Source organism: Pragia fontium DSM 5563 = ATCC 49100, from assembly GCF_900112475.1.
Taxonomy (GTDB): Bacteria; Pseudomonadota; Gammaproteobacteria; order Enterobacterales; family Enterobacteriaceae; genus Pragia; species Pragia fontium.
Map to the genome: position 1 here is coordinate 229,987 of NZ_FOLW01000002.1, position 57,671 is coordinate 287,657.

At 45.7% G+C, this 57,671-nt stretch carries 54 protein-coding genes and 7 tRNA genes (2 of these 61 only partly in view); 25 read left to right on the top strand and 36 right to left on the bottom strand.

The window, feature by feature from the left end:
- The 16 genes from mrdA to BMZ28_RS04255 all read right to left on the bottom strand — a co-directional run.
- Nucleotides 1–139, bottom strand: partial view of a peptidoglycan DD-transpeptidase MrdA gene (gene mrdA, locus BMZ28_RS04180; RefSeq protein WP_047780601.1) — the beginning only. 1,763 nt of this gene lie to the left of the window's left edge; 139 of the gene's 1,902 nt are visible here — the first part of the coding sequence; it begins with the start codon at nucleotides 137–139; its stop codon lies beyond the left edge, outside the window.
- Between the two features lie 24 nt (nucleotides 140–163).
- Nucleotides 164–634: a 23S rRNA (pseudouridine(1915)-N(3))-methyltransferase RlmH gene (gene rlmH / locus BMZ28_RS04185; protein ID WP_047780602.1), complete on the bottom strand. Its 471-nt coding sequence runs from the start codon at nucleotides 632–634 to the stop codon at nucleotides 164–166.
- A gap of 3 nt (nucleotides 635–637) precedes the next feature.
- Nucleotides 638–955, bottom strand: coding sequence for a ribosome silencing factor (rsfS, locus tag BMZ28_RS04190; RefSeq protein WP_047780603.1), 318 nt, complete (start codon nucleotides 953–955; stop codon nucleotides 638–640).
- A gap of 151 nt (nucleotides 956–1,106) precedes the next feature.
- Nucleotides 1,107–1,769 carry a nicotinate-nucleotide adenylyltransferase gene (nadD, locus tag BMZ28_RS04195; RefSeq protein WP_074820932.1) on the bottom strand — a complete coding sequence of 221 codons (663 nt, stop codon included), beginning with the start codon at nucleotides 1,767–1,769 and terminating at the stop codon, nucleotides 1,107–1,109.
- 1 nt (nucleotide 1,770) lies between these two features.
- Nucleotides 1,771–2,793 carry a DNA polymerase III subunit delta gene (gene holA / locus BMZ28_RS04200; protein ID WP_047780605.1) on the bottom strand — a complete coding sequence of 341 codons (1,023 nt, stop codon included), beginning with the start codon at nucleotides 2,791–2,793 and terminating at the stop codon, nucleotides 1,771–1,773.
- On the bottom strand, nucleotides 2,790–3,350 hold the full coding sequence (gene lptE, locus BMZ28_RS04205) for an LPS assembly lipoprotein LptE (protein WP_047780606.1): 561 nt from the start codon (nucleotides 3,348–3,350) through the stop codon (nucleotides 2,790–2,792). The genes holA and lptE overlap by 4 nt, the downstream gene beginning before the upstream one ends.
- 14 nt (nucleotides 3,351–3,364) lie before the next feature.
- Nucleotides 3,365–5,947 carry a leucine--tRNA ligase gene (leuS, locus tag BMZ28_RS04210; protein WP_047780607.1) on the bottom strand — a complete coding sequence of 861 codons (2,583 nt, stop codon included), beginning with the start codon at nucleotides 5,945–5,947 and terminating at the stop codon, nucleotides 3,365–3,367.
- Nucleotides 5,948–6,134: 187 nt separating this feature from the next.
- A complete protein-coding gene (locus BMZ28_RS04215) occupies nucleotides 6,135–6,782 on the bottom strand; it encodes a hypothetical protein (protein WP_074820934.1) in 648 nt (215 codons plus the stop codon).
- 159 nt (nucleotides 6,783–6,941) lie between these two features.
- The gene (locus BMZ28_RS04220) at nucleotides 6,942–7,667 is read right to left on the bottom strand and encodes an amino acid ABC transporter ATP-binding protein (RefSeq protein ID WP_047780609.1); all 726 of its coding nucleotides are present in this window, start codon (nucleotides 7,665–7,667) and stop codon (nucleotides 6,942–6,944) included.
- Nucleotides 7,667–8,350 carry a glutamate/aspartate ABC transporter permease GltK gene (gene gltK, locus BMZ28_RS04225; protein WP_047780610.1) on the bottom strand — a complete coding sequence of 228 codons (684 nt, stop codon included), beginning with the start codon at nucleotides 8,348–8,350 and terminating at the stop codon, nucleotides 7,667–7,669. Before gltK ends, BMZ28_RS04220 begins: the two co-directional genes overlap by 1 nt.
- A complete protein-coding gene (locus tag BMZ28_RS04230; protein WP_047780611.1) occupies nucleotides 8,350–9,090 on the bottom strand; it encodes an amino acid ABC transporter permease in 741 nt (246 codons plus the stop codon). The genes gltK and BMZ28_RS04230 overlap by 1 nt, the downstream gene beginning before the upstream one ends.
- A 98-nt stretch (nucleotides 9,091–9,188) precedes the next feature.
- Entirely contained in the window at nucleotides 9,189–10,085 is an 897-nt protein-coding gene (locus BMZ28_RS04235) for a glutamate/aspartate ABC transporter substrate-binding protein (RefSeq protein WP_074820936.1), read from the bottom strand.
- 464 nt (nucleotides 10,086–10,549) lie between these two features.
- Nucleotides 10,550–12,085 carry an apolipoprotein N-acyltransferase gene (lnt, locus tag BMZ28_RS04240; protein WP_074820940.1) on the bottom strand — a complete coding sequence of 512 codons (1,536 nt, stop codon included), beginning with the start codon at nucleotides 12,083–12,085 and terminating at the stop codon, nucleotides 10,550–10,552.
- Nucleotides 12,086–12,092: 7 nt separating this feature from the next.
- Nucleotides 12,093–12,971, bottom strand: a complete 879-nt coding sequence (corC, locus tag BMZ28_RS17470; RefSeq protein WP_047780614.1) for a CNNM family magnesium/cobalt transport protein CorC — start codon at nucleotides 12,969–12,971, stop codon at nucleotides 12,093–12,095.
- Between the two features lie 18 nt (nucleotides 12,972–12,989).
- Nucleotides 12,990–13,463: an rRNA maturation RNase YbeY gene (gene ybeY / locus BMZ28_RS17475; RefSeq protein WP_047780615.1), complete on the bottom strand. Its 474-nt coding sequence runs from the start codon at nucleotides 13,461–13,463 to the stop codon at nucleotides 12,990–12,992.
- A 12-nt stretch (nucleotides 13,464–13,475) separates the two neighbouring features.
- Complete coding sequence (locus BMZ28_RS04255; RefSeq protein WP_074820942.1) at nucleotides 13,476–14,531, bottom strand: PhoH family protein; 1,056 nt, start codon at nucleotides 14,529–14,531, stop codon at nucleotides 13,476–13,478.
- A gap of 330 nt (nucleotides 14,532–14,861) precedes the next feature.
- On the opposite strand from BMZ28_RS04255, the gene BMZ28_RS04260 reads away from it, so the two are divergent.
- Nucleotides 14,862–15,119 (top strand): type II toxin-antitoxin system ParD family antitoxin, encoded by a 258-nt coding sequence (locus tag BMZ28_RS04260; RefSeq protein ID WP_047780617.1) that lies wholly within the window; start codon nucleotides 14,862–14,864, stop codon nucleotides 15,117–15,119.
- Nucleotides 15,106–15,408, top strand: a complete 303-nt coding sequence (locus BMZ28_RS04265; RefSeq protein ID WP_074820944.1) for a type II toxin-antitoxin system RelE/ParE family toxin — start codon at nucleotides 15,106–15,108, stop codon at nucleotides 15,406–15,408. Before BMZ28_RS04260 ends, BMZ28_RS04265 begins: the two co-directional genes overlap by 14 nt.
- Nucleotides 15,409–15,503: 95 nt before the next feature.
- Here the strand turns inward: BMZ28_RS04265 and miaB are convergent, their stop codons facing one another.
- Nucleotides 15,504–16,928: a tRNA (N6-isopentenyl adenosine(37)-C2)-methylthiotransferase MiaB gene (gene miaB / locus BMZ28_RS04270; RefSeq protein WP_074820946.1), complete on the bottom strand. Its 1,425-nt coding sequence runs from the start codon at nucleotides 16,926–16,928 to the stop codon at nucleotides 15,504–15,506.
- A 158-nt stretch (nucleotides 16,929–17,086) separates the two neighbouring features.
- On the opposite strand from miaB, the gene ubiF reads away from it, so the two are divergent.
- Complete coding sequence (ubiF, locus tag BMZ28_RS04275) at nucleotides 17,087–18,277, top strand: 3-demethoxyubiquinol 3-hydroxylase (RefSeq protein WP_074820949.1); 1,191 nt, start codon at nucleotides 17,087–17,089, stop codon at nucleotides 18,275–18,277.
- Nucleotides 18,278–18,363: 86 nt separating this feature from the next.
- Here the strand turns inward: ubiF and BMZ28_RS04280 are convergent.
- From BMZ28_RS04280 to nagB, 11 genes are all read right to left on the bottom strand, one after another.
- Nucleotides 18,364–18,438 (bottom strand) — tRNA-Gln (locus BMZ28_RS04280).
- Between the two features lie 25 nt (nucleotides 18,439–18,463).
- Nucleotides 18,464–18,548, bottom strand: a tRNA-Leu gene (locus BMZ28_RS04285).
- 3 nt (nucleotides 18,549–18,551) lie between these two features.
- A tRNA-Met gene (locus BMZ28_RS04290) sits at nucleotides 18,552–18,628 on the bottom strand.
- A 229-nt stretch (nucleotides 18,629–18,857) separates the two neighbouring features.
- Nucleotides 18,858–18,932: transfer RNA gene (locus BMZ28_RS04295), tRNA-Gln, on the bottom strand.
- A gap of 45 nt (nucleotides 18,933–18,977) precedes the next feature.
- A tRNA-Gln gene (locus BMZ28_RS04300) sits at nucleotides 18,978–19,052 on the bottom strand.
- 25 nt (nucleotides 19,053–19,077) lie between these two features.
- A tRNA-Leu gene (locus BMZ28_RS04305) sits at nucleotides 19,078–19,162 on the bottom strand.
- A 3-nt stretch (nucleotides 19,163–19,165) separates the two neighbouring features.
- Nucleotides 19,166–19,242, bottom strand: a tRNA-Met gene (locus BMZ28_RS04310).
- Nucleotides 19,243–19,478: 236 nt separating this feature from the next.
- Entirely contained in the window at nucleotides 19,479–21,146 is a 1,668-nt protein-coding gene (gene asnB / locus BMZ28_RS04315) for an asparagine synthase B (protein WP_074820953.1), read from the bottom strand.
- 282 nt (nucleotides 21,147–21,428) lie between these two features.
- Nucleotides 21,429–22,652, bottom strand: coding sequence for a DNA-binding transcriptional regulator NagC (gene nagC / locus BMZ28_RS04320; protein ID WP_074820956.1), 1,224 nt, complete (start codon nucleotides 22,650–22,652; stop codon nucleotides 21,429–21,431).
- 38 nt (nucleotides 22,653–22,690) lie between these two features.
- The gene (nagA, locus tag BMZ28_RS04325) at nucleotides 22,691–23,830 is read right to left on the bottom strand and encodes an N-acetylglucosamine-6-phosphate deacetylase (protein WP_074820957.1); all 1,140 of its coding nucleotides are present in this window, start codon (nucleotides 23,828–23,830) and stop codon (nucleotides 22,691–22,693) included.
- A 21-nt stretch (nucleotides 23,831–23,851) separates the two neighbouring features.
- Nucleotides 23,852–24,652 (bottom strand): glucosamine-6-phosphate deaminase, encoded by an 801-nt coding sequence (gene nagB / locus BMZ28_RS04330; RefSeq protein ID WP_047780624.1) that lies wholly within the window; start codon nucleotides 24,650–24,652, stop codon nucleotides 23,852–23,854.
- Nucleotides 24,653–25,032: 380 nt separating this feature from the next.
- Between nagB and nagE the strand changes: the two genes are divergently transcribed.
- The 3 genes from nagE to BMZ28_RS04345 all read left to right on the top strand — a co-directional run bounded on the left by nagE (nucleotide 25,033) and on the right by BMZ28_RS04345 (nucleotide 29,395).
- Entirely contained in the window at nucleotides 25,033–26,976 is a 1,944-nt protein-coding gene (gene nagE / locus BMZ28_RS04335; RefSeq protein ID WP_074820960.1) for a PTS N-acetyl glucosamine transporter subunit IIABC, read from the top strand.
- Nucleotides 26,977–27,226: 250 nt separating this feature from the next.
- On the top strand, nucleotides 27,227–28,894 hold the full coding sequence (gene glnS / locus BMZ28_RS04340) for a glutamine--tRNA ligase (protein WP_047780626.1): 1,668 nt from the start codon (nucleotides 27,227–27,229) through the stop codon (nucleotides 28,892–28,894).
- A gap of 84 nt (nucleotides 28,895–28,978) precedes the next feature.
- Entirely contained in the window at nucleotides 28,979–29,395 is a 417-nt protein-coding gene (locus BMZ28_RS04345) for a putative signal transducing protein (protein ID WP_197723518.1), read from the top strand.
- A gap of 60 nt (nucleotides 29,396–29,455) precedes the next feature.
- On the opposite strand, the gene fur is transcribed toward BMZ28_RS04345, so the two are convergent.
- The 6 genes from fur to BMZ28_RS04375 form a co-directional block, all read right to left on the bottom strand.
- A complete protein-coding gene (gene fur / locus BMZ28_RS04350) occupies nucleotides 29,456–29,905 on the bottom strand; it encodes a ferric iron uptake transcriptional regulator (protein ID WP_047780627.1) in 450 nt (149 codons plus the stop codon).
- Between the two features lie 611 nt (nucleotides 29,906–30,516).
- Nucleotides 30,517–30,711: a YbdD/YjiX family protein gene (locus BMZ28_RS04355; protein WP_074820964.1), complete on the bottom strand. Its 195-nt coding sequence runs from the start codon at nucleotides 30,709–30,711 to the stop codon at nucleotides 30,517–30,519.
- A gap of 98 nt (nucleotides 30,712–30,809) precedes the next feature.
- A complete protein-coding gene (cstA, locus tag BMZ28_RS04360) occupies nucleotides 30,810–32,870 on the bottom strand; it encodes a pyruvate/proton symporter CstA (protein ID WP_074820967.1) in 2,061 nt (686 codons plus the stop codon).
- Nucleotides 32,871–33,463: 593 nt separating this feature from the next.
- Nucleotides 33,464–33,979: a flavodoxin FldA gene (gene fldA / locus BMZ28_RS04365; protein WP_047780629.1), complete on the bottom strand. Its 516-nt coding sequence runs from the start codon at nucleotides 33,977–33,979 to the stop codon at nucleotides 33,464–33,466.
- Nucleotides 33,980–34,102: 123 nt separating this feature from the next.
- Entirely contained in the window at nucleotides 34,103–34,390 is a 288-nt protein-coding gene (gene ybfE, locus BMZ28_RS04370) for a LexA regulated protein (RefSeq protein WP_047780630.1), read from the bottom strand.
- Between the two features lie 175 nt (nucleotides 34,391–34,565).
- A complete protein-coding gene (locus BMZ28_RS04375; protein WP_047780631.1) occupies nucleotides 34,566–35,315 on the bottom strand; it encodes an alpha/beta fold hydrolase in 750 nt (249 codons plus the stop codon).
- Nucleotides 35,316–35,411: 96 nt separating this feature from the next.
- Between BMZ28_RS04375 and seqA the strand changes: the two genes are divergently transcribed.
- Both seqA and pgm read left to right on the top strand, forming a co-directional pair.
- Nucleotides 35,412–35,930, top strand: coding sequence for a replication initiation negative regulator SeqA (gene seqA, locus BMZ28_RS04380; protein WP_074820970.1), 519 nt, complete (start codon nucleotides 35,412–35,414; stop codon nucleotides 35,928–35,930).
- A gap of 43 nt (nucleotides 35,931–35,973) precedes the next feature.
- Complete coding sequence (gene pgm, locus BMZ28_RS04385; RefSeq protein WP_074820973.1) at nucleotides 35,974–37,617, top strand: phosphoglucomutase (alpha-D-glucose-1,6-bisphosphate-dependent); 1,644 nt, start codon at nucleotides 35,974–35,976, stop codon at nucleotides 37,615–37,617.
- Nucleotides 37,618–37,755: 138 nt separating this feature from the next.
- On the opposite strand, the gene BMZ28_RS04390 is transcribed toward pgm, so the two are convergent.
- Complete coding sequence (locus BMZ28_RS04390; RefSeq protein ID WP_047780634.1) at nucleotides 37,756–38,184, bottom strand: EamA family transporter; 429 nt, start codon at nucleotides 38,182–38,184, stop codon at nucleotides 37,756–37,758.
- A gap of 222 nt (nucleotides 38,185–38,406) precedes the next feature.
- On the opposite strand from BMZ28_RS04390, the gene BMZ28_RS04395 reads away from it, so the two are divergent.
- From BMZ28_RS04395 to phsC, 16 genes are all read left to right on the top strand, one after another.
- The gene (locus BMZ28_RS04395; RefSeq protein ID WP_047780635.1) at nucleotides 38,407–38,619 is read left to right on the top strand and encodes a hypothetical protein; all 213 of its coding nucleotides are present in this window, start codon (nucleotides 38,407–38,409) and stop codon (nucleotides 38,617–38,619) included.
- Nucleotides 38,616–38,975 carry a hypothetical protein gene (locus BMZ28_RS04400; protein WP_047780636.1) on the top strand — a complete coding sequence of 120 codons (360 nt, stop codon included), beginning with the start codon at nucleotides 38,616–38,618 and terminating at the stop codon, nucleotides 38,973–38,975. Before BMZ28_RS04395 ends, BMZ28_RS04400 begins: the two co-directional genes overlap by 4 nt.
- 131 nt (nucleotides 38,976–39,106) lie before the next feature.
- Complete coding sequence (locus tag BMZ28_RS04405; protein ID WP_047780637.1) at nucleotides 39,107–39,307, top strand: DUF2517 family protein; 201 nt, start codon at nucleotides 39,107–39,109, stop codon at nucleotides 39,305–39,307.
- A gap of 205 nt (nucleotides 39,308–39,512) precedes the next feature.
- Nucleotides 39,513–40,463: a YbgA family protein gene (locus tag BMZ28_RS04410; RefSeq protein WP_074820975.1), complete on the top strand. Its 951-nt coding sequence runs from the start codon at nucleotides 39,513–39,515 to the stop codon at nucleotides 40,461–40,463.
- Nucleotides 40,464–40,487: 24 nt separating this feature from the next.
- The gene (gene phrB / locus BMZ28_RS04415) at nucleotides 40,488–41,921 is read left to right on the top strand and encodes a deoxyribodipyrimidine photo-lyase (protein ID WP_074820977.1); all 1,434 of its coding nucleotides are present in this window, start codon (nucleotides 40,488–40,490) and stop codon (nucleotides 41,919–41,921) included.
- A gap of 110 nt (nucleotides 41,922–42,031) precedes the next feature.
- Nucleotides 42,032–42,661, top strand: a complete 630-nt coding sequence (locus BMZ28_RS04420) for a response regulator transcription factor (RefSeq protein WP_047780640.1) — start codon at nucleotides 42,032–42,034, stop codon at nucleotides 42,659–42,661.
- Nucleotides 42,662–42,664: 3 nt separating this feature from the next.
- The gene (locus tag BMZ28_RS04425) at nucleotides 42,665–44,215 is read left to right on the top strand and encodes an MASE1 domain-containing sensor histidine kinase (protein ID WP_074820980.1); all 1,551 of its coding nucleotides are present in this window, start codon (nucleotides 42,665–42,667) and stop codon (nucleotides 44,213–44,215) included.
- A 96-nt stretch (nucleotides 44,216–44,311) separates the two neighbouring features.
- Complete coding sequence (gene uhpC, locus BMZ28_RS04430) at nucleotides 44,312–45,634, top strand: MFS transporter family glucose-6-phosphate receptor UhpC (protein ID WP_074820983.1); 1,323 nt, start codon at nucleotides 44,312–44,314, stop codon at nucleotides 45,632–45,634.
- 61 nt (nucleotides 45,635–45,695) lie between these two features.
- A complete protein-coding gene (locus tag BMZ28_RS04435) occupies nucleotides 45,696–46,727 on the top strand; it encodes an ABC transporter substrate-binding protein (protein WP_047780643.1) in 1,032 nt (343 codons plus the stop codon).
- 67 nt (nucleotides 46,728–46,794) lie between these two features.
- Nucleotides 46,795–48,873: an ABC transporter permease gene (locus BMZ28_RS04440; protein ID WP_074820987.1), complete on the top strand. Its 2,079-nt coding sequence runs from the start codon at nucleotides 46,795–46,797 to the stop codon at nucleotides 48,871–48,873.
- A 16-nt stretch (nucleotides 48,874–48,889) separates the two neighbouring features.
- Nucleotides 48,890–49,954 carry a ferric ABC transporter ATP-binding protein gene (gene fbpC, locus BMZ28_RS04445; RefSeq protein ID WP_074820990.1) on the top strand — a complete coding sequence of 355 codons (1,065 nt, stop codon included), beginning with the start codon at nucleotides 48,890–48,892 and terminating at the stop codon, nucleotides 49,952–49,954.
- A gap of 176 nt (nucleotides 49,955–50,130) precedes the next feature.
- On the top strand, nucleotides 50,131–50,889 hold the full coding sequence (locus BMZ28_RS04450) for a Nif3-like dinuclear metal center hexameric protein (RefSeq protein ID WP_074820993.1): 759 nt from the start codon (nucleotides 50,131–50,133) through the stop codon (nucleotides 50,887–50,889).
- A gap of 58 nt (nucleotides 50,890–50,947) precedes the next feature.
- The gene (gene nei / locus BMZ28_RS04455) at nucleotides 50,948–51,739 is read left to right on the top strand and encodes an endonuclease VIII (protein WP_074820995.1); all 792 of its coding nucleotides are present in this window, start codon (nucleotides 50,948–50,950) and stop codon (nucleotides 51,737–51,739) included.
- A gap of 237 nt (nucleotides 51,740–51,976) precedes the next feature.
- Nucleotides 51,977–54,256: a thiosulfate reductase PhsA gene (phsA, locus tag BMZ28_RS04460; protein ID WP_074820998.1), complete on the top strand. Its 2,280-nt coding sequence runs from the start codon at nucleotides 51,977–51,979 to the stop codon at nucleotides 54,254–54,256.
- Between the two features lie 13 nt (nucleotides 54,257–54,269).
- Nucleotides 54,270–54,842, top strand: coding sequence for a 4Fe-4S dicluster domain-containing protein (locus BMZ28_RS04465; RefSeq protein WP_074821001.1), 573 nt, complete (start codon nucleotides 54,270–54,272; stop codon nucleotides 54,840–54,842).
- The gene (gene phsC / locus BMZ28_RS04470) at nucleotides 54,835–55,596 is read left to right on the top strand and encodes a thiosulfate reductase cytochrome B subunit (RefSeq protein WP_047780653.1); all 762 of its coding nucleotides are present in this window, start codon (nucleotides 54,835–54,837) and stop codon (nucleotides 55,594–55,596) included. Before BMZ28_RS04465 ends, phsC begins: the two co-directional genes overlap by 8 nt.
- A 78-nt stretch (nucleotides 55,597–55,674) precedes the next feature.
- Here the strand turns inward: phsC and BMZ28_RS04475 are convergent, their stop codons facing one another.
- Nucleotides 55,675–56,976: a citrate synthase gene (locus tag BMZ28_RS04475; protein ID WP_074821004.1), complete on the bottom strand. Its 1,302-nt coding sequence runs from the start codon at nucleotides 56,974–56,976 to the stop codon at nucleotides 55,675–55,677.
- Nucleotides 56,977–57,611: 635 nt separating this feature from the next.
- On the opposite strand from BMZ28_RS04475, the gene sucA reads away from it, so the two are divergent.
- Nucleotides 57,612–57,671: the 5' portion of a 2-oxoglutarate dehydrogenase E1 component gene (sucA, locus tag BMZ28_RS04480; RefSeq protein ID WP_047780655.1), read on the top strand. It continues 2,748 nt past the right edge of the window; the window shows 60 of its 2,808 coding nt (coding positions 1–60); its start codon is at nucleotides 57,612–57,614; its stop codon lies beyond the right edge, outside the window.

Below are 57,671 nucleotides of genomic sequence, written 5' to 3' on the forward strand. Positions count from 1 at the left end.
GTTTAATTTGCAGGTTATAAAGATTAGCAATAAGAATAGCAATAGCTATGACGACGACAATGGCGGCAACCAATGCACGGCGTAGAAACAGCGCTGATTCTGCCGTGTGGTCACGGAAGGCATTAGGTTCTTTTTTCATCCTAAGACTATTTCATTCAATTTGCTATTCACGGTGATAGGGATGATTTGTCGTGATGCTCCATGCTCGATACAGGCTTTCGGCTACCAGAACTCTTACCAACGGATGAGGTAAGGTCAATGGTGATAGCGACCAGCTTTGTTCTGCGGCATCTTTACAGGCTGGTGCTAATCCTTCCGGCCCGCCAATCAGCAAACTTACATCACGACCATCTTGTTTCCAGAACTCTAATTGTTGGGCTAACTGAGGCGTTTCCCAAGGTTTACCGGGAATATCCAGAGTGACAATTCGGTTGCCTTTGCCTACCGCAGCCAACATAAGTTCCCCTTCTTTTTCCAGAATACGCTTGATGTCTGCATTTTTACCGCGTTTACCCGCGGCGATTTCTGTCAGCTCAAAAGGCATATCTTTTGGGAAGCGACGGATATAGTCGTTAAATCCGCTTTGCACCCAGTCGGGCATTTTGGTGCCAACTGCGATTAGTTGCAGTTTCACCCATTAGCTCCAAAGCTTTTCAAGTTCATATAGCCGACGGCTGTCTTCCTGCAAAACATGAATCATGACATCATCTAAATCGACCACGACCCAGTCTCCAGCAACTTCGCCTTCAACGCCTAAGGGTAATATGCCAGCAAGGCGGGCTGATTGAGCAACATGGTTGGCGATAGACTGCACGTGTTTGCTGGATGTACCAGTGCAAATGATCATGCAATCTGTAATGCTTGAAGTGTTGCTAACGTCAATGCTGACGATGTCCTGACCTTTCAGGTCTTCAATTTTATCAATAACAAATGATTGGAGCTCACGGCCTTGCAAAGGTTCCCCTCCTGACAAAAATGTCTTCATACAAAAAATATCATATTGCATTCCAGCGTTGGTGAAATGAGAGCGTCACCGTCACTAAGTTATGCTGAAATATTGAATTTATGTTTTTAAATTAATGTTGAATGATAGCACGCTTCCGGCTTTAACGGTATAAACCCTGCTGCTTGATATAACGCTGTACCGTCGGTGGCAGAAGATCGTCAAGGCTCAGACCATCTCGCTTACGTTGGCGAATATCGGTGGCTGAAATGTCCAGTAATGGCGTATGGGCCAAATAGATTAAGCCGTTTGGTTGCTGTTTTAAAATATTGGCATCCGTAGTGCGATGGGCTGCCAGCCAGCTTTCCAGTTCCGGGGTGTCTAGCGTATCCGCATAACCCGGGCGGGCGCAGACCAGCAGATGGCAATAGTCAAGCAGGGACTGCCAACGATGCCAGTAGTGTAGCGTTAACAGGGAGTCTTGACCGATGATAAAAGCTAACGGGAGATTTTCCCCTTTTTCCCGACGAATTTCTTCCAGTGTATCGATAGTGTAGGAAGGTGCGGTGCGGTGTAATTCTCGTTCATCCACCGAGAACAGTGGATTTCCGGCAATGGCTAACTCAACCATTTGTAAGCGTTGTTGAACGTTAGCCTCAGGCTGAGGGCGGTGAGGGGGGACGTGATTAGGTAGCAGGGTAATATGCTGGAGACCGATTTCATGCGCGAGTGCTTCCACCGGCTTTAAGTGCCCATAGTGGATAGGATCAAACGTACCGCCAAACAAGGCATGAATGGTTTCACTGCTTTCTAACCGATCCAACATCTTAACGCGCCTCAGATAAAGGTTTGCCGCACAGCAGCATCATAAGACTTTCCAGACCATCCCAAATAGATTGTCCGAAATCTTGTTTAACCGTTAATTCAAGCTGGGTTAATAAGGCCACGGCCTGAGTTAATTGAGCAGCGGTTAAACGCTGTAAAGTTTGTGTTAACAAAGGGCGTCGATTTTGCCATATCTTTTGCTGATCGAATAGCGTTCTCAGCGGCGTATGCTGCATTTTTCGATGCAAATGCAGTAATTGCAGTAATTCCCGCTGTAGGGTACGGATGAGAATCAGCGATTCAGTATCTTCCAGACGCAGCTGGTGAAGAATATGGAAGGCTCGCTTGGTTTTTCCACTTAAAATAGCATCAATCCAGTGATAAGGAGTGAAGTGAGCGGCATCGCTTACCGCTTGCTCTACGCGGGGTAACGTGAGTTTACCATCGGGATAGAGCAGGGACAGACGTTCAAGGGCTTGGGCAAGGGCGAGCAGGTTGCCTTCATAGCAATAGCATAAAAGCTGTATGGCGGCGTCATCAATGCTGAGCTTAATTGATTTAGCACGCTGAGCGACCCAGCGAGGAAGATGAGCTTGTTCCGGCGTTAAACAGCTAACGTATACGCCATGCTCTCCCAATGCTTTAAACCAGCCGCTGTTTTCCTGACCTTTGGTGAGTTTTGGACCGCGCAGAATAAGTAGAATGTCGGGGTTAATCAGCGCACCGAGTTGAGTTAACTGCTCTCCGATGGCGGCATTAGCGCCATTTTCCGGAAAGTGGAGAATAAATATTTTGCGGCTTGAGAACAGACTAAGGGACTGGCACTCGGTAAAAATATTTTCCCAGTCCGTCTGAGCGGTTAATTCATAACTAAAGCTTTCGCTAAATTGCTGGGCGGAAGCCGCCCGGCGAATAGCATCCTGACTTTCTTCCAGCAACAGTGGTTCATTGCCGAAGAGCAAATAACAACTGCGCAGACCTTCATGGAGCTGCGCAGCGAGTTGTTCAGGGTAGAGTCGAATCATCGAACCGGTGCATCAGCGTCAACGGGCTTTAGCTTCACGTCTGATTCTGATTGAGGTTGTTCGGTAGTTTGAACGGTTACCAGCTTACGCACCAACTGCTGAGCAAGCTGCTCTCTCATTTCCTGACGAATCATATCCTGCTCGGCATCTTTAGCCAGCGCTGTTAACGGGTTATCAAAGAATGAACGGAAGACTTTTGCTTGAATAGGGTAAATACCTTTGCCGGGAATCATCACTTGGGCATTGGCCTGCATCACCATTTGATATTCAGCAGTGGTACCGTTCTGGAAGATAGAAACCGTATCCTGACCGGCTGATTCTCCGGCCAGACGCAGGGAAGGGATATCCTGACGCGCCGCGTCGTCAGCAATAGTTACCCCATTCTGACGTAACTGGCTACGGACGGCCCGGGTTAAAGGGCCATAAGGGTCGGGACTGTCTAACATCAGCGTTTGCAGTTCGTACGGCACACTGGTGGTGCCGCGCAAGTTAAATCCGCATCCGGCAGTGATAAGAACTGCCATAGCTAGCATTGCTGTTACGATTGGATGTCGCACGTTTACTCCTCGGCTTAACCAACAACCAGATTTAAAAGTTTGCCAGGTACATAAATCACTTTACGGATAGAGACACCTTCAAGGTACTTAGTGATTTGCGGTTCAACCGTTGCAATTGCTTTAACCTGCTCTTCGGTAATATTGGCAGGAACGGTAATCTTCGCTCTTACTTTACCGTTAATCTGAACGACAACCAGTTTGGCATCTTCTACCATCGCGGCTTCGTCAGCGACCGGCCAAGGAGAGGTATCGATATCCCCTTCACCTTTTAGCGATTGCCACAGGCTAAAACTAACGTGCGGTGTAAATGGATATAGCAAACGAACCACGGCCAACAGGGCTTCTTGCATTAGCGCACGATCCTGCTCTGTTTCCTGTGGAGCACGAGTCAGCTTGTTCATTAATTCCATAACGGCAGCAATAGCAGTGTTGAAGATTTGGCGACGGCCAATATCGTCAGTTACTTTTGCAATTGTTTTATGCAGTTCACGGCGTAATGTTTTTTGATCTTCATTCAGGCTGGCAACATCCATGGCAGAGGTTGGGCCTTTCGCGGTGTGCTCGTAAGCTAAACGCCATAAACGTTTCAGGAAGCGGTTAGCACCTTCAACTCCAGACTCTTGCCATTCCAGCGTCATTTCGGCCGGTGAAGCAAACATCATAAACAGGCGAACGGTATCTGCACCGTATTTTTCTACAATTTCCTGTGGGTCAATACCGTTATTCTTGGATTTCGACATTTTAGTCATACCGGTATAAACCAGTTCACGACCTTCTTTATCGAACGCTTTTACGATGCGTTGCTTATCATCGCGCTCAACGATGGCATCATTTGGCGAAATCCAAATACGTTCACCGGTGCTGGAGGTATAGTAAAATGCATCGGCCAAAACCATGCCCTGACACAGCAGACGCTTAGCAGGTTCATCTGAGTTCACCAGACCCGCATCGCGCATCAGCTTATGGAAGAAGCGGAAATACATCAGGTGCATAATGGCGTGTTCAATGCCGCCTACGTATTGATCGACAGGTAACCAATAGTTCGCTGCGGCCGGATCCAGCATGCCTTGATCATATTGTGGGCAGGTATAACGCGCGTAATACCATGAAGATTCCATAAAGGTATCAAAGGTATCAGTTTCACGCAGCGCTGGCTGACCATGATAAGTGGTTTTAGCCCACTCTGGGTCGGCTTTAATCGGACTGGTGATACCGTTCATGGTGACATCTTCCGGCAGAATCACCGGTAACATATCTTCCGGCGTCGGAACAACGGTACCATCTTCTAGGGTCATCATTGGGATTGGGGAACCCCAATAACGTTGGCGTGAGACACCCCAGTCGCGCAAACGATAGTTTACCTTACGTTCACCCACGTTCATCGCCACCAGCTTGTCAGCAATGGCGTTAAAGGCTGCGTCAAAATCAAGACCGTCGAATTCACCAGAATTAAACAGTGTGCCTTTTTCGGTGCTGGCCTGTTGGGATAAATCTGGTGGAGTTCCGTCGGCAGCCAGAATCACTGGCTTAATCGGCAGATTATATTTAGTGGCAAATTCCCAATCACGTTCATCGTGACCCGGTACCGCCATAACGGCACCAGTGCCGTAATCCATCAGAACAAAGTTAGCGATCCAAACGGCAACTTTTTCACCGGTTAATGGGTGAATGGCATAAAGGCCGGTTGCAATGCCTTTCTTCTCCATGGTGGCCATTTCGGCCTCGGCAACTTTGGTATTGCGGCATTCTTCGATAAACGGAACCAGCGCTGGGTTCTTTAAGGCAGCCTGAGCGGCCAGCGGGTGACCCGCGGCAATCGCCACATAGGTGACGCCCATAAAGGTGTCTGGGCGGGTAGTATAGATAGATAAGTTTTGATCTAAACCATCAACTGCGAATTTGATTTCCACTCCTTCAGAGCGGCCAATCCAGTTACGCTGCATGGTTTTGACCTGCTCAGGCCAGCTTTCCAGCGTGTCCAGATCGTTTAATAACTGATCGGCATAGGCGGTAATTTTAATAAACCATTGAGGAATTTCTTTACGCTCAATTGGCGTATCACAACGCCAGCAACAGCCTTCAATCACTTGTTCATTGGCCAGTACGGTTTGGTCGTTAGGGCACCAGTTAACCGCAGAGGTTTTCTTATAAACCAGACCTTTCTCATACAGCTTGGTGAAGAACCACTGTTCCCAACGGTAATAGTCAGGATCGCAGGTAGCCAGTTCACGACTCCAGTCATAGCCAAAACCCAGCAATTTTAGCTGGTTTTTCATATAGGCGATATTTTCGTAAGTCCATGGTGCTGGCGCAGTATTATTTTTAACCGCAGCCCCTTCAGCCGGAAGACCGAATGCGTCCCAGCCGATAGGTTGTAATACGTTTTTGCCCAACATACGCTGATAGCGGGAAATAACATCGCCAATCGTGTAGTTACGAACGTGGCCCATATGCAGTCGACCGGAAGGGTATGGCAACATGGAAAGGCAGTAATATTTTTCTTTGGTCGGATCTTCAGTGACCTGAAAAGTTTTGTTTTCTTGCCAGTGGCTTTGTACGTGAGATTCAATCTCTTCCGGGCGGTATTGCTCTTGCATGGCGACGCATCGTCCTTCTGTTTATCAATATTGCTAAGTCACTCTCAAGGATGACAGTTTCAGCAATTATCTGTAATTGGGAAATAGATCTCCATAGAATAGCCGATAAGCGCTAGCCGCAACAATACTCAAACGCAACGTAAATGGTTTTTGTGTTAAATATTCATCAGAAAAAGCGATGGACTTTTCAATTTTGGCTGTTTAGCGGGAGAATTTGACGATTATCTTTTATTTCACTGTAGTAACACAGGCTGGCGATAAAACAGAGTGAGTAACCGAATAACTCGGCACCTTCTTCAACAATGCTCTTGACGTTGTACATTAAATATTCGGATTGTTCTGGATGGAGGGTGAACCATAGATATTTCATACCAAACAGGCGTGAAAACACCAGAATACAAATTAATCCAGAGATCATAAATCCGTAGTTAGGTGAACGAGTAAAATTTGCCAGTTGAATCAGGGTGTTCTTGATATTAAGAGCGGCATAAATCAGGCCTGTAACAGCGATAGCCATCGCTGGATAAATCCAGAAGCCATGGATAATCAGGTCAAAAATACTGTCCAGTTCCCGGATAAACATACAGGCAAAAAAACCGGCGATGAGGACACTGGAATTTCTGATGTCTGGCTTTTGATATGCCAGCTTCAAAAATAGAATAACAATCAGTAATAACATTATTTCCTGAGTGATTTCTACAAAAGAGAACTCTTGCAGTTTACTACCCATAAAAATAGCGTCCATAAACAGCATGCCAATTGTTAGTGCAGCAGCCAGTGAATAGATCAGAAATTGTTGTATTGCTCGATAAAGGATTTGAAGCTCGGTGCGCATAGTCAATTATGGTTATAAATTAAGGAGTAGCCTTGGAATAGGGCGAGACCGCAGTCTACCAAAGGTTAGGATTTCTGAGAGGCGTTATGTGCTATTAATCCCACGATTGATTAGCAATGAAACCCCCGCTTTAACAGCGGGGGAGTAAACAAGGCTCTTTTAGTGCAGAATTTTAGCAAGGAAGTCCTTTGCCCGTTCGGATTGTGGGTTATTGAAGAAGTCATCCTTCTTGGTATCTTCAACAATTTTACCTTCATCCATAAATAAGATCCGGTGAGCCACTTTCTTGGCAAATCCCATTTCATGGGTTACCACCATCATGGTCATGCCTTCATAAGCCAACTCAACCATCACGTCCAGCACTTCATTAATCATTTCAGGATCGAGTGCTGAGGTAGGTTCATCAAACAGCATGGCGATTGGATCCATACATAAGGCTCGGGCGATGGCAACACGCTGTTGTTGACCGCCAGAAAGCTGACTAGGGAACTTATGGGCATGGCTCGACAAACCAACGCGATCCAGCAATGCCAGGCCTTTTTTCTCGGCTTCAGCTTTACTTCGGTTCAGTACCTTCACTTGCGCTAAGGTTAAGTTTTCAATAATTGACAGGTGAGGGAACAGTTCAAAGTGTTGGAAGACCATGCCCACGCGAGCACGTAACTGAGCCAGATTGGTTTTCGGATCGTTAACCACGATACCGTCTACCATAATGGTTCCTTCCTGAATTGGCTCAAGGCCGTTAACGGTTTTAATCAGCGTTGATTTACCTGAGCCGGAAGGCCCACATACCACAACAACTTCGCCCTTTTTCACTTCGGTTGTGCAATCTGACAACACCTGAAAACGGTCATACCATTTAGAAACATGTTTTAAGGAAATCATCAAACTGTCGTCCTTTTTTTCATATAAGTTACAAGTAAGGAGGCGGATAAACAAATGATAAAGTAGACGAAACCGGCAAATAAAACCATCTCAATTTCGGTTCCTGAGGTTTTTCCTACGTTAGTTGCACTGCGGAAGAAGTCTGCCAGTCCGATAACGTAAACCAGAGCGGTATCCTGAAACAGAATAATGCCCTGAGTCAGTAATAGCGGCGTCATCGCTTTAAATGCTTGAGGTAAGATAACCAGTCGCATTGATTGCCACGGTGTCATACCTAATGCCAGTGCCGCAGAGTTCTGCCCCTTGGCGATGCTTTGCAGGCCTGCTCGAATAATCTCTGAATAGTACGCTGCTTCGAACAGTGAGAAAGCAATGACTGCAGAAATAAAGCGAATATCCGTTTGTGGTGACAGCCCCAGAAATTTCTGTAAAAGCTGAGGCACAATCAGATAGAACCACATTAATACCATGACTAATGGAATCGAGCGGAAGGTATTAACATAGGCCGCAGCAAGCAGGCTAATCCAACGGAAGGGAGGCGGTGCCAGACGGAAAATTGCCAGTGCAGTTCCCCAAGCGATACCAAATACGATAGCGCTGATGGCAATTTTTAACGTTACCCACATGCCTTCCAGGAGGTAAGGCATGCTCGGAATAATTGTACTCCAGTCAAATTCAAGCATCATTCACCTCCAAAGGTTCCAGGCAGACGGGTCTTCTTCTCAACCAGTTTCATCAGGCGCATAACCACAATGTTAATGATGATGTAAGCGATGGTAACGGCGAGGAATGACTCATAGGCATAGCCGGAGTATTCCAGCAGTTTGTTAGCCTGTGCAGAAAGTTCAATCAGACCAATGGTTGATGCAACGGCGGAGTTTTTCACCATGTTCAGCATTTCAGACGTCAATGGTGGAATAATGATGCGGTAAGCATTGGGCAACAAGACATAACGATAGGTTTGAGGTAACGTCAAGCCTAACGCAAGGCCTGCGCCTTTTTGTCCCCGAGGCAGAGATAGAATGGCGGTTCTAACCTGTTCACATACCCGAGCACCGGTAAAGAAGCCAAGGCAGCAAACCGAGACAATAAAGAACTGAATGTTTGGATCCAGCTCACCCTTAAACCAATCACCGATTGATGCGGGTAACAGTTCAGGTACCAATAGGTACCAGATAAAGAATTGCACAATCAGAGGAACGTTACGAAATAGGGCAACATATAGCGTGCCGATTGCCGAGAGGATGCGATTGGGAACAGTACGTAAAATACCAAACAGCGATCCCAGGATAAATGCCAGAATCCATGAACAGACCGACAACGCTACCGTAACCTGAAACCCGGCCCACAGCCAGTCCAGATAAGTCGTATTACCAAAAGGGGCCTGTTCAAAGAAGATTCCCCAATTCCAATTTCCAAACATAACTTAGCCCTTATTTTTTATTCTTATTAGCGGCTCTTTATCCCTAATAATGGGATAAAGAGCGCTAACACAGAGCCGATAACTGCGATGTAACTTGGTTAGTTCAGGGCTTTATCGTTTGGTGCTTTAAACAGCTTTTTCATGTCTTCAGACAGCGTAAAGTTCAGGTTCAGACCTTTTGGTGGAACCGGTTGTTTGAACCATTTGTCGTAAGATTTTTCAGCCGCACCGGAGGTTTGTGCGTGAGCAATGGTTTCATCCATCAACTTCTTAAACTGGCTATCGCCTTTACGCAACATACAGCCATAGGCTTCGAAAGATTGTGGTTTACCAGCGATTTCCCACTGATCGGGTTTTTTGGCTTTAGCGCGCTCACCGGCTAACAGGGCATCATCCATCATAAAGGCAACGGCGCGACCACTTTCAACGGTGCGGAAGGCATCACCGTGGTCTTTGGCGCTGATAATTTTCATATTCAATTTGTCAGAATCATTGAGCTTGTTCAAAATGGTTTCTGAGGTGGTGCCTGAAGTGACCGCAACGTTTTTATCTTTCAGGTCGGCAAAGTCTTTAATATCACCGCCTTTCTTAACCAGCAAACGCGTCCCCACAACAAACAGCGTATTGGAGAAATCAACCTGTTTTTGGCGCTCAAGGTTGTTAGTGGTCGAACCGCACTCAAAGTCAAAAGTCCCGTTCTGCAGTAAAGGAATTCGGTTTTGCGAGGTAATTGGAATCAGCTTAACTTGTAGATTTGGCATATCCAGTTTCTTCTTTACCGCATCAACAATCAGGTTGGAGTAATCCTGTGAATAACCTACAACATTCTGCTGATTATCGTAATAGGAGAAAGGAACGGAGGATTCACGGTGGCCAACGGTAATAACGCCGCTGTCTTTAATTTTTTTTAGCGTACCATTCAAATCTTCAGCATGGAGAGCAGTACTTGTCAGACCCATTAAAACTAGCGGTAGTGCCAACTTGCGTAATTGCATGACTTACTCCTTCATTGTTATCAGTATGATGATGTAACCGTCTTTATTGCTCATTAGTCGGCGCCCTGGCCGCCAATGCCGTAATTAAAATGTAGTTTAATGCTACGTATGTGTAAAATTATTAACTCTTTGTTTACTGGTAATTTGCACTATTAGTGAGCGATTTCACATGTCTGCTCTTTTTTGGTGCAGCTTCGCACTGGTAGAGTGCGTATATCGCTTAACAACCGGAAATTTCAGGATTATTTCTGACTTTTTTGCGGTTTCAATAGAGATACTGCAAGGTGCATGCCAAGTCTAAAAGATGTTAATTTATTGTTTAATTAGCAATATTAAAGAGAGTTAGAGATAGGTCGGTGAGACAACACAAGGGGAGCGGCAGAATAGGGAGTATGTCTGGTTAATGGGCAAAATAGCAAAAGCCGCTTTATCTATTCGATAAAGCGGCTTTTTAACGTGGGGAATTAACGTTTATTGGTGCGGCGGGCAAAGAAATAAGCGCTGGCTGCAAGCAATAACGTAAGTAGCCATAATGGCATTGATCCCCAACGTGCATAAGGTGTGAGACCGGTAGAGGGGGCAACTTTTACTTCAAGTACCTGACGCTCAAATTGCGCAAGGCTGGCAATGATATCACCGTTGGCATCGATGGCGGCAGTAACGCCGGTATTGGTGCCTCGTAGCATGGGGCGACCCAGTTCCAGTGCTCTCATTTGTGCCATTTGTAAATGCTGCCAAGGGCCAATGGAATCACCAAACCAGGCATCATTAGAGATTGTTAATAAGAAGTCGGTGTTTGGGGTAAAATTATCGCGTACTTGCTGACCAATAATCACTTCATAACAGATCACGCTGGTAATGTTGTACCCGGCAGCATCAACCGGTGGTTGCAGATAGCCGCCTTCACTAATTGATGACATGGGGAGGTCAAAAAGAGCCGCCAAAGGGCGAAGTATCGATTCAAAAGGCACATATTCACCGAAAATAACCAGATGGTGCTTATTATAACGATTGGTCCCGGTATATTGATAAGGCTGCTCATTACCCAAGACAATCAATGTATTGTAGTAATCCGCACGCTGTGGTGTAGCGCGATAATCGATAATGCCGGTAATCAGGGTTGAATTATTTTCGCGAAAATTGCGATCCAACATAGTCAGAAATGATGCCTGTCTGGTTTCAATGTCAGGAATGGCCGCCTCAGGCCAGATAATAATGCGAGCTTTACCCAAGTAAGGCTTAGATTCGTTGACATAGGCTTCAAGGGTTGGCAATAACTGGTTAGGATTCCATTTTAAAGACTGGGCAATGTTTCCCTGAACTAAAGCAATATCAACGGCACGATCGGGTTGATTGGTGAACCACTGTATTTGCTTTAACGGCCAAGCAAGCAGTACGCAGAGTACCGCAATAATAGCCGGGATGATTTTACGCTGACAGGCAGCTAAGACCAGTAATCCGCTAATGGCCATCATCAGCATGGTTATGGCATCGACACCCAGAATAGGAGCAATACCTTTTAGTGGGCCATCAATTTGGCTGTAACCGAACTGTATCCATGGGAAACCGGTAAATACCCAACCGCGCAAAAACTCGGTAATCTGCCACAGCGCCGGCGCAGCCAAAGCCAGACGCCAAAATGTGGTTTCAGGCCAGAATTTGCTAAGTAGCCAGCTAAATAACATGGGGTAAAGCGATAAATAGGCGGCAAGTAATACCACCAGTCCAACGCTTATCGGTAGGGGAAGTTCACCAAATTCAGCGATACTGACATAAACCCAGTGCACACCTGAACCAAATAAGCCTAACCCCCAGCAGAACCCTATTTTCATGGCTTGCTTAGGTAAGCGGTTTAACGTAAGAGCCAGTAAACCGCACAACGAAACCAGTGCCAATGGCCATAAGTTAAATGGAGATAAAGAGAGCGTGCCGCAGGCACCTAAAATTAGCGCCAGCAGTAAACGGATCCACTGGCGATTAAATGTATGGGCTAGGGCCATGTTTTCTCTAGTCTTCTAATTGTGGTTGAGGCGATTCATTTGGAATCGTAACGTGAACCTGAATAATTCGCCGGCTATCCGCCATGGCAACCTTAAACTGGTAGCCTTCAATAGAAATAATCTCGCCTCTTGATGGTAAATGACCAAAGGCCTGCATAATCAAGCCACCAATGGTATCGACCTCTTCATCACTGAAGTTGGTTGAGAAAATTTCATTAAACTCTTCAATTGGCGTTAGCGCTCTGACGGTGAACGTGTGACGGCTGAGTTGACGTACGTCACGGTCTTCCACGTCGTCATATTCATCCTCGATTTCACCCACGATTAATTCCAGAATATCTTCGATGGTCACTAAACCCGAGACCCCGCCAAACTCATCAATGACAATAGCCATATGATAACGTTGTGAGCGGAACTCTTTGAGCATGCGATCGACGCGTTTGCTTTCAGGTACCACTACGGCAGGACGCAGAACTTTATCAATACTGAATGGCTGAGAATCTTTACTCATAAATGGCAATAAATCTTTTGCCATTAAAATGCCTTCAATATGGTCTTTGTCTTCGCTGATAACCGGAAAACGGGAGTGGGCTGATTCAATAATCACGTCCAGGCACTCTTCCAGCGGTTGATTACGCTTTAAGGTAATCATCTGGGAACGTGGGATCATGATATCGCGTACGCGCTGCTCAGCGATATCCATGACGCCTTCCAGCATATCGCGGGTGTCTGGGTCGATCAGATCGTTTTGCTCTGAATCTCGGATAAGCTCAACTAGATCGCCGCGATTTTTAGGTTCGCCGTGAAAAAACTGGCCAAGAATAAGTGAAAAGAAGCCCTTTTTGGGTCCAGGGCTATCGTTGTTTTGTGAATGATCGTCGCTCATGCATACTTTATTAGTTAGTTAAATTGCGTCTTTTTCTGAGGCATAGGGGTCAGAATAACCTAACTCTTGCATAATCTCAGTTTCTAAAGACTCCATTTCTTCCGCATCATCATCGGTGATGTGGTCATACCCTAACAGATGGAGGCTACCATGAACAACCATATGCGCCCAATGAGCGAGTAAAATTTTATTTTGTTCTGTAGCTTCAGTTTCCACCACCTGACGGCAAATGACCAGATCGCCTAATAAAGGCATCTCCATTCCCGGCGGCGCTTCAAAAGGAAATGACAACACATTAGTTGGTTTATCCATGCTTCGATAAGTATGGTTAAGCTGGTGGCTTTCATCCACATCAACTAAACGTACCGTTACTTCGGCTTCCTGTTGAAAAGGAAGTACTGCCGCATCCAGCCAGCGTTGTACTTCTTCTTCACTCGGAAGTCCCTGCTGATTTTCGCAGGCTATTTGTAAATCTAAAATCACGTGGTTCATGACAACCTTAAATTATTGAGCATCAGACGTAGAGGTCTGTTGATATTCACGTTTGCGTTGTTCTGCCAGTGCATCTTTGCGCTTTTGTTCTTCCGCTTCCCAGGCTTCATAAGCCACGACAATGCGGGCCACAACCGGGTGACGAACAACGTCTTCACTATGAAAGAAGTTAAAGCTAATTTCATCGACGTCGGATAATACCTCAATCGCATGACGTAAGCCTGACTTTTGATTACGCGGTAGGTCGATTTGTGTCACATCGCCGGTAATGACCGCTTTAGAGTTAAAGCCAATGCGGGTTAAGAACATCTTCATCTGTTCGATAGAGGTGTTTTGGCTTTCATCCAGAATAATAAAGGCATCGTTTAGCGTACGTCCACGCATATAGGCTAAAGGCGCCACTTCAATCACATTGCGCTCCATTAGCTTTTCTACCCGTTCGAAGCCTAGCATTTCAAACAGGGCATCGTACAGTGGGCGTAAGTAAGGATCGACTTTCTGGCTTAAATCACCGGGTAAAAAGCCGAGTTTTTCTCCGGCCTCAACCGCTGGTCGGGTTAACAAAATTCGGCGAATCTCTTGACGCTCAAGGGCATCAACCGCTGCGGCAACGGCCAGATAGGTTTTACCAGTACCGGCAGGGCCAACCCCAAAAGTAATATCATGATCGAGAATATTGGCAATATATTGCGCCTGATTCGGCGTACGCGGTTTTATCATACCGCGTTTAGTTTTAATAATAACGGCCTTGCCATAATCGGGGACTGAGTCGGCAATTTGCTCTAACACGCCAGATTCTTTGATTGCCAAGTGAATCTGGTCGGGCTCGATATCTGTAATAATGCCGCGAATTGGCGCGGTATCAACGTATAAAGTAAGAAGGATATCTTTAGCAACGTTGACACAAGAGGATTTTCCTACCAGCGTGAACTTGTTATCACGATGGTTAATTTCAATACCAAGACGCCTTTCCAGTTGCTTGATGTTGTCATCAAATGGGCCACATAAGCTGTTCAGACGTTCGTTGTCTGCGGGTTCAAGCAAAACTTCCAGGGAGTCAATCTTCAAGTCCAGACCTCTTAGTTAGTGAAGTAAAGCGCGAAACAGGGTTTCACGGTAAACACTTTTATCTTGATTATAGATAACTTAGCGCATTATTCATGGCTGATTTCAAATTCGCAACCGTTGAAATAATTTTGCCTCAGCCACAGCGGCAATTTAAGCCAACAATCGCCAATATTTATTTAAATAATAGTATGAGCCCATAGAGAAAATCGCAATCATGTTCAGTATTTTGATGTTGTTACCTGTATGCGTATTGAAAAGTTTGCGTGGCTTATCTAAATTAACAAGTAAGATTATGTCTTACACTTTTAATTGAATAAAGAGGTCTCTAACATGGCACGCACAATGACCATCACCCCAGGAGAAGAATTGCGCCAATTCGTTGAAGGGCTCGTGGAAGCGGGCATTTATCAAACTAACAGTGAAGTAGTTCGTGAGGGACTTCGGATGTTACAGGAAAAATATGCGGCTTCGCAGCTGACGCTTCTGCGCCAATTAATTGATGAAGGTGAGCAAAGCGGTGAGGCTGTGACGTGGAATAGTCAGGACTTTATACGCAGGATGAATCAATTAAAGGATGCTGAAAAGTAAAGAGGTACGCTTAACGCCAAAAGCGATTAGCGATCTGGAAAATATTTATAGGTATAGCCATCGAGAATTTGGCCAGATTAAAGCAGAACGATATATCAGGTGTATTGATGCTGCTTTGAATAAATTGGCTGATTTTCCTCAGTTAGGCATTCACTATTTTCATTTGGCTAAAGATTTGATGGGTTATAAGGTTGAGTCTCATATCGTCTTTTATCGTGTACAGCATGATGTGATTTCGGTATTACGGGTGCTGCATAAATCGATGGATTATGCAGAATACATCCCTTGATGATTTCAGACGCTGTTCAGATCGTTAGGGTATCAAATGCAAAAATCCGCAGCTTTTAAACTGCGGACTTTTAAATACTCAATAGAGAAGGGGAATTAAGGCTGATATTGTCCTACGCCTAACTCATCTTCTTTACGGGTTCTGGCAATAACGGCTTCAGGCGATTCTTGAATGCGTAAATTCATCTCCTGCTCTGTTCTTACCAACTTGCCACGTAATGAGTTTGGATAAACGTCAATAATTTCCACATCAACGAATTTACCGATCATATCCGGTGAGCCTTCGAAGTTGACCACGCGGTTATTTTCGGTACGTCCGGATAACTCCATAATACTTTTACGCGACGTTCCTTCCACCAGAATCCGTTGTACAGTGCCTTGCATACGACGGCTGTATTGCATGGCTTGCTGGTTGATGCGTTCCTGTAGAATATATAAACGCTGCTTTTTCTCTTCTTCCGTAACGTCATCCACCATATCCGCTGCCGGCGTTCCTGGACGGGCAGAGAAAATAAAGCTGTAGCTCATATCAAAATCGACATCGGCAATCAGCTTCATGGTTTGTTCGAAGTCTTGCTGGGTTTCGCCCGGGAAGCCAACGATAAAGTCCGAACTGATTTGAATATCTGGACGAGCGGCGCGTAATTTACGAATAATCGATTTATATTCTAACGCAGTATGAGTACGGCTCATCATATTCAGAATACGATCGGAACCGCTTTGTACCGGCAAGTGTAAGAAGCTCACCAGTTCAGGCGTATCTTTATACACTTCGATAATATCGTCGGTAAACTCTATCGGATGGCTGGTGGTAAAGCGGATACGGTCAATCCCATCGATGCTGGCGACCAAACGTAATAATTCGGCAAAAGTGCAAATGCCGCCGTCAAAAGAGGGACCGCGGTAGGCATTAACGTTTTGACCCAGCAGGTTGACTTCCCGCACGCCTTGCGCCGCCAGTTGGGCGATTTCAAACAGCACATCATCACATGGGCGGTTGACTTCCTCACCGCGGGTATAAGGCACTACGCAGTAAGTACAATATTTATTACAGCCTTCCATAATGGAAACGAAGGCAGTTGGGCCTTCGGCTTTAGGCTCAGGCAAGCGATCGAATTTTTCAACTTCCGGGAAACTAATGTCAACCACCGGACTACGAGTCGCGCTGGATCTGTTAATCATTTCCGGCAGACGGTGTAGGGTTTGTGGCCCAAAAATAACGTCAACAAACGGTGCGCGTTGACGGATATGGTCACCCTCCTGAGAGGCAACGCATCCACCCACACCAATAATTAAATCGGGTCTGGTATCCTTAAAGGTTTTCCAGCGGCCTAACTGATGGAACACCTTTTCCTGTGCTTTTTCACGAATAGAACAGGTATTCAGCAACAGAATATCCGCCTCTTCAGCAATTTCAGTCAACTGAAAGCCATGGGTGCTTTCGAGTAAATCGGCTATTTTAGATGAATCATATTCATTCATCTGACAGCCCCAGGTTTTTATATACAGTTTCTTAGTCATTGATTCGTTACTCAGTACAGGTTAAACCCTATGCAGGGCGCGTATTGTAATGGTTTGTTGGCTCCGTGACCAGTGATTGAATATCTTCAACGCTGAAGGAATTGTAAAAATCCGGTACACTCTGTTTCAGTAGGGTTTAATCGTTGCGTGGTAACGACATGAAAAGCAAGATAAAAGATTATGACGCCATTATTGTTGGCGGTGGAATGGTCGGCGCGGCAGCGGCATTAGGGCTGGCACAAGCCGGTTGGCATGTCGCGGTAATTGAACATGAACATCCTGAGCCGTTTGTACCAAACAGTGCGCCGGATATACGAATTTCGGCAATTGGCTGTACCTCAGTTAATTTACTGCGTCGTTTAGGGGCATGGCAGGATACCGCTAAGATGCGTGTGGCGCCTTACCGTAAATTGGAAACTTGGGAATGGAATGAGTCTAAGGTGGTTTTTGATGCCGAGTCTCTCTCATTACCCGAACTAGGATTTATGGTGGAGAATCGACTGTTGCAGTTGGGACTATGGCAACAGTTTCCACAATATACTTCTCTTCATTTGTATTGCCCATCTCAATTAGTGTCAATGACGCGATCGACGCAACAGGCTCATCAGTGGGAATTGATACTGAATAGTGGGGAGCACCTGCGTTCTCCATTGGTGATTGGCGCCGATGGAGCCAATTCTATGGTACGCAAATTTGCCGGTATTGGTGTGACCGGATGGCAGTATCGCCAATCCTGTATGCTGATCACCGTTGAGACTGAACAGCCTCAACAAGATGCGACTTGGCAACAGTTTTATCCGTCCGGACCGCGCGCCTTTTTACCGCTGTTCGACCAGTATGCTTCTTTGGTCTGGTATGACTCTCCCGCGCGTATTCGTCAGCTTCAAGCGATGACGCTAGCTGAACTGCAAAAAGAGGTTCTCCAGGCGTTTCCGGAGCGATTAGGACAGGTGACCGTGAAGGCTGCGGCTTCTTTTCCTTTAGTCAGGCGTCATGCCCAGCAGTATTTCAAATCCGGGGTGGTATTAATTGGTGATGCGGCCCATACCATTAACCCGTTGGCCGGGCAGGGGGTTAATTTGGGATATCGAGATGTTGATACACTGCTAAATGTACTACTAGCGGCGCGTAAGAAAGGCGAAGACTATGCACAAGATGCCGTATTAGGTCGTTATCAATGTCGGCGTTATCCGGATAATCAGCTAATGCAGGCGGGGATGGATATTTTTTATTCGGCGTTCAGTAATCAGCTACCGCCGTTGCGCTTACTGCGTAATGTGGCGTTAATGGCGGCTCAGCGTTCAGGTAAGATAAAAGAATGGGCGTTAAAATATGCTCTGGGCTTGTAAGCGGTATTTACGTCACTGAAAAATAGATATAAAAAAACTCGCATTAGCGAGTTTTTTTATATCTGGAAGACCATAACATAAAGAAATGGCTGGGGTACCAGGATTCGAACCTGGGGATGACGGGATCAAAACCCGTTGCCTTACCGCTTGGCGATACCCCACCAGAATAATGTTATTGAAGGAGAATGGTGCGGGAGGCGAGACTTGAACTCGCACACCTTGCGGCGCCAGAACCTAAATCTGGTGCGTCTACCAATTTCGCCACTCCCGCGAATGGTGGCTACGACGGGATTTGAACCTGTGACCCCATCATTATGAGTGATGTGCTCTAACCAGCTGAGCTACGTAGCCAAACTTCTGCTTAACCTTCAACAACGTTAAGGTGCGCATTATGCGTATCTGTGCCGTTTTCGTCAAGGTTTTGATCCGCTTTATAGCGCAAAATAGAGAGATTTTCTTATTACGGCGTTTTTCTGGCGAAATTTTAGTCAGAGAGAAGAGGGGGAAACCTAAAAGGGATAAATGAGATCGGGAAAAATGATTGAAGTAAAATCAGAGAAAAATAAATCAGGAGAGGAAATGGCTGGGGTACCAGGATTCGAACCTGGGAATGACGGGATCAAAACCCGTTGCCTTACCGCTTGGCGATACCCCAATGGAGAATATTTCCGAGCTGCTTATACAAGCATAAAAAGAAAAATGGCTGGGGTACCAGGATTCGAACCTGGGGATGACGGGATCAAAACCCGTTGCCTTACCGCTTGGCGATACCCCACCCGAGCATTACTATTGAAGGAAAATGGTGCGGGAGGCGAGACTTGAACTCGCACACCTTGCGGCGCCAGAACCTAAATCTGGTGCGTCTACCAATTTCGCCACTCCCGCGAATGGTGGCTACGACGGGATTTGAACCTGTGACCCCATCATTATGAGTGATGTGCTCTAACCAGCTGAGCTACGTAGCCATACATTTGCTTAACCTTCAACGGCGTTGCGGGGCGCATTATGCGTATCTGAATACCGATCGTCAACAAGTTTTTGCTTATATCGGCCTTACTTTTGTCTGATTGTTTGGCTTATAACCGATATGTCGATAAAAGAGACAAAAAAAGGCCTATTTCTATTTTTTAACGACGGTTGGACGGTGGTCAAAATAATAACGAGCTATATCTAGCCCGTTATGATCTTTGTTTAATCTGCATTATTTTTTATAAGCAGATTGATGAACACCTACCGCGCGTCCTGATGGGTCATCCATTTTTTTGAATGATTCATCCCATTCAATGGCTTTAGCAGAAGAACAAGCGACGGATGGGCCACCGGGTACACATTCTGCGGCGCTCGGCAGCGGAAAGAGTTCTTCAAAGATTTCACGATACAGATAAGCCTCCTTAGAGGTGGGCGTATTGTAAGGAAAACGGAACTTGGCATTTTCCAACTGTTGAGTATTAATTTGGTTGTTTGCCACTTCTTTCAAACTATCAATCCAGCTGTATCCCACGCCGTCAGAAAATTGTTCTTTTTGACGCCATGCTACGCTGGCAGGGAGATAGGATTCAAAGCATTCACGAATGATGTGTTTCTCCATCTTGCCATTACCGCACATCTTGTCTTTAGGATTGATACGCATCGCAACATCAAGAAATTTTTTGTCCAGAAACGGTACTCGCGCTTCCACTCCCCAAGCCGCCATGGCTTTATTGGCTCGGGCACAGTCATACATATGTAGCGCCAGCAGCTTACGGACAGTTTCTTCATGGAACTCTTTGGCGTTTGGTGCCTTATGGAAGTAGAGGTAGCCACCAAAGACTTCGTCGGCACCTTCGCCGGACAGGACCATTTTGATACCCATTGCTTTTATCTTACGCGCCATTAGGTACATTGGCGTTGAGGCGCGAATGGTGGTCACATCATAAGTTTCGATGTGGTAAATCACATCGCGAATGGCATCCATACCTTCCTGAACCGTAAAGTGAATCTCATGATGTACGGTTCCAAGGTGATGGGCGACTTCTTGCGCTGCCGCTAAGTCCGGCGATCCTTCAAGGCCAACCGCAAAGGAGTGAAGTTGTGGCCACCAGGCTTCGCTGCGTTCGCCGTCTTCAATACGACGAGCCGCATATTTTTTGGTGATGGCTGAAATTACCGATGAATCAAGACCGCCAGATAACAGCACGCCGTAGGGCACATCGGACATTAAATGGCTCTTTACCGACTCTTCCAAGGCATTGCGTAACTCATAAGCATCGGTGACATTATCTTTAACGCTGTCATATTCCATCCAATCACGTTGATAGTAACGTTGGATTTTATGGTCATGACTGGACAAATAACTTCCGGCCGGAAATTCTTTGAGCGTTTTACAAACCGGAACCAGCGCTTTCATTTCTGAAGCAACATAAAAGTTACCGTGTTCATCATGACCGGTATACATAGGGATAATACCGACATGATCGCGGCCTAGCAGATAGCTGTTATTGGTGCTGTCATACAGAATAAAGGCAAACATACCCTGTAAATCATCGAGAAAATCGATGCCTTTTTCCTGATACAGCGCCAAAATCACTTCGCAGTCAGATTCAGTCTGGAATTCGTATTTATCTTGCAGCTGGCGACGTAATTCCTGGTGATTATAAATTTCACCATTGACGGCCAATACATGAGTATGAGCTGCATTATAAAGGGGCTGAGCGCCATGATTAACACCGACAATAGATAAACGTTCATGAGCCAGTATTGCTGTGTCAGAGGCAAATATGCCCGACCAGTCAGGACCACGGTGGCGCATCAGACGGGACATCTCTAAGGCCTTCTTACGTAGCTCAATGGGGTCAGATTTAATATCGAGTACACCAAATATTGAACACATCGTTATCTCTCTTGTGTTGTTGTCATTGAATTTATTAAAACTTGTTCAGATTAATTTAAGCAAGAATTAAGCCAGAATTTTTATCAGTGAGTTGGCTTACTTGCGCATTATTTATCGTAATACTTACGATCATAGTCGTGAATTTGCACTATGTTGGTGCGATAGGGAATTTATTTCTGTGCAATGCTCGGTCATAGGACTGAGCATTGCTTTTAATCGAGGAGAAGAGCAGGAGAGATACGTTTTAGGGCATAAAGAGCATAACGAGAGGCTACCCGGCCTTTAATCGTTATTTTCCCCTAATAGATGCTGTAATAAAATGCCGTTAAGCATTGAGCGCTTAACCAGAGCAAAGGAACCGATGGCGGAACGGTGATCCAACTGAGATGTGACCAGCGGTAGACTTTGTCTGAAATTGATCAGAACCTGATTATCAATACAGCGTTGAATTGCGTTTAATAAAATTTTCTCTGCTTCAGTAAGATCACCAGAGATCACCACTTTCTGCGGGTTAAATAGGTTAATGGCTATGGAAATGGCTTTACCTAACTGATGGCCAACATATTCAATGACGTTAACTGCCAACTCATCCCCTTTATTGGCGGCTTTACAGATGGTGGAAATGCTACAGTCGTCCAGAGTGAGTTTACTGCTATATCCTTGGCTGAGCAGGTTACGTACCCGCTGTTCGATTGCCAGATTAGAGGCAACGGTTTCCAGACAGCCAAAATTACCGCAATAACAGCGTTCCCCCAGCGGATCGATTTGGATATGACCAATTTCACCGACGTTACGATTTTTACCCAGAAAAATCTGTCCGTTAATAATAAAACCGGCACCGGTTCCGCGGTGTACTCTGACCAGCATCGAGTCTTCACAATCCTGAGTCGCGCCAAAATAGTGTTCAGCAAGCGCTAAGCTACGGATATCATGACCAATAAAACTGTTAACGTTGAAACGTTCACGAATCGTTTTGCCTAATTGCCAGTTATCTACCGAGATATGTGGCATATATTTTACTACGCCATCTTCTGGATCAACCAAACCGGGGAGGGATATGGCAATAGCGATTAATTCGCGGATTTTATTGCGGAAGGTTTCAATAAAGCTGGCAATAGCGTGAAGCAGACCTTTTTCCAGCGTTTCTTGAGTGCGTTCAGGTAGGGAATAGGCTTCTTCAGCGATGGATTTCCCAGACAGATTATAGAGCGTAACTGTTGCACCATTACGGCCTAAACGGATGGCGACGGTATGAAAGTGTTTGCTTTCAGTCACGATAGAGACCGCCCGACGGCCACCGGTTGAAGCCTGTTGTTCAACTTCTTTAATCAGACCACGATCTAATAGCTGTCGGGTTATTTTAGTAATGCTGGCAGGGGCCAGTTGGCTGAGTTCAGCGATTTGGATACGGGAGATAGGGCCTTGTTGATCGATTAAACGATAGACTACGGCCCCATTTAACTGCTTTACCAAATCGATGTTACCAATCTGACCACTTGTCGTCATCACTACCTCTGTTATTGCATCACTATGAGTGATGACTATTACTTGAGTGAACCATTAACCCAGGTATGGGTAATTTTGAAATCGTGGGTAAACGCAGTTAGGTTAGCCACTTTGCCTGTTTCAATACTGCCTAATTTTTTGGAAACACCCATTGCTCTGGCGGGGTAGAGCGTTGCCATCCGAATGGCTTCATCCAGAGGTATACCGATATATTGAACGCTGTTTGCTACGGCTTCAATCATGGTTAACGCAGAACCACTCAATGTGCCATTTTCATCAACACATATTCCGTTGCGGTAATATACGGGTTTGCCTGCAAAAATAAAATGGTCAATGTTGGCACCGGCAGGGGCTGTTGCATCAGTGACTAACAGCAGTTTATCGGCCTTCAACCGTTTAGCATTACGTATGCTGGACCAGGCAACATGATGACCATCGGCAATCACGCCGGTATAGATTTCTGGCGTATCAAAAATAGCTCCCATCAATCCCGGTGCACGACCGGTAATCGCTGGCATCGCATTATAAAGGTGGGTTGCGAAGCTGATGCCGGCAGCAAAACCGGTGCGGGCTTCTTCATAGGTGGCATTAGAGTGACCGGCAGAAACAATAATACCCGCTTCAGTGAGCTGACGAATGTAGCGACTATCAACCTGCTCCGGTGCCAGCGTAATTTTGGTAATCACGTCGGCATTTTGGCAAAGATAGTCAATCATCGATTGATCGGGTTTACGGATAAAGTCCGGATTATGCGTCCCTTTTTTAGCGACACTAAGATAAGGGCCTTCCAGATGAAGACCTAATGCCTGATTAGCGTGGCTGTTTAAATAATCACGCATCACATCAATAGCATATTTCATAAATTCATCACTGGATGTGATTAATGTCGGAAGGTAGCTGGTACAACCTGACTTTTCGTTGGCCTGTTGCATAATTTCAAGGGTTTTAATTGAAATTGCATCCAGTGAATCATTAAATTGAACACCACCGCAGCCATTTAGCTGAACGTCAATAAAACCGGGTGCCAAAATGGCACCTTGCAGGTCTTTAATCTCAATATCCGATGGTAATTCACTTTGCAGACAGACGCGTTGAATCATACCATTGGCAACGATAACCGCATGGTTATCAAGAATATCGTGGCCGGTATAGATCCGGCAGTGGGTTAAAGCATACATAATAAACCCCCGCAGTAGCGACTATAGGTTTTTGATATTTTCCGCTTCTAATTCACGGAAATATTTCACAGTTTTGATTTTTAATTCCATAGTAGATGGTTCATCGCAAACAATAATTGCTTTTGCGTGCAGTTGCAGTGCTGAAACCGTCCACAGGTGGTTAACGCAGCCTTCAACAGCGGCTTCTAATGCTTGAGCCTTATTGAGCCCGGTCACCAAAATCATGACTTCTGCTGCATCCATCAAGGTACCAACACCAATGGTCAGAGCATATTTAGGCACTTTATTGATGTCATTATCAAAGAAGCGCGAGTTGGCGATGCGAGTATCTTGAGTTAATGTTTTTATGCGAGTGCGGGAAGAAAGCGATGAGGCCGGCTCATTAAACGCAATATGTCCATCAATACCTACACCACCCATAAACAAATGGATTTGGCCATAGGATTTGATTTTATCTTCATAGCGTTGGCACTCGGCCTCAACGTCACTGGCGTTACCATCCAGTAAGTTGATATTTTGTGGCTGAATATCAATATGGCTAAAGAAATTGTTATGCATGAACGAATGATAACTTTGTGGATGAGATTGCTCTAACCCGATATATTCATCCATATTAAAGGTGACGACATGTTTAAAACTGACTTCACCCGCTTTATAAAGTTCAATTAAACGCAGGTATGTGGTTAGCGGAGTGCTTCCTGTCGGTAGACCTAACACGAAAGGGCGTTCAGCCGTTGGTTTAAATGCATTAATACGGTTCGCAATATGACGGGCGGACCATAAACCAACGTCTTTTGCACTTTCTAATGGAATAAGTCTCATGTAAATGCCTCTTGGTTACATAACACTGGCTATACTCATATGTGTGAAAATTAACGTGATAGCTTGAAATTAATGACTATAACTATAGTTCACGTTAACAAAACACGCCTTGGATACTGTGTCAAACTAATATTTCATATGATAAAATAAGTTCCGGTTCATAGCTAGTCTTGTGGTTGTTTTATTCATGTTTTTGGTGATGATAATCACAAATCCAGAGGTTTTAATTTGCGATGCGAAATATATTTTTTACACTATGAATTAGTACGATGTAAGTTGGTTGTGTCTTGTCTATCTGACGGTGGCAGAGTTATACGGTAGACGCCTTATTGTTGAGTATAAAAATAGGCCCTATTCAGGGCATTGCAGGGGGAAACAAGGTGAATATACTTGGATTTTTTCAACGACTAGGACGATCGCTACAGCTACCGATCGCCGTATTACCGGTCGCGGCATTATTACTGCGTTTCGGTCAACCAGACTTGTTGGCTCTGCCGTTCATGGCTCAGGCCGGCGCGGCAATATTTGATAACCTGGCACTGATTTTTGCGATTGGTGTGGCTGCAACCTGGTCTAAAGATAATGCGGGTTCAGCTGCGTTAGCCGGTGCGGTTGGTTTCTTTATTCTAACGAAAGCAACGGTAACCATCGAAGCCAGCATTAATATGGGCGTATTAGCCGGTATTATTTCAGGTTTGGTTGGTGGTGCAGTTTATAACCGTTGGTCTGATATTAAACTGCCTGACTTCTTATCATTCTTTGGTGGTAAGCGTTTTGTTCCTATCGCAACAGGGTTCTTCTGTTTAATCCTGGCGGCGATCTTTGGTTATGTCTGGCCTCCGGTTCAGGCAGCTATTGGTGCTGGCGGTGAGTGGATTGTTGCTCAGGGCGCATTAGGTTCTGGTATTTTTGGTTTTGTTAACCGTTTACTGATTCCTACTGGCTTACACCAGGTTCTGAATACCATTGCATGGTTCCAGATCGGTGACTTTACCGATGCTGCTGGCAAAGTATTCCACGGTGATATCAACCGTTTCTATAATGGTGATGCTACTGCCGGGATGTTTATGTCTGGCTTCTTCCCGATCATGATGTTTGGTTTACCGGGTGCAGCACTGGCAATGTACTTTGCCGCTAAACCGGGTCGTCGTGCAGCCGTGGGTGGTTTATTACTGTCCGTTGCGTTAACAGCATTCCTGACAGGCGTAACTGAACCGCTAGAGTTTATGTTTATGTTCCTGGCTCCGGTTCTGTACTTTGTTCACGCTATCCTGACCGGTATTAGCTTGTACGTAGCGACAGCGCTGGGTATTCACGCTGGCTTTACGTTCTCTGCGGGCGCCATTGACTATGCGTTAATGTTTAAACTACCAGCGGCCAGTAGCAACGTCTGGATGCTGTTGGTGATGGGTGTTGTGGCTTTTGTGGTTTACTTCCTGCTGTTCTCGGTCATTATTCGTGCTTTCAACCTGAAAACACCGGGTCGTGAAGATGAAGATGAATTGGAAGCGACGCCGGATAACTCTAATACCAGCGAAGGCTTGGATGCATTGGCAACCAGCTACATTGGTATTATCGGTGGTAGTGATAACCTAACCGGTATTGATGCTTGTATTACTCGTTTACGCTTGACGGTGAAAGACTCTGGCATCGTTGATAGTACAGCGGCTAAGCGTTTAGGCGCTGCGGGTGTGGTTAAGTTAAATAAGCAAAGTATTCAGATTATTGTTGGGGCAAAAGCCGAATCCATTGCTGACAGCATGCGTAAAGTGATTGCTGCCGGTACTGCACCTAAAACTCAGGCTGCTGCAACTACAGTATCTGAGCCAGTTGTTAAGCCTCAGGCAGCAGTGAAAAAAGCTGAAGCTATTAGCACCTTAATTTCGCCAATTACCGGTGATATTGTGGCGCTGGAAGCGGTTCCTGATGAAGCATTTGCCAGTAAAGCCGTTGGTGAAGGTATCGCTATTCGCCCAACCGGTAAAATCGTGGTTGCTCCGGCTAACGGTACATTGGTGAAAATTTTCGGTACTAATCACGCATTCTGTCTGGAAACTGAAAACGGTGCAGAAGTGGTGGTTCATATTGGTATTGATACCGTTAAGTTGGATGGTAATGGCTTCAAGCGTTTAGCTGAAGAAGGCGCTACCGTGAAGGCTGGCGATCCGGTACTGGAGTTGGATTTAGATTACTTATCTGCCAATGCAGCTTCTATTATCAGCCCGGTTGTTGTCAGTAATATTGATGACTTTAGCGGTATCATTGATGTGGCTAGCGGTAGTGTAGTGGCCGGTCAGTCCAAACTGTTCGATATTAAAGGATAAGATTTAACGCTTATCTGGCCGATATATTGTGTGAAGCGGGAAGGGTAACCTTCCCGCTTTTTTTATTTATTGGCCTTTTAAGGTAAAATAACGGCAATAAATATAGCGATGACGAGGTTATAATCAGCGGCTTTCTACTTGACGGCTGACTTTGCTGTAACTAACGGTTGTGTCCTGAGGGCGGTTGTTAGATTATAAGAGGTTATAACGTTGTGATCGCTTTTGCATTTTGCATACGAGGAAAAAGTAAATGAGTGAGGCTGAAGTTCGCCCAACTAATTTTATTCGTCATATTATTGACGAAGATTTAGCATCAGGTAAACACACGACTATCGTGACCCGTTTTCCACCTGAGCCGAACGGATATCTGCATATTGGGCATGCGAAGTCCATTTGCCTGAACTTTGGCATTGCGCAGGACTATCAAGGTCTGTGTAATTTGCGTTTTGATGACACTAACCCGGTAAAAGAAGATATCGAGTATGTTGAGTCAATCAAGAATGATGTTCAGTGGTTAGGTTTTCATTGGGATGGCGCAGTACGCTACTCTTCTGACTATTTTGATCAGTTACATCAGTATGCGGTTGAATTAATCAGCAAAGGTTTAGCCTATGTGGATGAGCTGAGTCCTGAAGAGATGCGTGAATACCGTGGAACGCTGACTCAGCCGGGGAAAAATAGCCCATATCGCGATCGCAGCATAGAAGAAAACCTTGCGCTGTTTGAGAAAATGAAAAACGGTGAATTTGCTGAGGGTAAAGCTTGTTTGCGTGCCAAGATCGATATGGCATCCTCTTTTATCGTTATGCGCGACCCTGTTCTGTATCGGATTAAATTTGCCGATCACCATCAGACCGGTAATAAGTGGTGCATCTACCCGATGTATGACTTTACCCACTGCATTTCAGATGCGCTGGAGGGAATAACTCACTCTCTGTGTACGTTGGAATTCCAAGATAACCGTCGTCTGTATGATTGGGTGTTGGACAATATCACCATTCCTTGTCATCCACATCAGTACGAGTTTTCTCGCCTGAATTTAGAATACGCCATTATGTCAAAGCGTAAGCTGAATTTGCTGGTGACTGAAAATAGGGTAGAAGGATGGGACGATCCGCGGATGCCGACCATTTCGGGTCTGCGTCGTCGTGGTTATACGGCCGCTTCAATCCGTGAATTCTGCCGTCGCATTGGCGTAACTAAACAAGATAACAACGTAGAAATGGTGGCGTTAGAAACCTGCATACGTGAAGATTTAAACGAGAATGCACCGCGGGCCATGGCCGTATTGAATCCGGTTAAAGTTATTATTGAGAACGTACCGGAAGGGCACGAAGAATGGTTAACCGTTGGGGCTCACCCGAATAAGCCTGAAATGGGAACCCGCAGTGTACCGTTTAGCCGTGAGATTTACATCGATCGCGCAGACTTCCGTGAAGAAGCCAATAAGCAATATAAGCGCTTGGTTTTAGGTAAAGAAGTCCGTCTGAGAAATGCTTATGTGATCAAAGCTGAGCGGGTTGAGAAAGATGCTCAGGGTGAAATTACCACCATTTACTGTAGTTATGATTCGGCAACCTTGGGTAAAGATCCGGCGGATGGCCGTAAGGTGAAAGGTGTTATTCATTGGGTTTCGGTTTCTCACGCACTACCTGCTGAATTCCGTTTGTATGAATGCTTATTTAATGTGGCGAACCCTGGGGCGGCAGATGACTTCTTGTCTACGATTAACCCAGAGTCCTTAACCATTGCCCATGGTTTTGTTGAGCCAAGCCTAAAAGAGGCTCAGCCTGAGTTTGCTTATCAGTTCGAACGTGAAGGATATTTCTGCGCTGATAATCGTCATTCATCAACGGATAATCTGGTATTTAACCGCACGGTGGGTCTGCGCGATACCTGGGCTTCTCAAGCCAGCTAGTATGCCAGATTGACAATATGCTTGAATAAAAAATGCCCGCCAGCATAAACTGACGGGCATTTTTTTAAGGCGAAGGAAGATATTATGGGGCCGTTGGTTGTAGTGGGGCGATACTCTTTTCCACTTGAGGCGCAAATTGCTAAAAGTAATCTTCAGGCCGCTGGCATCCGCGCGTATATTGCCGATGAGCATACCATTAATATGCAGTGGCTTTATTCTGATGCGTTAGGTGGCGTCAGGCTAATGGTGGCTGAGCAGGATGCGCAGGAAGCCGAAGAGATTTTGCAGCAGGATTTCTCACTATCGATAGCGGAGACGGAAATTCCCGACAGTGATGTTGAGAGTGATTGGATTTGTCCTGCTTGCGGGAGCCATAATGTTGCTCTCTTTACCAAGGGAAAGAAATCCGCTTTTGTGATTTTTATTCTGCTGGGTTTTCCACTTTTTTTCTATCAGCATGGAATTAAGTGTAACGATTGCGGTAAATTCAGCAAAAAATAATGCCAGCAATTATGCTGGCAATTGTCGCTGCTATGATAGCAGTCTGAAAGAATGAGCTAATTAACCACGGGAGTCGTGCAAATTCTCATCTTTACGGCAGTCACCGGATATACACTTACCATACAAATACAGGCTGTGGTTGGTTAGTTTAATATTATATCTTTCGGATATATCCCGTTGACGCTGTTCGATCAATTCATCGCTAAACTCAATAACTCGGCCGCAGTCCAGACAGATTAAATGGTCATGATGATGTTTTTGCGTTAGTTCAAAAACGGATTTACCACCTTCAAAGCTGTGGCGGGTGACAATGCCGGCATCATCAAACTGGTTTAAAACGCGATAGACGGTGGCAAGACCAATCTCTTCTCCCATATCGATCAGACGTTTATATAAATCTTCCGCGCTAACGTGATGATTCTCAGGCCCCTGAAGTATTTCCAGAATTTTAAGTCTAGGAAGGGTAACTTTCAGTCCAGCCTTCTTCAGTGCGATATTATTATCAGTCATGCAGATTTCTTCCTAAATTCGGGACGCCATGAGTCTTTAGCGAACGGTTAACAAAAATATAATATAGCATTATAGGGTCAGATACATGAAATAGGAACCACAAGGTATGTAGGGGAATCCGATTACACTGATAGCTATCATTATGGTTTTATGGAAATTTCATCTCCACTTTTTTACTTTGCTATTGATTTGCTGAGGCGTATTGAGCCGTAACCAGCCAATCCTTTCTTAGCCCATCAACAAGTCAATGAGGTTCGATAATTACTAAGAAGGCCAAATGAGGCAGGTTAATTGCCCATTGAGAACCATAGTCAAAGCTAACCATGCGATGTGCATTTTGTACAATGACTCATTCACCAGGTTCGCTAACAATAATCAAAATACTTATATAGCGTAGCATGTGATTAGCCTATTTTTCGATGGTTGTTGCTATAAATGGGCCAATAAGTTTGATATTAGCGCTATCTTGCTCAAAACATGAGAAATAATGTTATCACGCAATCTATGAATTATTGGGTTAATGGATTGTTTTAAGCGAAGGATTAATCAATTGGCTTTCTTTGAGGCTGAAAAGCCGGTTACGATGGTAACCGGCAAAGGACATAATCTATTTAACAACAGGGGCCATTGCCTCCGCCGTAGCGTGCTTTCTGACGTTCCCGGAAGAATTCCTCATAGGTCATCACTTCCCGATCCGGATGGGTCAGGTGCATATGCTGGACGTAATTATCGTAGTCAGGCATACCCACCATTAAACGAGCCGCCTGCCCAAGATAGCGACCTACTTTTGCTAAGTCTTCAAACATAAGTATTGGCCTCCTTTTTATGGTGGCAGTATTGCTAAAAACTTTTGCATACTGCCATTTTTATGCTTGGCGATTAATGGTTTTTAGCCATCAGTCAGTTATTGTATTGATGCTGGAAATGGTTGGTAAGGCACTTCATTCGCCGTTGGTTGAGGATTAGCCTTGGCTTTGAAGGCCGTACGCAAACCGAAAACCACCACGCTGAGCATGACCAACATAAAGAGGATGGTCAGTCCGGCATCTAATTGGTTGTTGAATATCAGCGCGCTCATTTGATCGAGTGATTTAGCCGGAGCCAGAATTTCACCCTTATCCAAGGATGCCTGATATTTATTCGCCAGAGCCAAGAAGCCAACGCGCGGGTTAGCATCGAATACTTTCTGCCATCCGGCGGTGAGCGTACAAACCAGCAGGAAAATAGTTGGGATCACGGCGACCCAGGCATATTTTTCTCGCTTCATTTTGAACAGCACTACTGCGCACAGCGTTAGGGCGATAGCCGCCAGCATCTGGTTAGCAATACCGAACAGCGGCCACAGGGTATTGATTCCACCTAATGGGTCCACAACGCCTTGATAGAGGAAATAACCCCATGCGGCAACACACAGCGCTGTTGCTGTAATGTTGGCAACAAAAGAGTCGGTACGTTTCATTGAAGGGACAAATGTTCCTAGCAGGTCTTGCAGCATAAAACGTCCTGCTCGGGTACCTGCATCCACCGCGGTCAGAATAAACAAGGCTTCAAACAGGATAGCGAAGTGATACCAGAATGCCATCATGGTTGGGCCAGTAATCTGACTCAGGATATGTGCCATACCCACAGCCAAAGTAGGAGCACCTCCGGCACGGGAAACAATGGTGGTTTCCCCAACGTCTTTGGCATATTGAACCAGTACGTCTGGCGTAATGGTAAAGCCCCATGAACTGACAACGGTAGCCGCAGATTCAACCGTTGGTCCTAATATTGCTAATGGGCTGTTCATCGCAAAATAAACGCCAGGGTCGATAACTGAAGCCGCTATCAATGCCATAATGGCGACAAATGACTCCATCAACATACCGCCATAGCCAATAAAGCGGGCGTGGCTTTCATTCTCTAACATTTTGGGCGTGGTACCTGAGGCGATCAGGGCATGGAAGCCGGAGATTGCACCGCAGGCAATAGTAATAAACAGGAAGGGGAATAGATTGCCTGCCCATACCGGACCAGTACCATCAATAAATTGGGTGGTGGCTGGCATCTCTAGTTTAGGGGCAATAATCACGATACCAATGGCCAAGCCAACGATGGTGCCAATTTTCAAGAACGTTGACAGGTAATCACGGGGTGCCAGCAGCAACCAGACGGGTAACACTGAAGCAATGCCACCATAGATAATCAGTGCCCAAGTGAGTTCTACCCCGGTGAGGGTAAAGAAGGGCGCTAGCGTTTCACTTTTAGCCACTTCTCCGCCATAGATAATGGCCAGCATCAGTAGCACAAATCCGATAACGGAAACCTCGCCGATTTTACCCGGACGAATATAGCGAGTATATACACCCATAAACAGAGCAATCGGAATTGTCACACCAACGGTAAATGCCCCCCATGGGCTGCTAATCAGAGCTTTAACCACGATTAACGCCAGCACCGCCAGTATGATAATCATAATCATAAAGGCGCCAAACAGGGCAATAACACCGGGCACTTGACCCAGCTCGGCTTTCACTAAATCACCCAATGAGCGACCGTCGCGACGAGTGGAGACAAACAACACCATAAAGTCTTGAACAGCACCCGCTAGCACCACACCGGCCAGAATCCAGATCATACCCGGTAAGTAACCCATTTGCGCTGCCAGAACCGGACCGACCAACGGCCCCGCGCCGGCAATGGCTGCAAAGTGGTGACCATAAAGAACATATTTATTGGTTGGGACGTAATCCAGACCATCATTGTGACGATAGGCTGGCGTCATACGAGTGGGATCAAGGCGTAATACTTTATTAGCAATGAATTTACTGTAATAGCGATAAGCAATTAAATAGACGGATACGGCAACAACAACAATCCAAAGTGCGTTGACCTTTTCACCATTGTTTAATGCAATTATAGCGAGCCCACAGGCGCCAAGAATAGCGATTGCAAACCAGATAATATAGGATGCTATGCTGCGCATAGACGCTCCTCCTCGTTATTTAAGAAGATAGATATAAAATTGAATTCACGTATTTAGCATGCCGAATGCATATTTATTATAAAGAAATCATAATAATAGAAAGTAAATCTATTCAGGCATGGCAATAAAACAATGTCAGCACTCCGTCAGATATTATATTATCTCTATGATGTTCCTCTTTATTTATGATCGCGAATGCCTGTCACCCGATGAGGGCTGCATGCAGTGTATTTGCCGTATGATGTATTTATATAGTTGAAATTCTTTTAATAAACCTATTGCCAATATTAACTGTTAATTTACTAATGGAATTTAACAATTAACAGAGTAAAAATGAGCTATAAGCTTTTATAGTGTATCAACAGATTTAGAATATGAGTTTGCACTTGCTCACAGGTTAGTAAAATTTTTGATTTAAATCGGCCAATGAAAACCTTATATATTCTGAGGTAATGGCAAATGCTAATAATTAGAAGGGGATACATTGGTTGGATATAATAACCACCAGATACTCTCTGGTGGTTATTATATATTTGATTAATTCTGAATATAGACTACGGGCTTAATATGTCGTACAAATAATAAAAAATAAATCAGGCAAGATTCATTTCATCAATAATTTGTTTAACCCATGCGGATACACGCTCAGAGGTCAATTCAGGTTGACGATCTTCGTCAATGGCTAAGCCGATAAAATGGTCGTCATCCGCTAAGCCTTTAGAGGCTTCAAAATGGTAGCTGGCGGTTGGCCAGTTGCCAACAATCGTTGCGCCATGTGGTTCAATAATATCGCGAATAGTGCCCATTGCATCACAGAAATATTCTGCGTAGTCTTCCTGATCGCCACAGCCAAAGATAGCAACCAGTTTACCTTCGAAATCGATCTCTTCCAGCGTTGGGAAAAAATCATCCCAGTCACATTGTGCTTCGCCGTAGTACCAAGTCGGAATACCCAGTAGCAGAGTATCAAAGCGTTCGATATCTTCTTTACTGCTTTTGGCGATATCGTGAATTTCTGCGACCTCTTTACCCAGTTGCTTTTGGATCATTTTGGCAATGTTTTCAGTATTGCCAGTGTCGCTACCAAAGAAAATACCTACGGTTGCCATTGTGTATTACACCTTTATAAATATTAATCAGTCGTATTCAATAATATAACATTGTTGACGTTGGTTGGCATCGTTAATCTGTGTCAACCAACATCAGTGATAGAGGGCATATGGTGATTTTTATCATCGCTTACTCGTCGTTTTTTTATACTCATTTAACAGCAGTAATTCGACCAGTTCGCTGCGGTTGATCCCTTGTTTAGCCGAAAGCTCATCAATGATATCAACGGCGTCTTGCGATAGTTTCAATTCAACGCGTTTTAAGCCGCGGACTCTATCACGGCGCAACTGATTACGTTTATTGATTCTCAGTTGTTGATCGCGGGATAACGGGCTGGTTTTAGGTCGCCCCGGTCGACGCTCGTCAGCGAAAAGATCCAGCGTGGTACGATCTAATTGTTCTTTTGCCATACACTCAAAACACATCATCAGATAAAGATAAGACTAACCGACCCGTTTAGTCGCCCCAGCAAAACTGAAATTTCACGCGTTAGCGTGGCAGCGGATAATAGCGCAGTAGAATCCGCCCGCCAATGGCTAAACTGGGTTATCCGCTAAATGTTGGTTGAATTTCAACCGAGTTAGCTCAATTTTGCAAAAATTTGCGAATAATCCGTATAACGTGTTGAGGTTTTTCGGCATGAACCCAATGCCCACAGCCGGCAACCACGTAGGCTCTGGCCTGTGGAAATTGATGGGCAATGGCAGTGCGATAGCTATCCTGAATATAGGGGGATAGCTCACCGCGAATAAAAATCACCGGCTTATTCCATTCTGGCACTGTCTGCCAGCCAATAATATCCCCATAACGCTGCTGCAATACCGGCAAGTTGAAGCGCCACTCTCCAGCATGAAAGGATTTGAGTAAGAATTGAATAACACCTTCATGTAAGTTTAATTGGCGCATAATTTCCGATGCTTCAGAACGTTGCTTCACTCCTGATTGGGTTACGGCATTTAATGCGGCAAAAACATCGTCATGGTGACTTTCCTGATAGGCAACGGGGGCAATGTCGATAACCACTAATTGCTTAATTAACGCAGGGGCTAATTCGGTCAGCTTCATCGCCACTTTACCGCCCATCGAGTGGCCTACCAGCGTGATATTCTCCAGTGCCAGCTCGTTCAACAGGGTAAGCAGGTCTTCTGCCATGACCTGATAATCCATCTCTGATGAATGGGGGGAAAGACCGTGATTACGCAAGTCAACTTGTAGGATTTGGTAATCTTGCTGTAGGTCTCTGGCCAGAACGCCCAGATTATCTAAACTGCCAAACAGGCCGTGAATAAGAACGATAATCTGACCATTCCCTTGAAGGCGATAGTTTAATTTCATAACAATGTCACATATTCAGTTGCTTTACGTTAGAGTATCACGATACGAACTTGTATAATTACCAAGAACACTCTGAAAAAGAATTATAGGACAAAGATGAAAACTATCGAAGTTGATGAAGAGCTTTATCGTTATATCGCCAGTCATACCTTACATATTGGCGAAAGCGCTTCTGAAATTTTACGTCGGATGCTCAAGCTGGCACCGGTAGTGGCCGAAAAAAATGAAGAGGCAGTTGTGGTGCCGGAAGTGGCAGCTGCGCCGGTCGATCGTGTTCATAAGGTTCAGAAGCTGCTGAGTTCCGCAGACTTCAAAGAACAGAAAAAAGCCGTGGATCGTTTTTTGCTGATACTGTCAACGTTATATCATGCTGATAAGCAAAGTTTTTCTGAAGCTACCGAATCACTGCACGGCCGTACTCGCATCTATTTCTCTCATTCGCAGGAAACGCTGCTAAAAAATGGTCGTCATACCAAGCCTAAAAGCATACCGGAAACCCCTTATTGGGTTATCACCAATACCAACACCGAACGTAAACGCAGCATGATTGTGCAGATTATGTCTGCGATGCAGTTTACTGCGGAACTGAGTGAAGAGATTTGTTTGACGATCTAGTTTTTAATATAAATTTATTTAATTAATTATCAGGGAGAGTCTAATGGCAAATGATCCACGAGCCGGGCAGTTAGCGCGGCAAAGTGATTTGATTAATATACCTCAGCTGATAGCTGAGTATTATGTTTTACAGCCTGACTGTGAGAATCCTGCGCATTCTGTCAAATTTGGCACCTCTGGTCATCGTGGTAGCGCCGGTAGACAAAGTTTTAATGAAATGCATATTTTGGCCATTGCTCAAGCTATCGCTGAGAATCGCGCGATCAATGGTATTACCGGTCCTTGTTTTGTGGGTAAAGATACCCATGGTTTATCTGAGCCAGCTTTTGTTTCCGTGTTGGAAGTGCTGACCGCAAACGGCATTGATGTGGTGATTCAGCAGAGTAATGGCTTCACGCCAACGCCGGTTATTTCCCATGCCATCCTCTGTTATAACCGTGAGGGGAAAGCGTCCGCTGACGGTATTGTGATTACGCCTTCCCATAATCCACCGGAAGACGGTGGGATTAAATATAATCCACCGAACGGTGGACCGGCAGATACCAATTTAACCCAATGGATTGAAAATCGAGCCAATGAGTTATTAGGTAATAAATTGCAGGGTGTTAAACGGCTGACGATGTCGGCAGCACAGCAAAGCGGACATATTCACGCTCAGGATCTCGTTCAACCTTACGTTGAGCAATTGGTTCACGTGGTTGATATGCCCGCCATTCAGCATGCTGGGCTATCGATTGGCGTCGATCCGCTGGGGGGAGCCGGTATTGAATATTGGCAGCGTATTGCTGACTTCTACCGCCTGAATCTAAAATTGGTGAATGACGCAGTTGATCCTTCTTTCCGTTTTATGCATTTGGACCATGATGGTGCTATTCGGATGGACTGTTCATCCGAATGGGCTATGGCGGGTTTATTAGCGCTTAAAGGTAAGTTCGATTTGGCCTTTGCCAATGACCCTGATTATGATCGCCACGGCATCGTGACGCCGAAAGGGTTAATGAATCCGAATCATTATCTTGCGGTATCCATTGATTATTTATTTCAGCATCGTCCTCAATGGGGCAAAGATATTGGTGTCGGTAAGACACTGGTATCCAGCGCAATGATCGATCGCGTGGTTGCCAGTCAGGGGCGTAAGCTGGTGGAAGTCCCGGTTGGGTTCAAGTGGTTTGTCGACGGATTATTTAATGGTTCTTTAGGATTTGGTGGTGAAGAGAGCGCCGGCGCTTCTTTTTTACGCTTTGATGGCACGCCATGGTCAACGGATAAAGATGGCATCATTATGTGTTTACTGGCAGCTGAAATTACAGCGGTGACGGGTAAGAATCCTCAGGAACACTATGAACAGCTCGCTCAGCGTTTTGGTGCGCCGAGTTATAACCGGATTCAGGCTCCGGCTACCCATGCACAAAAAGCCATTTTGTCTAAGCTATCCCCTGAAATGGTCACGGAAGATACATTAGCCGGGGATAAAATTACCGCGCGCCTGACTACTGCGCCAGGAAATGGTGCGGCGATTGGTGGTTTGAAAGTGATGACGGATAATGGTTGGTTTGCCGCCCGACCGTCAGGCACGGAAGAAGCCTATAAAATTTATTGCGAAAGTTTTTTAGGTAAACAACACCGTGAAAAAATTGAGCATGAAGCGGTAGAGATTGTTAACTCAGTATTAGCTAATGCCAAATAAGTTGGGTTAGTGTCTGAGAACAGGGTGCAGCATGAGTAACATCCTTTAACCATCAGCACGACCATGGTTGTTTAAATCCGGTGCGTTAGATTATAACGCGCCGGATTTTCATTTCAGCTTGGTGTAAATCGTTAACCGCTAGCCTAATGCCACCAGCAGCGCACCAACGGAAATTAAGCCGATGCCAATGCCGGTGAACAATGTCACTTTTTCACCAAACAAAATAACCGCGAAAATCACGGCAAAAACGACGCTGAGTTTATCTATTGGAGCTACCTGAGAGACGGTTCCATACTTGATAGCCATAAAATAGAATAACCATGACAGCGCGCCAGCGATGCCGCTAAAAATAATAAACATCAGCGCCTTGCGATCGGCGAGAATCTCGCTGACTAATTCTAGCTTCCCCTGAACCACAACCACACCAACCAGAAAAATCGCCATCACAATCGAGCGAATGGCTGTAGCGGTATTGGCATCCAGATGCTGCAAACCTATTTTGCCAAATATAGCGACGAATGCGGCGGTAATTGCCGATAACAGCGCATAGATAAGCCAGGTACTCATTTTTTGTCCTTTATTGTTTTCTTGCTGTGATTCATAGATGAATAACCTTAACGATAATAAGACTAATTCTCAATGCCGGGCAAGCTGTAACGAATAGAAAACGTTAATTAAGTATGCCCGTTGTTTATTTGAATTAATGCCGCAATTTTATTATCTGCAACTGGAGTAGGAGGCGTTAGCTGATTATGTTACGTGAATCATTAATCATACTAAGGATAAACCATGACAGGACGACCTAAGATCAATGACCAACAGGCGCTGTTTTTACAGCGTAATATTTATCAACATCTGCATAATACCGTATTGCAGGCGGCGCTAACGGGAATGGATGAGGTCACTACCAGTAGAACAGTGGTGCAAAAAATAGTACAGCAAATGGTCGATGATAAAGTTTCCGCCAGCATTCAGACAAACCCTGGTAGGTCGCCGCGATGACAACATGCGAATCTCAACTCTATTTTACTCATCAATTTATCAACATGTTGACGGATGGTGTTAATCGTTCAGTCATTAATCTTGACTGGATCCGACAAACGCTATTACCGAATATTCAGCGTTACCCTCATCAGGGGCGATTGTTTCTTAACCGAACTGCCACCAATAGTGATAACCAACGTCTGAGATGGCAGCTTGCTCAGCGATTTAACTGCTATGAGCTGAGAGAGATGAGTGAAAATGGTTGGCTGATACTCTACTTAAATGAGTTACCTCGCGTTTATTTATTGGCGTTAATCCCGTTATCTTTATCCGACAATCAGGATTTTGAGAGTGAATGGCGAGAGGCTGATTAATAATTTGATAATAACTGGTCGGATCAGTTGAGTGTATCTCTGCAATGCGTTAAGATAAAAAGTATATTGAGTCATCACATTAATCACATTGCGATTGATTTTGTCGATCTGTTTATAAAGGAGGGCATGCTATGTACCAGAGATATCCGCTCTACCGAATTGTGTTGCGCCGGATGGGCGTTATTTTACTGGCGTTTGTAACACTGCCATTTATGGTGTTTCGTCATGATAAAAGTCGCTATTACAGCTACTTGCACCGAGTGTGGAGTAAGACCAGTACTAAGCCTGTGTGGTTATCTCTGGCAGAAAAGGCCCCAAAAGATTTTTATTAATCGCCTGATAGATAGTCTGCTTTAAACGTGAGAGTTATTACTTTAATAAACCCCTGATAATGTCAGGGGTTTATTTTTGATAGCTGTTTTTTAATGTAAGGATGACGCCAGAGTTATTATTAGCTGAAGCTAATCAACATTTTTAATATCGTTCTATACTCTATTTCAATCGGTTAACCTATTATGACTCAGGATGATTACCGCGATGAACGGAAAGATTCCCATCGGTGTCAGCGCTTGCCTGCTGGGTGAGCAAGTTCGTTTTGATGGCGGACATAAACGTTTCGATTTTTTGTGTGACGATTTGGCTCCCTACGTCGATTTGCAACCAATTTGCCCAGAGATGGCGATAGGCTTGCCATCCCCACGACCGGCATTGCGCTTGATTCAACAGGGTAACGATATTTCGCTGGTAACCAGCCGAGATAACACTATTGATTATACCGATAAAATGCAGGCATTTTCTGTGGCAAAAGCTCCGCAGCTTAGCCAGCTAAGTGGATTTATCGTGTGTGCCAAATCTCCCAGCTGTGGTATGGAGCGCGTGTCGGTTTATTCGCCAAAGGGCGATTCGGCACAAAAGCTAGGGGTTGGCTTGTTTACCGCTCAACTGATGAAAACGCTACCTTGGCTTCCGGTGGAAGAAAACGGCCGATTGAACGATCCACTGCTGCGGGAAAACTTTATTATCCGTATTTTTGCCCTTAGGGAACTGAATCAGCTTTATGCATCTGGACTAAGTAAAGGGGCACTGATTGCTTACCATAGCCGCTATAAGCTATTACTCTTGGCGCATTCACAGCCGGAGTATCGCAAAATAGGGCCTTTTGTCGCGGCGATTGATCAGATGCCAATTGAGGCGTTTTTTTACGCCTATCGGCTGCAATTGATGCAGCTATTGGCCAAGCCAGCAACCCGACAGAATCACACGAATGTCTTGCAGCATATTCAAGGGTATTTCCGACGTTATTTAACGGCAACACAGCGACAGGCGTTGGCCGAATTAATCGATCGTTATCGGTTAGGAACCCAGCCGCTGTTAGCGCCGATTACGTTGTTGAAACATTATCTGGCGGAGTACCCGGATACCTATCTCAGCCAGCAACGCTATTTTGATCCTTATCCGGAAGCGCTAAGATTACGTTATGGTGTTTGAACACAATATTAAGGCAGGCCACTAATGGCAACCCATTTGGTATGGTTTAGAAATGATTTACGCATAACGGATAACACCGCATTAACCGCTGCCTGCCAGCATCCTTCCGATCGCGTTATTGCACTATATATCGCAACGCCTCAGCAGTGGCATCAGCATGATATGGCGCCGGTACAGGCCGGGTTTATTTACTCTAATCTGTGTACGTTGCAACAATCCCTTGCGGCGATTGGAATCCCTTTGTTAGTTCTTGAGGTGAATGATTTTGGTGGCATTGCAGCAGCGATAGCTCAGGTATGTCAGCAACATCAGGTCGATGCGCTTTTTTATAATCGTCAGTATCCGCTGAATGAGCGTCGGCGAGACCAGTCAGTGGAACTGGCATTATCTTCCTCGGTGGTTTGCCATAGTTTTGACGATGCCTTACTGTTTCCCCCAATGTCTATTCTGACCGGGAAGGGGGAGATGTATCAGATTTATACGCCATTTCGCCATGCCTTGATTCACCATTTACAAACCAAGCTGCAACCGGTGCTACCCGCGCCGAAACAGCGTGGGGGGGAAGTTAATACGACAGATATCCCCCCGTTTAATTATCCGCTTGATTCACACGATGCGTTTCCCGCCGGTGAACAGCCAGCCTTGCAACGTCTAAGACGATTTTGTCGTGAAAATGTCATGGATTATGAACGTTATCGGGATATTCCAGCACAGGATATGACCAGTCGATTATCGCCCTATTTGGCGATTGGCGTGTTATCGGTTCGCCAGTGTTATCACCGTTTACTCGCTGAATCTGCTGATTTCCTGCTGCAACCGCAGTCTGGTGCATTTGCCTGGTTTAACGAGTTGGCGTGGCGTGAGTTTTACCACCATCTGTTGGTGGCTTGGCCAAAATTATCGATGAATAAGCCTTTTATCGGCTGGACCGAGCGTATCCATTGGAACCCCAGTCACGATGATTTTCAACGCTGGTGTGACGGAGAAACCGGTTATCCCATCGTGGATGCGGCAATGCGTCAGATGAATCACACCGGCTGGATGCATAATCGGTTACGAATGATTGTTGCCAGTTTTTTAGTCAAGGATTTACTGATCGATTGGCGTCGTGGAGAACGCTATTTTATGTCTCGTCTGATTGACGGCGATCTGGCGGCGAATAACGGCGGCTGGCAGTGGGCGGCGTCCACTGGCACCGATGCTGCACCTTATTTCCGCATTTTTAACCCGACCACTCAGGGGAAAAGGTTTGACCCGCAGGGACACTTTATCCGTCAGTGGTTGCCCGAGTTAGGCGATGTGCCGGATAAATGGATACATACTCCTCATCAATGGTCGGAGAAACAGGGAAAGCCTATCGACTATCCAACACCGATAGTCGATCACGCCACAGCCAGAATAGCGACATTAGTGGCGTTTGAGCAGGCAAGAAAACCGCAGGCGATAGGGGAAGATTAAGGGTTATTGATGCTCAATTTATTTACCGCGTTAACAGTTTTATCGACATAATTTGCTATCCGCCAGAATAATGCACATTATGGCGTTTATTTGATTGTTATAACGCAGATATGATTAAGATTGCTCTGATTGATGACCATATTGTTGTGCGCTCCGGTTTTGCACAGCTACTCTCTCTGGAAGAGGATATCCAGATTGTTGGTGAGTTTAATTCTGCTGCTCAAGCATGGCCGTATTTACTGAAGGGAGGCTGTGATATTGCCATTCTCGATATCTCTATGCCTGATGAAAGTGGTCTGAGCCTACTGCGGCGTATTCGTCAGGTCAATGCTGATTTCAAAGCGATTTTTCTGAGTATCTATGACACTAACGCCTTTGTTAAGAATGCGGTTGATGCCGGAGCATCGGGCTATTTGACTAAGCGCTGTGGCCCAGAAGAGTTAGTTAGGGCTATACGCACGGTTTATGGCGGCGGTTTTTATCTGTGTGCCGATGCGTTAAAAGCGTTAAGGCAAACGGCGGTGGTGCCTAAAGAACTGCAAATGCTAACGCCGCGAGAAAAAGAGATCTTTGACCTGCTGATTAACGGATTAAGCGCCAGAGAAATTGCGGAAAAGCTTAATCTAAGCCATAAAACCATCCACGTACATCGGGCTAATATTCTGGCCAAGCTCCACTGTGACAGTATTGTCGAACTGGTGCACTTTGCGCTTGAACATCAGTTGCTTACCGAGAAATAACCCATGTCGCGGCTAAGTATTCTGCATTCAACCGGATTGAATCTGTTTGTGATGCTCAGCTTTTCTCTTGGTTGGATAGCGTTATGGGGCATCGGTTATTACCTGAATAATGATACGCAGTTAGCGGTGTTGATGTTACCCCAGGCCTGGGCATTAACGCTGTTGGTTCTGATCCCCAGACGTTTCTACCCGGTAGTGCTGTTATCCTGCTGTGCCATTATTCTCTGGCTATATTATGAGCGTCTGATCGACGCCGGTGTGGTGTTGCTGTCGCCTTGGTTAACGCTCTTGGCGGCGATGGTGACACGGCGTTTCTGGTACTATTTTACACTTTACTGGCAGCGTCTATTAATGCTGCTGGTGGCGGTAACGGGCAGTACCATTCTGCACGGACTATTGATTGCACCATGGCTGGCGGTGACTCCCGGTGAAACGCTACTGACGACCTTTACCGGTGGCGTATTGTTAACGCCATTTATTTATCTGCTGTATGAATACCTGAAGCAACAAAACCTGCAAACATTACTGCCGTTGGAGCATATTTCTCCGCCGTTAAAAACATCATTACTGATGTGGAGTTCACTGTTTTTTGCTATCGGTATTAGTATTCAATTGGTATTAACTCCTGAAATTGAACGCCTGCTGCTGATATTTATATTTTTACCGAATGTGTTTATGGCCTATCGATTTGGCTGGCAGGGAGGCGTACTCGCCACCATGCTGGGTAGCGTGTTATTGATTGCTACTCGCCATGCCAGCGGTGCTGACTATAATCCGATGGAGCTAAAACTGTTTTTGTCGATTCAGGCCTTGCTCAGTTTAGGATTAGGTATTGCCGTGAGCCGCCAGCAACAGTTGGTTGAGCGTCTGGAACGTTATCGCCACCAGTTGGAACGTGAGCTGGATACTCGTCGCCAGCTCACTGAACAATTGGTGCACACCGAAGAACAGGTTCGTAAGGACATCGCCCGCGAGTTACATGATGAGATTGGGCAGAATATTACCGCGATCCAAATTCAGGCGGCTATCGTTAATAAAACCACCACTTCAGCGACCTCCCTGCAATCAGCGCAGAAAATCACCGATCTTAGCCAGCGTATTCATCAGGCAACGCGCCAGTTACTGCATCAGCTCCGACCGCCGGTGCTGGATGAGATGTCGTTGCAGGATGCACTACGGCACTTGGCGCAGGAATTTTCGTTCGATGAACGCAACATTCATTTTGAGTTGGATTACCGCATTGAGGGTATTCAGCTTAATGATACGGTGATGTTTACCCTTTATCGTTTGGTACAGGAACTACTGAATAACATTAATAAGCATGCCCAAGCGAAAACTATCCGTATCGCGCTGTATCAGCAGGATCAACATACTACGGTATTGGAAGTCGAGGATGACGGTATCGGTATTCCTGAACAGGTAGATGGCGGATTTGGGCTGCTGGGTATTGAAGAACGAGTACGGGCGTTGGGCGGTCATTGGCTACTGTCTCGCCATCGTGGAACCCATATAACTGTTAACTTGCCCACAAATCCAACAAAAAATGACCTGTAACTAGGAATTTTTCCTAGTTGATTAAACGGTTGTCTCATTCATTTCAATAATGATTTACATAAACTGCCCAATATTCAGAGGGCACTGAGGCGCGATATGTCATTGAGTGATGCACAGATACAGCAACGATATCGTTACTGGCGTCCAAGATTGATGCTGTCAATGATTGTCGGTTATGCCGCTTTCTATATGACGCGCAAAAGTGCCAATTTCGCGATGCCGGTAATGCAGTTGGATCTTGGTCTGACCAAAGACGATATCGGCCTGATGGGAACGTTATTCTATCTGGCCTACGGTTTGTCAAAGTTTGCCTGTGGCATGTTAAATGATAGCCGCAATATGCGCTGGTTTATGGGCGTTGGGCTATTGATAACCGGGGTATTGAATATTCTGTTTGCCTTCAGTTATTCGTTGCCGGCGTTGTTATTAATTTGGACGCTAAATGGATTTTTTCAGGCATGGGGTTGGCCTCCCTGCGCTAAGGTGTTGACTCGCTGGTATTCGCGCCGAGAGAGGGGGTTTTGGTGGGGATGTTGGAATATGTCCATTAACCTTGGTGGTGCGGCTGTTCCTCTGTTATCGGGGTGGTTGGCGGTGAGCTATGGCTGGCAGGCTGCGATGTTTGTTCCCGGTGTTATCGGAATCATTTTAGGGTTATGGCTATGCTGGCAGCTACAGGATAGCCCGCAACAGCTGGGTCTACCTTCGGTGGGGCAATGGTTTAACGATCCGTTAGAACTACGGCAGGAACAAGCTAGTCCTCCCGCGCCGATTTTGCAGATTTTTCGTCAGGCCATATTGTTTAACCCCACTATCTGGCTGTTGGGCATTTCCTACGTTTTAGTTTATCTGGTGCGAATTGCATTGAATGATTGGGGCAATATTTGGCTAGCAGAAAGCCATGGTATCGGGTTGTTGAGTGCCAATATGACGTTGTCACTTTTTGAACTCGGCGGTCTTGCCGGTGCACTTTTTGCCGGTTGGGGCTCCGATCTTCTGTTTCGAGGCCAGCGGGCACCGATGATTTTGCTGTTTAGTATTGGCTTGTTTGCTTCGATGGCCTGTTTATGGCTCTCGCCAATCCATCATTATGGATTGTTGGCAGTGGGTTTCTTTAGCGTGGGTTTCTTTGTTTTTGGTCCGCAAATGCTGATTGGACTGGCGGCAACGGAATATACCCATAAAGATGCCGCGGGCACGGTAACCGGATTTCTTGGGTTATTTGCCTATTTAGGTGCTGCACTTGCCGGTTGGCCGCTGGCGCAGGTGTTACAACTGTATAGCTGGTCAGGATTTTTTACTTTATTAACCCTGGCTACCGCCATGATTGGTATGTTGTTAATGCCATTACTGATGGTTGGTGTAGCTAAACACGATTTTAATGCTTCGGTACAACACAGTTCCGGGGCATCTGAGTAAACCAAAAATAACAAGTTGTATCGCGATATCGCAACCTGAAAACAACACAAGGATATACATAATGAAAAAAAGTACCCTGTCTGTTCTGATCGCAACGGGTTTAGCCGTTGCTACGCTGGCCACTGGTGCGATGGCAAAAGGTCGTCTGGTGGTTTATTGCAGTGCGATGAACTCCATGTGTGAAGAGGAAGTGAAAGCCTTTGGCGAAAAGTATGATGTAAAAACCTCATTTATTCGTAATGGTTCCGGCAGCACGTTAGCCAAAATTGAAGCAGAAAAGAAAAACCCGCAGGCTGACGTTTGGTATGGCGGTACTTTGGACCCGCATTCACAGGCCGGAGAAATGGATTTATTACAGCCTTACAAATCGCCTAAGCTGGCCGAGTTACTGCCACAATTTCAAGATCCGGCAACCCGTAAAGGCCACTATTCTTCGGCCGTTTATATCGGTATTTTAGGCTATGGAGTCAATACCGACCGTTTGAAAGAGAAAAATTTACCAGAGCCTAAGTGCTGGGCCGATTTGACCAACCCGGCCTATAAAGGCGAAATTCAGATCGCCGATCCACAAAGTTCAGGCACCGCCTATACCGCTCTGGCTACCTTTGCGCAATTATGGGGTGACGACAAAGCGTTCGATTATCTTAAAGCGTTAAATAAGAATATTTCCCAGTACACCAAATCAGGTATTGCTCCAGCGCGTAATGCTGCGCGTGGTGAAGCGACGATTGGTATTGGCTTCCTGCATGACTATGCGCTGGAAATTGAAAAGGGTGCGCCGATTAAACTGGTCGCGCCTTGTGAAGGTACCGGCTATGAGATTGGCGGCGTTAGCATCCTGAAAAATGCGCGTAACCTTGATAATGCCAAGCTATTTGTTGACTGGTCACTGTCGAAAGAAGCTCAGGAACTTTCCTGGAAGAAAGGGCAGTCCTATCAAATTCTAACCAATACCACCGCAGAAGCGGCACCAAACTCAATGAAGCTCAATGAGCTGAATTTGATCAACTACGATATGGATAAATACGGTGCTTCAGATATGCGTAAGGCACTGATTTCGAAATGGCTTAACGAAGTAAAAATGAGCAAATAATTAGTAATCACTTGCTAAATGGCTGCGGCAGGGTGCCGCGGCCCGTTTATCGCCATCGAGGATCGTTATGTCACACTCAATTACCCTGCATGCTCAGCGTGCATGGGATCCTATATTTTATTGGCTACTGCTGGTTGTCGCATCATTGGCGATGTTGCCAGGTTACACGCTGGATTATGGCCTGTTTGAATCATCATCGGATGAACTACTAAGCAGCTATATTTGGCATAGCGGTGGCATTGGCTGGCTATGGTTTCTGCCGCCGCTGCTGTTGTTTATTCGCCCCATTACGCCTCTTTCGCAGGATCACCGCCGTCGTCACCTGTTTGATGCCGGGTATGCGTTATTCTGCGTTCTGCTGACCGTTGTTTCATCCTGGTGGACACAACAGGGATTAGGTTGGGCGACGGTTCCACTGTTTTTTGCGCTGGGAGCGATTATCACGCTGGCCTGCGTTCGTCTGGAATGGATGGGCGGCGACCGCTTTGTGATGGGCTCGCTGGTTGCGATTGTCGGTTTAATTACCGTCTTTATCCTTTATCCAAGTATCGCTATTTTCGTACCGATGTTTAAAGATGACAGCGGTGATTTTGCACCGTTGCATTTTATCCAGTTATTAAGCCAATCCCACACCATTGAAGTGATTGTTAACTCGATTGGTCTGGCGGCGGCGGTTGGTGCCGGCTGTACTTTCTTCGGCTTAGTTTGTGCGGTTTACACCACGCGTATTGCTAAACGCTCTGCGTTTGTTAGCCGTATTTTCTCTATTTTACCTATCGTTACGCCGCCATTTGTTGTTGGTTTGGGGGTAACGTTAATGATGGGGCGCTCCGGCTATGTCACCAATTGGATGGTGACCTATATGGGGCTGGAAAATACTAACTGGCTGTACGGTTTCACTGGGATCTGGATTGCTCAGGTGCTGGCCTTTACCCCAATGTCATTTATGATTTTGGACGGGGCAATTAAAACCATTCATCCATCGTTGGAAGAAGCGTCCTATACCTTACGGGCTAATCGTTATCAAACCTTCTGTCGCGTTTTCCTGCCGTTGCTGAAACCCGCGTTAGCCAACTCGTTTCTGATCGTTATCGTGCAGTCGCTGGCCGACTTCAGTAACCCGCTGGTGTTGGGCGGTAACTTTGACGTGCTGGCAACGCAAATCTATTTCTATATCACTGGAGCACAGTTGGATTATCCGGCAGCCAGTACCTTGGGTGCTATTTTGCTGCTGTTCTCTCTGTTTGTGTTCTGTATCCAATATTTATGGATTGGTAAGCGTTCCTACGTCACCATTTCTGGCAAGTTCTCTCGTGGTGATGTGCAGCCGTTACCGACCACGTTACAGTGGGGGATTTCTCTAACCCTGTATCTGTGGATCGCATTTAACGTACTGTTATACGGCAGCATTTTCTACGGTAGCTTCACGGTGAACTGGGGTGTTGACTATACCTTGACGTTGGATAACTTCACCAAGCTGTTTGGTCAAGGCTTTAGCGATGGTGCATGGCCGTCACTGATTGATACCCTGATATTTGCCGGTATTGCCGCACCGATTACCGCCTTCTTTGGTCTATTGATTGCCTATATTGTGGTGCGTCAGCAGTTCCACGGTAAGAAAACCATCGAGTTTATTACCATGCTGTGCTTTGCCGTACCGGGAACCGTGGCGGGCGTATCTTATATTCTGGCCTTTAACAGTGCGCCGGTTTATTTGACCGGTACTGCGGTGATTGTGGTGATCTCTATGGTGATGCGTAACGTGCCGGTGGGTATTCGGGCCGGGATTGCCGGACTGGGGCAGTTGGATAAGTCACTGGATGAGGCTTCTCTCAGTCTGCGTGCTGGTTCACTGCGTACCATTATCTATATTTTACTGCCGCTGCTGCGTCCGGCGATTTTGTCCGCGCTGATATACAGCTTTGTGCGGGCAATGACCACGGTAAGCGCGATTATCTTCCTGGTAACGCCGGATACTCGCGTCGCCACCTCTTACATTCTGAATAGGGTGGAAGATGGCGAATACGGCATTGCGATTGCATACGGTTCTATTTTGATTGTGGTGATGCTGGCTATCATCCTGATATTTGACTATCTGGTTGGCGAAGCGCGTGTTGCCCGCTCCAAAGCAAAAACTACTGATTAATCACGGAGTGAATATCTTGAATACGACAAATCAACAAGCGAATACAAATTTTGTAGAGCTGAAGAATATTAATAAGAGTTTTGGTAAAAATACCGTGATTGATCGGCTGGATCTGGCGATTCCTCAGGGGCATTTAGTCACTCTGTTAGGGCCATCTGGATGCGGTAAAACCACCATACTTCGCTTAGTTGCCGGATTAGAAAAGCCAACCTCCGGCCAGATTTTTATCGATGGCGAGGACGTGACCGAGCGTTCCATCCAGCAGCGTGATATCTGTATGGTGTTCCAGTCCTATGCGCTGTTTCCTCATTTATCGCTGGGGGACAACATTGGTTATGGTCTGAAAATGCTGCGTTTACCGAAAGATGAAATTAATCAGCGGGTGAAAGAAGCATTAACACTGGTGGATCTGGACGGATTTGAAGACCGTTTTGTCGATCAAATTTCTGGCGGTCAACAGCAGCGAGTTGCTTTGGCACGCGCGCTGATACTGAAACCTAAGGTGCTGTTGTTTGATGAACCATTGAGTAACCTTGACGCCAACCTGCGTCGCAGTATGCGCGATAAGATTAGAGAGCTTCAGCAGCAGTTCAATATTACTTCACTGTATGTGACGCACGATCAGAGCGAGGCTTTTGCCGTTTCTGATACCGTGCTGGTGATGAATAAGGGCAAAATTATGCAGCTCGGTGAACCTAAGCAGCTTTATCGCCAACCGGCATCACGCTTTATGGCTAACTTTATGGGAGATGCCAATATTTTCCCCGCTGAGTTGTTAACCGATTGTGTGGATATTTTTGGCTATCGTATTGCACGTCCAAAAGAGTTTGGTCAACTAACAGGGCATTACACCGTAGGGGTTCGGCCAGAGGCTATTGCACTGGTTGAAAATGGTGAAGAGAGTCAGAAGTGCCAGGTGGTTAGCGTGGCTTATATGGGCCCTCAGTATGAGGTGTCCGTAGATTGGCATGGGCAGACCTTACTGCTCCAGGTAAATGCCATACAGTTAGCGCCGGAAGCTGGCGATCATTACTACCTGCATATTCATCCTCACGGGATGTTTATATTGCCGGAAGAATGAGGCTGTTTTGCCAGATCGATTTAATATGGTGATTGATTAATAACGGGCCCGAAAGGGCCCGTCTTGTTTTCAACCGATATTAATTGAGTTTGGCTGATTTAAAACCGATATAATAAGCTCATCTTGGCAGAGGACTGCGATTGTCCAATCAATGTAGGGTGTTGAAAGAGATAACGATGCTGAATAAAGAATTAGAAAACTTGCTGAATAACGAACTGAAGGTGCGGCGTTTTCGTGACTATGCCCCTAATGGCCTACAGGTACAGGGAAAGTCAGAGATTAAACGCATTGTGACCGGCGTAACGGCTTGTCAGGCACTGCTGGATGTGGCGGTAGAGCTGAAGGCCGATGCGGTGTTGGTGCATCATGGTTATTTCTGGAAAAATGATGAGCCGGTGATTACCGGAATGATGCATAAGCGGCTAAAAACCCTGTTAAGCCATGATATTAATTTGTATGGCTATCATTTGCCGCTGGATGCCCATCCCATCATGGGAAATAACGCATTGCTGGCTAGCGAACTGGGCATCAATAATCTCGGTCCAATTGACCCGGATAGCCTGGATTGTTTGATATGGCACGGTGAATTGACCGCGCCAGAAAGCGGTGCGGCACTGGCCCAGCGGATTACCCATCGTTTAGGGCGCGAACCGCTGCACTGTGGTGATAACGCACCGGCAGAAATTCGTCGTATCGCCTGGTGTACCGGCGGTGGGCAAGACTATATCAAAGAAGCGGCAGAGCGCGGTTTTGATGCTTTTATTACCGGTGAAGTTTCTGAGCGTACTATCCATATTGCGCGTGAAATGGGCATTCATTTCTATTCCGCCGGCCACCATGCAACGGAACGCTATGGTATTAAAGCGCTGGGAGAGTGGCTGGCTCAGGAACACCAGTTTGACGTTAGCTTTATTGATATTGATAATCCAGTTTGACCCTTGATTGAATAAACGCCTTGTCTGACCGACTGTACGCTGAACTTAAGGAGATAGTATGCCAGAAGGACCTGAAATTCGTCGGGCGGCAGATAAGCTGGTCGATGCGGTGGAAGGGAAAGTATTAACTCATGTGTGGTTTGCTTTCCCTGAACTAAAAAGCTATCAGCCAAAACTTGTTGGTCAAACGGTGACATCCATTGAGACCCGCGGGAAGGCGTTATTAACCCACTTTTCCGCAGGTTTGACGATGTACAGCCATAATCAGCTGTATGGATTATGGCAAGTGACCGGGGCAGGGGAACGACCAGAAACCAAGCGTGATTTACGCGTTGCGTTGGAGACGGCCGATAAAGCTATTCTGCTTTACAGCGCCTCAGATATTGAAGTCGGGGCAACAGAAGAGATTCTTCAACACCCATTTTTACAGCGTATCGGTCCTGATGTGTTGGATGTGACCCTAACCGAGTCCGACATTAGCGCTCGTTTGTTGGATAAAAAATTCCGCCGTAAGCAGTTGGGGGGAATGCTACTCGATCAGGCGTTTTTGGCCGGTTTAGGTAACTATCTTCGGGCTGAAATTTTATGGGATGCCGGATTATTACCCCATCATAAACCGGAAGATTTAACCACACAGCAACTGGAATACTTGGCTCATGCTCTGCTGACTATTCCTCGTCTGTCTTACCAGACTCGTGGTGAAGCCGATCCTAATCATCATCATGGTGCGTTATTTGAGTTCCATGTTTTTAGCCGGGATGGATTAGCCTGCCATCGCTGCGGCAGCGAAATTCAAAAATCCTCACTCTCTTCCCGCCCCTTTTTCTATTGCCCCGGATGTCAGCACTAACCCTAAAGTTATCTTCGATAATTAAATACTGACTCTGCTAATAATCAGTGAATGGTTATCATTGGCAAGTATCTATTTCGGTTAACAAATCAATCACATACTTATCTAAAAAATTGACGATAATTTTTTACATGCTCGGTAAAAGCAACATTTTGGTGGTCAAAATGTCGAACCGATCACCTCATTGTTTCATGTACCTCTTTATGATTAATTCAATAATCTAAAGCAGGAGGTCATGTGAGCATTAATCGTCGTGATTTTATTAAAGGCGTGGGGATTAGCTGTGCAAGTTGTGCTGTAGGCAGCTTTTCTCCCGGCGCGTTAGCGCTGCAAAAGCCCGATAGATTGGATGGAAACAGTAAGTTAACCCCAAGCCTGTGCGAGATGTGTTCATTTCGCTGCCCAATACAGGCACAGGTCATTAATAATAAAACCGTTTTTATTCAGGGAAATACCCATGCGCAGCATCAGGGCTCGCGGATTTGTGCCAGAGGAGGCAGTGGCGTTAGCCTGATTAACGATCCCCACCGCATTGTGCAACCGATGAAGCGCAAAGGGCCGAGAGGAGGTGGGGAATGGGAGGTTATTAGTTGGCAACAGGCCTATCAGGAAATAGCCGAAAAGCTTAACCAGATTAAGCAAAATCACGCTGCGGAAAGTGTCGCATTCTCTTCCAAGTCCGGTTCTTTATCTTCCCATTTATTTCATCTTGCGGCGGCCTTCGGTTCGCCAAATACCTTCACCCACGCGACGACCTGTCCGGCCGGTAAAGCCATTGCGGCTCAGGTCATGATGGGGGGCGATCTGGCGATGGATCTGGCCGATACCCGTTATATGTTGGCGTTCGGTCATAATCTGTATGAAGGCATTGAAGTTGCAGATACTCATGAAATGATGACCGCTCAGGAGAGAGGTGCCAAAGTAGTGAGCTTTGATCCTCGACTCTCTGTTTTTTCCAGTAAAGCCGATGAATGGCACGCCATTCGACCCGGCGGTGATTTACCAGTATTGATGGCAATGTGTCAGGTATTGATCGCTGAAAACCTCTATGACCAAGCTTTTATTGCACGTTACACCACTGGCTTTGAGCAGTTGGCTGAGTCCCTGAAAGAGGTGACGCCAGAGTGGGCGCAGCAGCATTCGGACGTACCTGCGGAGGTGATTCGCCGTATTGCTCGGGAAATCGCCGCTCAGGCACCTCATGTGATTGTTAATCCCGGCCATCGCGCCACTTATAACAAAGAAGAACTGGACATGCGCCGGATGATCTTTGTGATGAATGCCTTGCTGGGCTCGATAGAGCGTAAGGGCGGGTTATATCAGAAAAAAAATGCGGAGAAATATAATAAGCTGGCGGGTGAGGCGGTTGCGCCTGTCTTGGCTAAGCCTGGCGTCAAAGGTATGCCGGAAATTACGACTAAGCGAATTGATGCGATAGCACCGGCGTTTAAATATATCAATAAAGGCGGCGGCATCGTTCAGAGCATTATCGATGCGGTGGAAACTGAGAAGCCTTATCCAGTTAAAGCTTGGATCATGTCACGCCATAATCCTCTACAAACCGTCTCTTGTCGTCCGGAACTGGTAAAAACCCTTGAGAAACTCGATCTGGTGGTGAGCTGTGATGTTTATCTCAGTGAAAGTGCCGCCTACGCAGATTACTTGCTGCCGGAATCAACTTATCTGGAGCGGGATGAGGAAATTTCAGATGTCTCTGGTTTAAATCCGGCTTATGCGGTACGTCAGCAGTTGGTGAAACCCATTGGTAACACCAAGCCCAGCTGGATGATTTGGCAGGAGTTAGGGGCTGAGCTTGGCTTAAGTCAATATTTCCCATGGAAAGATATGGCGACCCGCCAGTTGTTTCAGGCTAATGGCAATGAGGATTTTTATCGGCAAATTCATCAGAAGGGGTATCTGGAATATGGTATTCCGCTGTTGTTGCGCGAGCCTGATTCAGTCAGTGAATTTGTTCGCACTTATCCAGCCTCAGCATCACGCTTATCTGATGACGGTACTTTCGCGCAAGAACTGAAGTTTAAATCTCCAAGCGGTTTGATTGAGCTTTATTCCGAATCTCTGGAAGGCATGGCTTCAGGCTACGGCGTACCTCGCTATCGCAATTTCCCATTGAAAAAAGACAACCAACTCTATTTTATTCAGGGCAAAGTGGCGGTCCATACCAACGGTGCAACCCAATATGTTCCCCTGCTTTCTGAACTGATGTGGGATAACCCAGTCTGGATTCACCCACAAACCGCCAAAGATCGAGGCATTAAAACCGGCGATTTTGTCTGGTTGGAGAATGAGATCGGTAAGGAAAAAGGCCGGGCACTGGTAACGCCAGCGATCAGACCCGATACGTTGTTTGTCTATATGGGCTTTGGTGCTAAAGCCGGCGCTAAAACAGAAGCCACCACGCACGGTATTCACTGCGGCAATTTATTGCCCCATGAAATCAGCCCGGTTTGTGGTACAGACGTTCATACATCGGGTGTTCAGTTGAGTCGCGGTTAAGTGGGAGTAAGCAATGAATATGAATCATTATGTCATGCTACATGACGAAAAACGCTGCATAGGCTGCCAGGCTTGTACCGTGGCATGTAAAGTTATCAATGATATTCCCGAGGGCTACAGTCGTCTTCAGGTGCAGATACGGGGCCCTGAAGAGAGTAAACAGGGGATGCATTTCCAGTTTTTCCGCGTTTCCTGCCAACATTGTGAAGATGCTCCTTGCGTCTCCGCCTGTCCTACCGGTGCCTCTTATCGTGATGAAAATGGCATTGTTCAGGTGGATAACAAAAAGTGTATTGGCTGTGATTATTGCATCGCTGCCTGTCCTTACCAGGTGCGTTATCTGAATCCTCAAACGCTGGCAGCAGATAAATGTAATTTCTGTTCTGATAGTCGTTTATCTCAGGGGCTTGAACCGGCTTGTGTCAGTGTTTGTCCAACGGATGCATTGCATTTTGGTCGGGCAAATCAACCGGAGGTTCAGCGCTGGATTCAGCAGTATGACGCTTATCAATATCAATTGGACAAAGTCGGGAAGCCCAGCTTGTTCCGTCGCAGAGAAATTCATCAGGAGACCAAATATGAATAGCATATGGGGAGCTGAATTACGCTATACGCCGGACTACTGGCCGGTTTGGTTGATCGTTGCCGGAATGATGGTGGTCGGGTTATTGGCTGTGTTGATACTGCATGGTTTGCTGCGTTACTGGCTGACTCCACCCACACATCCAGCAGGTGAGGAGAGAGCTTATCTCTATTCCAAAGCAATTCGTTGTTGGCACTGGGGAAATGCTTTGCTGTTTATTTTACTGTTATTAAGCGGTCTGTTAGGGCATTTCGCTATTGGTAATATTGTTGCGATGGTGACCCTACACCAGATCTGTGGCTATATTTTATTGGTGTTTTGGTTAGGTTTTATCATCATCAATTTATTCAGTCGCAACGGTGTGCATTATCGTATTCAGTGGCGTGGACTGCTTGCGCGCAGCGTCCGGCAAACCCGATTTTATCTGTATGGCATTATGAAAGGTGAACCTCATCCTTTTGCCGCAGATGTAACCAGTAAGTTTAATCCACTACAACAATTGGCCTATATTGGTGTGATGTTCGGCTTGTTACCGCTATTGTTGATTAGCGGGTTTCTGTGCCTGTTCCCTGACGTTCTGGGTTATGGCTATTGGATGCTGAAAGCCCATTTTATTTTGGCGATAGCCGGGCTGCTGTTCATTTGCGGGCATATTTATTTGTGTACCACGGGTGATACGCCAACCCAAACCTTCAGAAGTATGGTGGATGGCTATCATCGACACTGGAAACATGGTGATAAGACGACGCTGAAATAATGGATATGCTGATATAAAAAATCCGGGATTATTCCCGGATTTTTTTGATGATGAATAACATCAAGTTTACTCAGGCGACTAAGCCTTATTTTGGTGCTTAGGGATCTGAGAGTGGAACTCTCGTTCAGTATAGCCATTGTAAAGCTGACGCGGACGGGCAATACGAATGCCGTCGGTGTACATTTCATTCCAGTGAGCAATCCAGCCGATAGTACGTGCAATGGCAAAGATCACGGTAAACATGGTGGTCGGAATGCCGATCGCTTTCAGGATAATACCAGAGTAGAAATCCACGTTTGGATACAGTTTTTTCTCGATAAAGTACGGGTCATTCAGGGCGATTTTTTCCAGCTCCATGGCGACATCCAGCAGTTCATCGCTCAGATTGAGTTCTTTTAACACTTCATGGCAGCTTTCACGCATCACGGTTGCACGTGGATCGTGGTTTTTATATACCCGATGTCCGAAGCCCATTAAGCGGAATGGGTCATCTTTATCTTTAGCTCTGGCGATAAATTCAGGAATGCGATCGACGGTACCAATCTCTTCCAGCATTTTCAGACAGGCTTCGTTGGCACCACCGTGGGCTGGTCCCCATAGAGAAGCGATACCGGCAGCAATACAGGCAAATGGGTTCGCACCGGAAGAGCCCGCGGTTCTGACGGTAGAGGTAGAAGCATTTTGTTCATGGTCGGCATGCAGAATCAGGATGCGATCCATGGCGCGCTCAACTACCGGGTTCACCACATAGTCTTCACACGGGGTGGCAAACATCATATATAGGAAGTTGGCTGCATAGGAGAGGTCATTGCGCGGATACATAAACGGCTGACCGACAGAATATTTGTAACACATGGCTGCCACCGTCGGCATTTTCGACAGCAAACGGTATGCCGTTATTTCACGGTGGCGCTCATTATGAACATCCAGCGAGTCGTGGTAGAACGCAGCTAATGCACCTGTTACACCACATAGCACCGCCATTGGGTGGGAGTCACGACGGAAACCCTGGAACAGACGGGTAATCTGTTCATGAATCATGGTATGGCGATTGACGATATTTTTAAAGTCATCAAACTCTTTCGGCGTTGGGGTTTCACCGTATAAGAGAATATAGCAAACTTCTAAATAAGTAGAATTTTTGGCTAACTGGGCGATTGGATAGCCGCGATGTAATAAAACCCCTTCATTACCGTCAATAAACGTAATTTTTGATTCACAGGATGCGGTAGAAAGGTAACCAGGGTCATAGGTAAAAAGCCCTTTGGAACCCAAGGTTCTGACATCTAAAACGTCTTCACCTAGCGAACCAGATAATATGGGTAGTTCAATACGCTTACCGTCATCAAAGACTAACGTCGCTTTTCTTTCTATAGCCATGATTGTCTCCAGTTATAATTCAGGTTATGGGAGTTTGGCAATGCTTTAGCAGTAACACCTCAATTGCCTTTCCTATGATTAACTATCTAATACAGTTGCATAAATTTAGACCATCGTGAAGAGCAATTTTACTTTTTTTTTACAATTTAATATTGGGTTAGCAATTAATTAACATATTAGCTGACGCGATTCACATAAACTTATTGTTTTTAATGGTTTTTTTGTGGTTGTGATCGCTGTCACTATTTGGGGAAATTGTTATCAATCTGTTTTTATTTGAATTGTATTTGTAAAATGAGGCTTCTATACTCATGGACACTTCGAATCGGGATGTTGCAACCCCGATGCAGAAAGAGCAGGTTATACCTCGTTGATTTAATATCATGGTTGGTTGCTTTTTAGTCATAACAATTTGATATCACAAAGGGTTATGCTCAGCAGGAATATCTGATATTAATAAAGGCGGACGTAGTAACTACAATAGTTTTACAAGTGCTGGATGAAAGTGAATCGAACAGCTCTCTTTTGACAGTCAATTATCGATAGGCTTGTAGGCTTTTAGTAACAACGTGTTAAAGAGAGTGGCGAGTTCATATCGCAAACACACACTGAAGCATGAAGCTTAAGAGGTCATAATGCAGAACGGCGTAAAGACTTGGTTAGACTCTTCCTACCTTGCTGGTGCAAACCAATCT

What these genes read in the sequence shown, in the direction of transcription:
- nadD (WP_074820932.1), bottom strand. Translation starts at nt 1,769, where the DNA reads ATGTTGGATCGGTTAGAAAGCAGTGAAACCATTCATGCCTTGTTTGGC.
- holA (WP_047780605.1), bottom strand. Translation starts at nt 2,793, where the DNA reads ATGATTCGACTCTACCCTGAACAACTCGCTGCGCAGCTCCATGAAGGT.
- leuS (WP_047780607.1), bottom strand. Translation starts at nt 5,947, where the DNA reads ATGCAAGAGCAATACCGCCCGGAAGAGATTGAATCTCACGTACAAAGC.
- BMZ28_RS04215 (WP_074820934.1), bottom strand. Translation starts at nt 6,782, where the DNA reads ATGCGCACCGAGCTTCAAATCCTTTATCGAGCAATACAACAATTTCTG.
- BMZ28_RS04220 (WP_047780609.1), bottom strand. Translation starts at nt 7,667, where the DNA reads ATGATTTCCTTAAAACATGTTTCTAAATGGTATGACCGTTTTCAGGTG.
- gltK (WP_047780610.1), bottom strand. Translation starts at nt 8,350, where the DNA reads ATGCTTGAATTTGACTGGAGTACAATTATTCCGAGCATGCCTTACCTC.
- BMZ28_RS04230 (WP_047780611.1), bottom strand. Translation starts at nt 9,090, where the DNA reads ATGTTTGGAAATTGGAATTGGGGAATCTTCTTTGAACAGGCCCCTTTT.
- BMZ28_RS04235 (WP_074820936.1), bottom strand. Translation starts at nt 10,085, where the DNA reads ATGCAATTACGCAAGTTGGCACTACCGCTAGTTTTAATGGGTCTGACA.
- lnt (WP_074820940.1), bottom strand. Translation starts at nt 12,085, where the DNA reads ATGGCCCTAGCCCATACATTTAATCGCCAGTGGATCCGTTTACTGCTG.
- corC (WP_047780614.1), bottom strand. Translation starts at nt 12,971, where the DNA reads ATGAGCGACGATCATTCACAAAACAACGATAGCCCTGGACCCAAAAAG.
- ybeY (WP_047780615.1), bottom strand. Translation starts at nt 13,463, where the DNA reads ATGAACCACGTGATTTTAGATTTACAAATAGCCTGCGAAAATCAGCAG.
- BMZ28_RS04260 (WP_047780617.1), top strand. Translation starts at nt 14,862, where the DNA reads ATGGCACGCACAATGACCATCACCCCAGGAGAAGAATTGCGCCAATTC.
- BMZ28_RS04265 (WP_074820944.1), top strand. Translation starts at nt 15,106, where the DNA reads ATGCTGAAAAGTAAAGAGGTACGCTTAACGCCAAAAGCGATTAGCGAT.
- miaB (WP_074820946.1), bottom strand. Translation starts at nt 16,928, where the DNA reads ATGACTAAGAAACTGTATATAAAAACCTGGGGCTGTCAGATGAATGAA.
- ubiF (WP_074820949.1), top strand. Translation starts at nt 17,087, where the DNA reads ATGAAAAGCAAGATAAAAGATTATGACGCCATTATTGTTGGCGGTGGA.
- asnB (WP_074820953.1), bottom strand. Translation starts at nt 21,146, where the DNA reads ATGTGTTCAATATTTGGTGTACTCGATATTAAATCTGACCCCATTGAG.
- nagC (WP_074820956.1), bottom strand. Translation starts at nt 22,652, where the DNA reads ATGACGACAAGTGGTCAGATTGGTAACATCGATTTGGTAAAGCAGTTA.
- nagA (WP_074820957.1), bottom strand. Translation starts at nt 23,830, where the DNA reads ATGTATGCTTTAACCCACTGCCGGATCTATACCGGCCACGATATTCTT.
- nagB (WP_047780624.1), bottom strand. Translation starts at nt 24,652, where the DNA reads ATGAGACTTATTCCATTAGAAAGTGCAAAAGACGTTGGTTTATGGTCC.
- glnS (WP_047780626.1), top strand. Translation starts at nt 27,227, where the DNA reads ATGAGTGAGGCTGAAGTTCGCCCAACTAATTTTATTCGTCATATTATT.
- BMZ28_RS04345 (WP_197723518.1), top strand. Translation starts at nt 28,979, where the DNA reads ATGGGGCCGTTGGTTGTAGTGGGGCGATACTCTTTTCCACTTGAGGCG.
- fur (WP_047780627.1), bottom strand. Translation starts at nt 29,905, where the DNA reads ATGACTGATAATAATATCGCACTGAAGAAGGCTGGACTGAAAGTTACC.
- BMZ28_RS04355 (WP_074820964.1), bottom strand. Translation starts at nt 30,711, where the DNA reads ATGTTTGAAGACTTAGCAAAAGTAGGTCGCTATCTTGGGCAGGCGGCT.
- cstA (WP_074820967.1), bottom strand. Translation starts at nt 32,870, where the DNA reads ATGCGCAGCATAGCATCCTATATTATCTGGTTTGCAATCGCTATTCTT.
- fldA (WP_047780629.1), bottom strand. Translation starts at nt 33,979, where the DNA reads ATGGCAACCGTAGGTATTTTCTTTGGTAGCGACACTGGCAATACTGAA.
- ybfE (WP_047780630.1), bottom strand. Translation starts at nt 34,390, where the DNA reads ATGGCAAAAGAACAATTAGATCGTACCACGCTGGATCTTTTCGCTGAC.
- BMZ28_RS04375 (WP_047780631.1), bottom strand. Translation starts at nt 35,315, where the DNA reads ATGAAATTAAACTATCGCCTTCAAGGGAATGGTCAGATTATCGTTCTT.
- seqA (WP_074820970.1), top strand. Translation starts at nt 35,412, where the DNA reads ATGAAAACTATCGAAGTTGATGAAGAGCTTTATCGTTATATCGCCAGT.
- pgm (WP_074820973.1), top strand. Translation starts at nt 35,974, where the DNA reads ATGGCAAATGATCCACGAGCCGGGCAGTTAGCGCGGCAAAGTGATTTG.
- BMZ28_RS04390 (WP_047780634.1), bottom strand. Translation starts at nt 38,184, where the DNA reads ATGAGTACCTGGCTTATCTATGCGCTGTTATCGGCAATTACCGCCGCA.
- BMZ28_RS04395 (WP_047780635.1), top strand. Translation starts at nt 38,407, where the DNA reads ATGACAGGACGACCTAAGATCAATGACCAACAGGCGCTGTTTTTACAG.
- BMZ28_RS04400 (WP_047780636.1), top strand. Translation starts at nt 38,616, where the DNA reads ATGACAACATGCGAATCTCAACTCTATTTTACTCATCAATTTATCAAC.
- BMZ28_RS04405 (WP_047780637.1), top strand. Translation starts at nt 39,107, where the DNA reads ATGTACCAGAGATATCCGCTCTACCGAATTGTGTTGCGCCGGATGGGC.
- BMZ28_RS04410 (WP_074820975.1), top strand. Translation starts at nt 39,513, where the DNA reads ATGAACGGAAAGATTCCCATCGGTGTCAGCGCTTGCCTGCTGGGTGAG.
- phrB (WP_074820977.1), top strand. Translation starts at nt 40,488, where the DNA reads ATGGCAACCCATTTGGTATGGTTTAGAAATGATTTACGCATAACGGAT.
- BMZ28_RS04420 (WP_047780640.1), top strand. Translation starts at nt 42,032, where the DNA reads ATGATTAAGATTGCTCTGATTGATGACCATATTGTTGTGCGCTCCGGT.
- BMZ28_RS04425 (WP_074820980.1), top strand. Translation starts at nt 42,665, where the DNA reads ATGTCGCGGCTAAGTATTCTGCATTCAACCGGATTGAATCTGTTTGTG.
- uhpC (WP_074820983.1), top strand. Translation starts at nt 44,312, where the DNA reads ATGTCATTGAGTGATGCACAGATACAGCAACGATATCGTTACTGGCGT.
- BMZ28_RS04435 (WP_047780643.1), top strand. Translation starts at nt 45,696, where the DNA reads ATGAAAAAAAGTACCCTGTCTGTTCTGATCGCAACGGGTTTAGCCGTT.
- BMZ28_RS04440 (WP_074820987.1), top strand. Translation starts at nt 46,795, where the DNA reads ATGTCACACTCAATTACCCTGCATGCTCAGCGTGCATGGGATCCTATA.
- BMZ28_RS04450 (WP_074820993.1), top strand. Translation starts at nt 50,131, where the DNA reads ATGCTGAATAAAGAATTAGAAAACTTGCTGAATAACGAACTGAAGGTG.
- nei (WP_074820995.1), top strand. Translation starts at nt 50,948, where the DNA reads ATGCCAGAAGGACCTGAAATTCGTCGGGCGGCAGATAAGCTGGTCGAT.
- BMZ28_RS04465 (WP_074821001.1), top strand. Translation starts at nt 54,270, where the DNA reads ATGAATATGAATCATTATGTCATGCTACATGACGAAAAACGCTGCATA.
- phsC (WP_047780653.1), top strand. Translation starts at nt 54,835, where the DNA reads ATGAATAGCATATGGGGAGCTGAATTACGCTATACGCCGGACTACTGG.
- BMZ28_RS04475 (WP_074821004.1), bottom strand. Translation starts at nt 56,976, where the DNA reads ATGGCTATAGAAAGAAAAGCGACGTTAGTCTTTGATGACGGTAAGCGT.